This window comes from Vibrio galatheae, from assembly GCF_000967545.1.
Taxonomy (GTDB): Bacteria; Pseudomonadota; Gammaproteobacteria; order Enterobacterales; family Vibrionaceae; genus Vibrio; species Vibrio galatheae.
The window spans coordinates 171884-229554 of record NZ_JXXV01000007.1; the positions used below are offsets into that span (position 1 = coordinate 171884).

Sequence of the window (57671 nt, forward strand, 5' to 3'; positions counted from 1 at the left end):
CAAAAGTGTCAGTAATTCGCACGTTAACAAATGAATCTATTTAGATGTTCTATCACTGGCAGTGATCATTTCTCTTTGAACGATGTGAAAATTTAAATAATGTCTCAGAGTGGTTTTCTTGGACAAACACGCATGATACTATTGTTATGTTATATCATTTCATTTTTTAGAGTGCCGTGACTTTTACACCAATACTCTCCGTTAGTAACCTCAGTCTTATAGACTCAGAATGTCCGCTCTTCAAAGACATTTCTTTTGAACTTTTTCAAGGTGAAGTTATTGCCATTATGGGACCTTCCGGCATTGGTAAATCCATGTTGTCGAAAGCTGTCGCAGGCTTTTTACCGTCTGATATTTGGGTCGATGGGAGTATCCGACTTAACAATAGTGAAGTCGCACAAACTGCTATGTTGCAACGAGTTCAGTCACAGCGCCCAGCGGTTATTTTCCAAGATGCACTTAAAGCGCTGAACCCATTGGCGTCTGTCGAACAGCAACTGTGCTTGGCGTTTACTGGCAACAAAACGCGCTTGCCTTCAACAACCCGAAAAACGGTGATTTCCTTGTTGTCTCAACTCGGATTTTCAGACCCCAAAGCGGTATTGACCCAGCATCCAAGCCAGCTATCTGGTGGGCAGCGTCAGCGTATTTGTATTGCGATTGCTTTACTTGGTAGCGCCAACTTGATCATCGCGGATGAGCCTACCAGTGCGCTCGACCCAATCACTGAAGCGGAGATCCTTGAGTTATTCCGCAGTAGTGTTAAGCAACGCAACATCAGTGGTTTGTTGATAACGCACGATCTGTCTGCGGCTTTGGCGTGTGACAAAGTATTGGTGATTGCGGATAACACCATGGTGGCGTATGGGTCGCCATGGCAAGCTATTCAGCAAAGTTCGCATCCTTTCTGCCAACAACTTGCGCAACTACTGCCTTAACCTCATCTCTGGAGCCAATTTTGACTAAGCACAACTCGAGTGGGCAGACGCAGCCTAAATCGGCAGAAGTTCGCTTTGAGCAAGCCAGTGTTCACTATTACTCCCAACCAAGTTGGTTGGGGGGCAAACCGTTTAAAGCGCTCGAACACTTGGATCTTGCTATCGATACCCAAAACATTGCGATTGTTGGCCCTTCTGGAGCGGGTAAATCGACCTTGATTGAACTTCTGTTCGGTCTTCGCAAACCTACATCTGGTGAAGTATATGTGTGTGGTTATCCGCTATCGCGTAGTTCGGCTAATCAGCGAAAAGAGCTGTGCCAGCACATTCAACTGATCCCGCAAGAGCCGCAGTCGAGCTTAAATCCGTATTACAGCGTTCGCCAGATCTTACTGGAGCCGCTAAGCAATATTGGTTTAAAGCAAGAGCTCAACGAGAAGGTGGAAAAGGTACTAGCAGATGTCGGTTTGGATCTCTCATTGTTAGATCGTAACACGCAGCAGTTGTCGGTCGGGCAAGCTCAACGTGTTGCTATCGCTAGAGCCTTGATTGTCGAACCTTGCGTGTTGGTTGCCGATGAGCCAACCAGCAGCCTAGACCCCGTCAGTCGTAAACAGATTCTCGACTTGTTGGCAGGTATTCAAAAGAGTTGGCAGATGCGCCTGATTTTGGTGACACATGACCTCGATGCTGCACAAACCCTATGCGATGAAATCCTAGTTTTAGACAAAGGGCGCGTTGTCGAACACGGCACAGCACAAAACGTGACAAATAACCCATCGCATTTGATCACAAGAGCCTTGATGAGCGCTCAACACAAAAGTAATGAATTCACAAAAACCATTGGAGAGATTTCTTATGCACCTTAGTACTCCCAAGTTAGCTTTGTCGCTGGCTTTCACCGCACTGTTGACGGGTTGTTTTGATTCTGGCGAAAGCAAGCCAGAAGTGGAAAAAGCAACCGCACCACAAGCGACGGAAATTCGCGTTGCCATGATGCAACCACCACGTACAGGGTTGTCGCCACTTTCAGATGACGCGTTCAAACTGTCACGTTGGAGCACGGCAGAAACTCTGGTGAATCTTAACGATCAGTCAGTAGCTGAGCCTATGCTAGCAACTGAGTGGGAACAAGTTGACTCGATGACGTGGCAATTTACGGTACGGAAGGGCGTGAAATTCCACGATGGTTCTGACCTTGATGCCAACGCGGTTATGAATTCTCTACAAAAAGCATTAGATGCCGCACCTAAGCCACGCATCTTGGACGGTATCGAATGGCACGTTCGCGCATTGGACGACTTCACTGTTGAAATCAAAACGACCTTTAACGATCCATTGTTGCCAAGCCGTCTATCTAGCCCACAGTTAGCGATCCTTTCTGGTGCTGCATACCAAGAAAACGGTCGTGTTGTGCCAATCAATGCGGGTACGGGGCCATTTGTTCTGACAGAAATCAACGGTACAACTAGCGCTAAACTAAAGCGTTTTGATGGTTACTGGGGCGAACAAGCGAAAGTGGACAGTATTTTTGCTGAATACATACCAAACGGTTTTGCTCGTGCTGCAGCACTGCGCACTGGTGAGGCGGATGTAGTTGAAGCTGTTCCTGTATCGCAAATCGCGATGATGGAATCTTCACAGCTGTACGAAGTGGCAATGCCGCGTACCAACACGCTTTACCTAAACAACAAATCAGATGTGTTTAGCCAGTTCGGTTTGCGTAAAGCCGCTGCTCAAGCGGTTAACCGTGAGCAAATCATTAAAACGGTTTACGAGAATCACGCCGATTTAGCGAAAGGGCTGTTGGGGCCAGCATTGGCATGGGCTCAACCAATTCGTGATGCGAACCCTCGTATGGAAACCATGGAAACGCGCCGAGCGAACGGCGAGAAGATCACCATCGGTACGTTTACCGACCGTGCAGAGTTACCAGAGGTAGCGGTGATGCTAAAGCAGCAGCTTGAAGCCGCTGGTTTTGTGGTTGAGCTAGACGTTCGTGAATACGCACAAATCGAAAACGATGCACTAGCAGGTAAGTTTGACGCGTTTTTGTTGTCACGTGCAACGGTACTAGATTCTGGTGACCCAGTGGCGTACATGCAAAGTGACTTTAGCTGTAAGGGGTCTTACAATCTGGGTCAGTTCTGCTCTGAAGACGTGGACGCGGCATTGAAACACGCTGATCGTCAGCCTTTGGGTGAGAAACGCCAACAAGCGATCATCGAAGCAGAAAGCAAAATCCTTGAGCAATACGCTGTTATTCCACTGCTTCACGAGCGCGTAATCCAAGGTGAGAGCGACCGCGTGAAGAATGCACAGCGTGATCCACGTGAGCGTCGCCTGATCGACCAGTTTACTGAGGTGAACTAACTCCATGTCGTCTGTTGCCAACATGCGCTCTCGTTTGAGCGCTTGTATGCCTGAATGGGTTACACGCTTTTTGTCTCGATTCCTGTCACTTGGGGTCGTGGTTGTGTTGGTGGGTTTGATGCCGGATATTGCAGGCATCGATCCAAGTCAATCCATTCTCCGCGCCCGTGCGGGTGCTCAGCAATTACTGACGGCAGAAGCTCTGCAAGCGATTCGAGAAGATCTTCAACTCGACCGCAGCGCCGCTGAGCGATTGTGGGATTGGCTAACGCTTGCCATGCAAGGTGACTTAGGTGTCTCTTGGGTAAGCGGCGCATCCGTGATGGAGAGCGTTCAACAAACTGCAAAAACGTCACTATTACTGATGCTTACAGCACTAGGCATGGCATTTGTAATGTGCATGGCGAGCGTGCTTTACACCGTGCGTCGTTGGCAACAGAATCGTTTAGACAAACATCATGACACGCTCAGTGCGGTGTTGGTCTCACTACCGGAATACGTGATTGCTTCGTTGCTGATCATGGTGTTCTCCATTTGGTTGGGCTGGTTCCCGCCTTATGGTTGGCAAGGTGTACAAAACCTCTGGCTACCAAGTTTGTCAATGGCATTGCCTGCTGCTGGCTTGTTCGGGCGCTTGCTCAATGACAGCCTCAAGCGTGTATTAGATGAGCCTTGGGTGATCACTTGGCTATCGGCGAACGTCAGTAAGTTTCAAATCTTACGCTTTGCCTTGTGGCGTGCCGTTAGTAACTTGATTCCTCAAATCGCAATGACGGTGATTGGTTTAACCGGCGGCGCGGTTGCTGTGGAACAAGTGTTTTCCATTCCGGGTATCGGACGACTAATCTTAGGCGCAGCGAAGTCACAAGATCTGCCGATGCTGCAAGGTGGCTTGTTGGTGTTGCTGGTGTTTTCGATGTTGATCAGCAGTGCAAGCATCTTATTGCAACGCTGGTTACTCGGGCACAGTGTCACAAGTGGCAAGCTGATCAGTAGTCATAGTACGTTCCGTTTTACCCAACGCACCACCAAACGTATCGTCAGTGCGACAATCTTTGCCTTGCTTATTGGTTGTGCGGGGTGGGCGTTAATGCGCGATCCTTACACCATCCAATTTACCCGCCTTGAATCGCCAAGCTTAGCAGCACCGTTTGGTGTCGATGCGATCGGGCGAGATCTGCTTGCTCGTGTTGGCGGCGGTATGATGTCGACGATCAAAATGGGCATCATCGCGACGTTCCTAAGTTTGGGTATTGGTTTGCTGCTCGGCTTCGTGACTCGTTATAGCCAAGGCTTAATTGAGATCACCAAAGGTGTGCCTTACATTGTGGCGGGTCTGCTGATTGCTGGTCTAACGGGGATGAACCCAAACAGTGCCTTGATTGCGATTGTTATGGTGTCGTGGGCACCATTAGCGGCGCACTGCGCGAGCTTATTGATGGAAGCCAAAGCGCAGCCTTATACGCATCTTGCGCCCATTTGGGGAACCAGTCAGTGGCGAGTACTCCGTTGCTACTTGTTGCCTTATGTGTTGCCGCCATTAATTCGTCACGCGTTTCTGCGTTTGCCGTACATTACGCTCAGCCTGACTTCTCTGAGTTTTATCGGTCTTGGCGTTAAGCCGCCAGAACCTGAGTGGGGCTTATTGATTGCAGAGAATCTGCCTTACATAGAGCGCTCGCCATTAGGTGTCTTGCTGCCAATCTCAGGCCTAGTTTTGATGGCAATTGCAATCAACTTGTTGTTCGACGATTAGTCAGAGTTCGGAGAAGTGAACGAGTTTCTAGGTGGAAAATCCTATTAATTTTCAAAGCATTAATTTTTCGGAATAACGATAGACTGAAGCAATAAAAAAGGAGCCTGAGTGCTCCTTTTTAAGTAACAATTATATAAAATTAACTAAGCCCGTTAGTGTCCATTCTGTTTCATCACTTTTGCTTTCAACTTTGACATTGCTTCAGGCTACTTATCATCGCCATTAGTAAAGAGTGGTATTGATTTTTACCTGGAGCGATATTAGCACCAATAGGATCCATTGTTCCGATCGTTTTCACTGTTGAATTTTCAAATACAGTGTTGACCAGTTCAGGATTAAATTGTGGTTCGGTAAACACACATGCAACACCTAAATCTTTCACGGTTTGGCGAATTTCAGAGATGCGTGCTGGACTTGGTTCAGATGCATCAGAAATAGAGATCGCGCCAGTGGCCAACAGTTGGAATCGTTGCTCAAAATATTGGTATGCATCGTGAAATACAATGAACTTAATACCGTTGAGTGATTGAGCTTGTCGTCTAATATCATCGCTTAAAGAATGTAAACGAGAGATAGCCACTTTTGCATTCTGTGTGTAAATAGGCGCATTTTCAGCATCAGCATTTGACAATGCAGCAGCTATGGCGTCTACCCAAACTTCAGCATTTTTAGGATCTAGCCAGACGTGCGGGTCATGGTCACCGTGATGGTGGTCATGATGTGCTTCATGTTCTTCATGTTCTTCATGATCTTCATGTTCATCGTGTCCCTCTTCTCCATGCTCATGTGTCTCGAATGTTGCACCTTCTCGGAAGTCATACAGAGTGGTTCCCTCGACTTCCATCATTTCAACCTTAGTTGCTGAGCTCGCAAGGCTTGAAAGTGGTTTTTCTAGCCAGGGTGTTAGCCCTTCGCCAATCCAAAACACGATGTTCGCTTGAGAGAGAGCTTTCGCTTCCGATGGGCGCAAGTGATATTCATGAGGGGATGCTTCAGGGCGTATGAGTAAGTCTGGTTCTCCGACACCTTCCATAACTTGTGCAACCAATGAATGTAACGGAGCTATGTCCACGGAAACTTTAGGTGCTTGAGCATAAGCTTGCGAAGCTGCGACTAGAGTGATGAAAATGCCAGATACGGCTTGTTTAAGCATGATGTTCTCCTGATCAGTTTGAATAAAATTGGCAAATGTTGGCAACTTTAACTGTTATGTTATAACATAACCATGTGTTTGGGTATCCTATACTTCGCTGTTTAAAAATTTGCCCTAAAATATAGTCATACAGTTGAGAGAAAGCAGATGTTGATATCTTCACAAGCCTTGTCTGTTAGGTTTGGTCGCAACTTAATTTTAGATCGTGTCAGTATTTCAGTGTTTCCGGGTGAAGTCGTAACGATTGTTGGTCCCAATGGTTCTGGTAAGTCAACGTTATTGAAAACCTTAATTGGGTCGGTTTTGCCAACAGGTGGTCAAGTGATTCGAGCTGAAGGATTGAAAATTGGCTACGTGCCGCAACGGCTTTATATCGATGAAACTTTACCAATGACGGTGAATCGGTTTTTAGCACTTCCAACACGCCGATCAAAAGAGGCTGTCGCTCAGGCTTTAAGGCGTGCGGGTGTAGATGGGCTGGAAAAACAGCAAGTGATGTCTTTGTCAGGAGGACAATTGCAACGAGTTCTTTTAGCTCGTGCACTGTTGGAAGAGCCATCGCTACTACTGCTTGATGAAGCGACTCAAGGGCTAGATCAACGCGGAACTGCAGACTTTTATCAACAAATCGACATGATTCGTCAGGAGAGTGGTTGTGCCGTTATTATGGTAAGCCATGATCTGCATGTAGTGATGAAACGAACCGATCGCGTTGTCTGCTTAAACGGTCGTGTTTGTTGTGAAGGCATTCCAGAAACGGTTAGCCAATCTCCAGAATACAAAGCGCTTTTTGGCTTAGATGACGATGATGTATTTGGCGTTTACCGACATCAGAACTCCGCATGTAACTTGAGCGGAGGCTCACTAAATGCTGGATGATTTTCTTTGGCGTGCGGCTTTAGCTGGCGTTGGCGTGACATTGGCTGCAGCTCCCTTAGGGTGCTTTATTGTTTGGCGTCGCATGGCTTATTTCGGAGATGCTACCGCACATGCTTCGATGTTGGGTGTGGCATTGTCGCTCTCTTTCTCGTTACCAATCTTTCCCGGTGTATTGTTCATTGCGCTGCTTATGGCCATCACAGTTTCTTCATTTACTGGTCGCGGTTTCGCGATGGATACGCTACTCGGGGTAATGGCGCATTCTGCGCTGGCATTTGGCCTTGTAGCAGTCTCCTTTCTCTCTGGTATTCGGATGGATCTAATGGCGTACCTGTTTGGCGATATTTTGGCCGTGAGTAAAACAGATTTACTTGTTATCTGGACAGGTACGATATTGGTTATTGGTCTGATTAGCTTTCGTTGGTCTGGGCTTCTTTTGTCGACGCTAAACAAAGATCTTGCTTTGGCCAGTGGTTTTTCACCTAAACGCGAACAACTGATTTTAACTATTGCACTTGCCGTTGTGGTTGCTGTCGCCATTAAAGTCGTAGGGGTCTTACTGATTGTCGCCATGCTTATCATTCCAGCAGCGACGGCTCGAGCGTTTAGTCAAACGCCTGAAATGATGGTGGTCCTCGCGGCGCTGATAGGTAGTAGTGCCAGCTTAATAGGGCTTCGCGCATCGTATTTTCTGGACACTCCGACAGGGCCAACCATTGTCTGTATCGCAACAGGGTTATTTATTGCGTCGGGTATAATTTGGAAAGTCCGGCATAAGTTGCGAGCAGTCGCAGAGTATTAATGAAGTACATAAAACAACAATATAAACACTGGAGTGAGTGAAATGAGTCATAAAAGAATTTCTGTGACTGTGCTTTCGGGTTTTCTAGGTGCGGGGAAAACAACCGTACTTAGCCACATTCTCAATAATCGCGAAGGCAAGCGAGTCGCGGTGATTGTCAACGATATGAGTGAAATCAATATTGATTCCGCGACGGTGAAAAACGAAGTATCGCTCAATCACAGAGAAGAAAAATTGGTGGAAATGAGCAACGGTTGTATTTGCTGCACGTTGCGTGAAGATTTATTGATGGAAGTGACCCAACTGGCCAAGGAAGGTCGTTTCGATAATCTCGTGATTGAATCTACAGGTATTTCTGAGCCACTCCCCGTGGCTGAAACATTTACCTTTGCTGATGAAAGTGGCGTATCACTGTCTGATGTCGCCACTTTAGATACTATGGTGACAGTAGTAGACGCAGTGAATTTTTTACGTGACTACGAAGCCGCGCAATCTCTTCAAGAGACCGCCGAGCATTTAGGTGACGAAGACCATCGTAGTGTTTCTGATTTATTGATAGATCAAGTTGAGTTTGCGGATGTCATTTTGATCAGTAAAACCGATCTCGCTCGTACCGAAGAGGTTGAGCGTTTGAAAGCGATTTTAAGAACATTAAATACAGGTGCTCGCATAATTGCTATACAAAATGGGCAGGTGGATGTCTCGGATGTGCTAGATACAGGCCTATTCAATTTTGAGCGTGCACAACAGGCTCCAGGGTGGCTAAAAGAGCTACGAGGTGAGCATATTCCAGAAACAGAAGAATACGGAATTAGTAGTTTTAGCTATCGTGCTCGTCTACCTTTTCATCCAGAAAAGTTCTATAAGTTGCTGCACAATTTGTCTCATTTTGGAAAGTTAATTCGTTCCAAAGGGTACTTCTGGTTGGCGTCCCGTCCAGAGTTTGTTGGGCAATGGAATCAAGCTGGAGGAATCGCAGACTATGGTTGTGCAGGTATGTTTTGGAAAGCGACCCCAAAAGCGCACTGGCCGACTGAGCCTGAACTCATATTGGCAATAGAGGAGAGTTGGGTTGAACCATTTGGCGATATGCGTCAAGAGTTAGTATTTATCGGCCAAGGGTTAGATGAAGCTGCACTGGTACAAGCGCTTGATGCATGTCTATTGACTGAAGAAGAATTAGATGCTGGCGAAGCCCTTTGGCAAACTTTCCTTGACCCATTCCCTGTATGGGAGGTGGAGGCATGATTATGGACATGGTGGAGAGCCTAGCTCCTACTCACACTAAGGGGACGTCTCCAATCGCGGTAGCACCAAACATACTCACCGACATATATAAACCGGAGCACAATATTGCAATATGGCAACGCACCCTATCAAAGGAAATGATGCTAAGTATTGAACACATGCTTAGAGATATGAGTTCATTGGCGTTGGTTCAAAGCGTTACTCCATATGATGCCGCAGAGTGGGTACGCGGAAAATTAGATGGTTACTCATGCGCCAATGCGTTGAGCGACGACATCGCTTTGATAGTGGATATGTTCTGTTGTTTATTTGATGTAAAAGAAGCAGGTTTGCGACTGACCCGCTTGGATAGTCCTATGTGCCCTAAGTTTCACGTTGACCATGTGCCATGCCGATTGGTCACAACTTATACTGGGCGAGCAACCGAATGGCTTGAGAACGAGGGTATTGACCGCACCAAGCTCGGTGCAGGTAGCTTTGGTCTACCGGATCACCGTTCAGGGTTGTTTAGAAGTGAAACAGCCATACAGCAGATGCGGGCTGGCGATGTTGCCTTACTCAAAGGCAGCGGCTGGGAAGGTAATGAAAATAATGCTTTAGTGCATCGTTCACCTAGTGTTGGGACAAACGAACAGCGGCTATTGCTAACATTGGATTTTATCTAAGTAAATGCGAGATATTAATAGTGTTATGGAGCAAGCAGAGCAAATCTGCTTAGCTCGAGGCAAGCAACTTACGTCCAAACGAAAATTAATACTAAGCGCTTTACTGCATGCTGATCAGCCGCTTTCCGCCTATGAACTGATAGATTATTGTAAACGTTATTTTGCGCAGAACATCCAAGCAATGTCCGTTTATCGAATTTTGGATTTTCTAGAAGCTGAACATTTAGCCCATAAGCTCAATATATCTAATAAGTACGTCATTTGTTCCCAAATTGAGTGCGGTCATGAACATGGAGTTCCCCAATTTTTGATTTGCTTTCAATGTGGAAAGGTCAGTGAAATAGCAGCTGAACCCAAGGTTATTTCTAGCGTATGTGCGAACGCAAGACAAGAAGGCTTCACTGTTCGAAGTCCTCAATTTGAGATTTCCTGTGTGTGCGATGATTGCGCAAAAAACACCCCATGAGACAGTTGCACAATCGCAATTTGATGGAGTGACATTCCGAGTCTTCTTTCATTTTTCAATTCATTTTAGGGGATTTGATACCTTATGCCGACTACATTGATTAAAAATGCCCGAGTGGTAAATGAGGGGATCATTACAGAGGTCGACTTACGTATTGTCGATGAGCGTATCGACCGCATTGGCTGCAACATCACATCACAGTCCGAGGACGCAATCATTGATGCTCAAGGTGGTTATTTGCTGCCAGGCATGATTGACGATCAGGTGCATTTCCGAGAGCCGGGATTAACACATAAAGGCACGATTGCAAGTGAGTCTCGTGCAGCGGTCGCAGGTGGGATCACTAGCTATATGGAAATGCCCAATGTTAGCCCTGCGACTACGACCATAGAGGCATTAGAACGAAAGTTTGACCTTGCAAAAGAGCACTCATTCGCCAATTATTCTTTCTATCTTGGTGCTACTGAAGACAATCTAGATCAGATCAAAAAGCTAGACCCAAGTCGACACTGTGGCGTGAAAGTGTTTATGGGGGCATCAACGGGAAATTTGTTAGTCGAAGATCAGCAAGCGTTGGAGTCCATTTTTCGTGACTCTCCTGTGCTGATTGTTACTCACTGTGAAAGTGGGACTGTCATTAAACAAAATCAGCAAAAGCAACGAATTAACAAGTCAGAGTTTACCATCGAAGACCATCCCATTTTGCGTGACGAAGAGGCGTGCTACGCCTCATCTTCTTATGCGGTAGAACTTGCCAAAAAGTATCACAGCCAACTGCATGTTCTACACATTACAACGGCGAAGGAGTTAACACTGTTTGACTCGGGTGATATTCGAGATAAATCGATCACCGCGGAGGCTTGTGTCCATCACCTCTGGTTCAGTAGCAAAGATTATGCGGAGCTCGGTAACTTGATCAAATGTAATCCTTCAATCAAATCCTCTAATGATCGCGACGCGCTATTGGCTGCGTTAAATGCTGGTCAAATAGATATCATAGCAACAGACCATGCTCCTCACACTTTGCAAGAAAAACAGGTGCCTTACGAGCAGGCACCCGCTGGGCTGCCGTTGGTTCAGCATGCGCTACTTACTCTCTTCGATCATGTCCGTTTAGGTCATATGAGCTTGACTCAGGTGGTCGAAAAAACCGCGCACAACCCGGCGATTCGCTATGGCATTCAAGGCAGAGGTTTTATTCGTGAAGGTTACTACGCCGATTTGGTGTTAGTTGATGCTCATACCCCAACACGAGTTAGCCACGAAAACAGTTTATATCACTGTGGCTGGTCGCCTTTTTCTGGACATGAATTTTCAGCTCAAATTCAAAAGACTTGGGTCAATGGCGCGCTAGTTTATACCAATAACAAAGTCATCGATAAACCAGCCGTAGCGATGCGTTTATCTTTCAATCGTTAAGTGGTTTACCGAAAAGAAGAACCATGAACAAACTGGAAGCATTATGTTAAGAAGAAACCCAACAGGCCATATGCCACAGGTGTCCTCAACGGCCTTTATTGATCCAACCGCTATTATCTGTGGCAAAGTCATTATTGAGGATAACGTTTTTATTGGACCTTATGCAGTTATCCGAGCTGACGAAGTTAATAACCATGGAGACATGGAAGCAATCGTCATTAAACGTGATACCAATATCCAAGATGGCGTCGTGATTCATTCTAAGGCAGGAGCTGCGGTGACCATTGGTGAGCGCTCATCCATCGCACATCGTTCAATTATTCATGGCCCTTGCCAGGTTTGTGATGATGTTTTCATTGGCTTCAACTCCGTCGTGTTTAATAGCGTCATCGGTGAGAGGTGCGTTATTCGTCATAACTGTGTCGTTGATGGCCTCGATTTACCCGCTTGTTTCCATGTACCGCCGATGACCAATATTGGTGTCGGTTTTGATTTAGAGAGTATCTCTAAAGTGCCACCAGAATATTCAGCTTTTTCCGAATCCGTCGTTTCTGCCAACCATGAGCTAGTCCAAGGCTATCGGAGAATTGCCAATGAACTTTAATAAGCCTCTGATTTCGCGCGTGCCGACTAACATCATCACCGGCTTTCTTGGGGTGGGGAAAACATCGGCAATAATGCACTTATTGGCCCATAAACCAAGTCATGAACGTTGGGCTGTATTGGTCAATGAATTTGGCGAAGTTGGTATTGATGGCAGCTTGTTACAAGGCCAAAAAAAACAGCAAGACCAAGTGTTTATTCGTGAGGTCCCCGGGGGATGTATGTGCTGTGCAGCAGGTCTTCCGATGCAAATCGCCTTGAATCAATTATTGTCTGAAGCAAGGCCAGATCGATTGTTGATTGAGCCGACAGGCCTTGGTCATCCTAAAGAAGTACTGCACGTGCTATCGACCGAGTACTATCGTCAAATTCTCGCTTTGCAAAAAAATATTACTTTAGTCGATGCACGTAAACTATCGGATCCTAAGTACACTGACCATGAAACGTTTAACCAGCAAATCGCTATCGCAGATACAGTGGTAGGGAATAAGCGCGATCTCTATCAAGATGGAGATGAACAAAAGCTTACAACTTATATAGCTAAGCGCGGCCTGCGGGAAACAAAAGTGATTTTTGCTGAACATGGTGCTATCCCTTTTCATGAATTTGAGGGAGCGACTCATATTGGCGTGCTAAAAACGCCCTCTGTTCTTTATCGTGAACGAGAGAAAAAGTTGCTTGTTCCTGAGTTGCCTATGCCTGAGAGCGGTATTCTCAAAGCAACCAATCAGGGGGAAGGCTTCTACAGTATCGGTTGGCGTATCTCCGCTGAGAAAGTGTTCGATCATAAAAAGCTGAGATTGTTGCTGCTTGAGCTCAAGGTCGAACGTATGAAAGCGGTTTTTGTCACGGGAAGCGGTATTTTTGGTTACAACCTAACATCAGATGGACTCAAAGAGTTAGAGCTAGACGATTGTTCAGAAAGTCGCCTTGAACTGATCTCTTCTGCTCTAGATGACCAATTTGAAGATAGATTATTTCGATGTTTGGAGAAGACATCATGATCGAGAAGAAAAAACTTTCCCTCTACCCACCATGCCCAACCTCCTAAATATGTTAGTGGGATTTTTTTTAGATCTGCGCTTACGGCACTTATGTCGCCGTATCGGGTTAGGGCTAGTAACCATATTGTTTTCCTGTACGGTTCAAGCTCACCCTCATTCATGGGTTGAGACAAAAACCTACATCCAAGGTAAAGAAGGCATGATTACAGGCTTTAAGATGGAATGGTCTTTTGATCCGATGACGTCGGCTTACATACTTGATGGGGAAGATATGTCACCTGAAAGTGAACAAGAAACTCTACAAAAGTTAGCAGCTTCTACGTTGGAGAATATGCTGTATGAACATTATTTCACTTATTTTTATGATGACTATAAACCGATCAAGTATAGCCAGGCTCATAGTGGGAAGTTTAGTCGTAACCGTTCTCGCTTAGTGCTGAGTTTCGAATTGCCACTTTCTATGCCTAAACCCGTCACAAGGGATTCATTACGTTTACTGATTTTTGACTCAAGTTACTACGTAGATATGGCGTGGACATCTATCAGCGATATTCAACTGTCTGACGAGCTTTCGCGTCAATGTCGATTTACTCTTGCGCAGCCAAATCCAACGCCAGAACAAATGAGTTATGCGATGTCTCTCCCTGCGAATGCGGACCCTGATTATGAGTTGGGTCAACTCTTTACTCAAACAGTGAACCTCCACTGCGCAAGTGTTCCCCAAACACAATGAACAATAAACTTTCAGAGATAGGAATGAAACTGATGAATTTACATTCACAGCACAATGAAAAGAAGCGTTTTACGCGTAACCGACGCCGCTATCTTTGTTCCTTCGTGGCTTGTGCGTTGATTATGACCTGTGTGTATCAATTTTGGCTAGCGTGGCCTTCACTGATAATAGCGAGTTTACAGTGGCAACGGGAAGTGAATAGCGAACTTGCAGATTTATTATACGATGCAAAAACTCACCCGTGGCTGGCCGGAGGTTATTTGGTTGGCGTGAGTTTTTTGTATGGAATGCTTCATTCACTAGGCCCCGGGCATGGTAAAGTGATTGTCACGACTTACTTAGCGACCCACCCCACAAAAGTAAAAACCAGCTTGGTCTTAACCATCATCTCGGCATTCTGTCAGGCACTAGTGGCGATTGTGCTGGTGAGTATTCTGTTATGGGGCTTCAATGCCTCTATGCGAGTCGTTAATCAACAAGCAAATTTTTTTGTTTCACTGAGTTTTGTATTAGTGGTGATGCTTGGGTGTTTAATCTGTTGGAAAGCAGCTAAGCAGCTTTACCGTACAATGAGAACTGAGAAAATTAAATTCGTCCGTATGACACCACTCACGATTAGGACTGCTTCAGAACATTCGCATATCGACAAAAAATTCGTTGTTTGTCCTTTGACTCTGCGAACGCCAGTTGCAATGACCAATCAGCACAAAGCTACTCTGGAGAGCTGTGGGTGTGGGCATCAACATGTTGCCAGTGCACAAGCGATCAACCATGCTGAAAATTGGCGAGAGTATGTTGGCATTGTTGCAAGTATTGGGATGCGTCCTTGCACAGGCGCTATTATGGTGCTGCTGTTTGCTAATATGGTTGGGTTGTACTGGATGGGTGTTGCTAGCGCGATAGCTATGGCAATAGGTACTGCATTTACAACATCCATCATTGCGGTAATGACCTTAACCAGTAAGCAATTGGTCAAACGTTATTTGACTGCTTCGAACAACAAAGCAAATTGGATGAATGTAGGCTATTTTCTACAATTCATCGGTGGCGTATTGCTGATTATGGTGGGGCTCACACTTATTGTCGGACAGAATTACTCTATTTCCCCACTATTATGATTTGACCATGTAAGCAAGGGCGGCTAAAAACTATATCACTTACATGGTTTTACTTAACTAACGTTTTTCAGTGGCATTGCTTACGCTTAGTCCCTCAGTTTCACTAGACTCAAATTATTGGCGCGAATACAGCCAAGAATGGCTCAGCGTGCTTCCTTCTGTTATACAGGAGAAACACGACGTCTTTTAGCGAGAGCCATTGCGATGTTCGCCTTATTGTAGGCACTCTCATTGATAAAGTGCGGGTAAATTTCTCCTTCGCCATTCCAATGAATATCATAGCCAGCGAAAGTCGCTAATAGAGGCCTCCCTGGTTTGACCGCTTCAAAATCTCTGCCACAAATAGTAGGGTGCACTAATGCTTGTCGCATACCCTCTTGATCAAGTGGAACCTCGATTTTTTCGGTGTAAAAAAAAGCGTCATATTCGCTCAGTAAGCCGATTTGGTTGAGGTTGTGCTTTTCGACATAGTCCAATACTACGGTAAGCATCTGTTTCATTAACTCCAAAGTGTCGTGCTTTAGCGCACCATGTGCTTGCGCCCCGACTTCAATCATTAATCCATATTGTCCAGCAGTACAAAGATAAGGTTGCTCTTGCCATTCTTTCCGCTCTTCAAAAAGGATATGTGCTGACGGCATTCGCTGTTTAACGTACGCGCCCAATTTCCGATAAAACACGTCGTTAGAAAGCAAAATTAACGTTGCCCCCATATTGCTGGTTGTATTGTGCAGGTCAACAATCAACTGTTTTGCTTGGTTTGCGTATTGCTCAATGAATTGGTTTGCAATCTTGCTTTCATACAAGTCGGAGCAACCATCGCTATCCGTTGCTGAGAACTCGCGATTTAAGTCGGTATCGATGTATCGGACGTTGTGCTTTACTGCTTCGGAGTTGGCGATGACCGAATCGGCTGAAAAGGTTGATCTCTCGACAGAGTAACGTTTTTCTTTGATTAGTTTATGTAAATAAACACCGGAAAGCTCGTTTCCGTGTGTTCCTGCAACGATAAGTACTGAATTAAGTTTGTTCATTGTTGAGCCTTCTCAAAGAGAATGAGTTGATTGACTGGACTGTGCTTAGCCAGCCAATCGAGTGAATTGAATAAACGCGGACTAAACTGAGTAAAATTAATTTGAGATATGTTATAACATAACATTTGTAATTATTGATACTTAGTTTTTCATGGTTCAATTTAGATTTATTGCTTTAATCGTTGCTGTGCTTTGTTTTTCGGTCGCTTGGCTTCTGCCTACCGCGGATGAGCCAAATCAAGATATTCACAGCGATCAACTTAATCAAATCAGTGATAGGTCACCACCTCCATCATCAGAGATGATAGCTCCCTCAGATATCAGTTTGACACCGTTGCCTAAACCTAAACGGGTGCACTACATAGTAAAAGTGGGAGATACGCTCAGTGGTATCTTTGCTCAATTGGGTGTCCCTTATCGAATTTTGCTGCAAATTCTCTCGGTTGATCTTGACCATCTCCAGCTAGATATGATTCAGCCTGGAAAAGAGCTTGAATTGGTGATGGATGATATGGGTCAATTGAGTCGGCTAATTTATCATGTGAGCCTTGTAGAGAAGGCTATCTACACTAGAGAAAACGACGGTTCCTTCTCTTACGAATTTCAGGAGATTTCAGGAGAATGGCGTGAAAGCTTATTTTCGGGAGAAATCAACGGGAGCTTTTCGATTTCGGCACATCAAGTGGGATTGACATCAGGCCAAGTCGCAAATATTACGCAGGTGATGAAAGACAAGATTGATTTTGTTCGATCCCTAAGAGCCGGTGACCGTTTCGATATATTAGTGAAACAGCAATATTTAGGTGAACACAACACCGGCAACAGTGAAATTAAGGCGATTTCTTTTAAGTTAACGAAGGGCGAAGTCGGCGCATTTTTAGCCGAGGATGGCCGGTTCTATGATAGAGCTGGCAACAGTTTGGAGCGAGCGTTTGACCGCTATCCTGTCGATAAGGCATACCGTAGAATCACCTCTAGGTTTAATCCTAAGCGTAAACACCCAGTAACGGGAAGAATAGCGCCACATAACGGAACGGATTTCGCGACACCAATCGGTGCACCAGTCTATTCTACAGGGGATGGAAAAGTGATTGCGGTTCGTAAACACCCTTATGCAGGCAACTATTTGGTGATTGAACATAACAGCGTGTACAAAACGCGTTATTTACACTTGGATAAAATCTTGGTGAAAAAAGGTCAACTTGTAGTACGTGGGCAAAAAATTGCTCTTGCTGGGGCGACTGGCCGCTTAACCGGACCACATTTACACTTTGAAGTTTTAGTGCGTAATCGTCCTGTCGATGCGATGAAAGCCGATTTACCTATCGCGAAGTCGCTTCCTAGTATCCACAAAAGCGCATTTTTTGGCACGAGTCTCAGAGTTTGATTATTTAGTAGAAGCGAGTCAACGAAACATGAGTCTTAACTAAAATTTGATATGGAAAATTTTCGCTGTACCAGAAATTATCCGACAAGACAGAGTGCGCTATGGATCGTAACTCGGAATTGTCCAAAGGTGTGCTCACTGGGCACCTGTCTGATGAGTTAGACGCATGTTGCGAACTCTGCCCCATTTCCCGAAGGCAACGGTATTGTTTTTGGTTCGATAAGAAGGGCTTTCCGGATGGGGAGTTGGGTGAATTGCTTAAGTTGTGTCTCGCACTGAAAATTGAAGGGTTAGACAGCGTGGTTAAACCTCAAATCATGATGCTTGAAGTTTAACCCTCAGTAAGAGACGAAAAGTCCGACGTCTGTATCAGCCTGTGATGAAAAAGCCAGCAGCATCCCCAGCACTAACCCGAATATTTTTCATATGTTTCCTCGTATCGAAAGCGCGCAAGAATGCACAATATTTCGAGTGAAGTATCAGTGACCTGAGAGGGAGCACCGATATTTCACACTGCTGGCCGAGTTTTGTTCGATGTTTACATCGGGATGACTATATCGAAAGAATCACTTACATTTGTTTTACGCACTGTGTGTCTTTACAGGGTTTCGTTTAGGTGGTTCATCGCGTCGACAACTTTGTCTGAGCCGAGTTGAATTTCCTCCATTACATCTCCCGCTTCTGTCGAAAGGTTTAATGCTTCACTTGCTTCCGTCTGACACTGCGCGATCAACGATACGGCGCCTTCGGTGAGTTTGAGGTTCTCGCTCATGACAGCGACAATTTCGTCAGTTGTCTTGTTGGTTCGAGACGCCAATTGACGTACCTCGTCTGCGACAACTGCAAATCCACGCCCTTGTTCGCCTGCGCGCGCTGCTTCGATCGCAGCGTTGAGTGCCAACAAATTGGTTTGATCGGCAATTCCACTGATGCTGTTGACTAATTCACTGATTTTTTTCGATTGCTCGTTCAAAGCTTCGATACTGGCACTGGCCTGTTTCATCTGTTCAGTCAGTGATTCCATCTTATCGATCGTCGAGCTGATGACTTGCTGGCCTTGGGTGGTTTGTTGTCCGGTAGCGTCAGATACATCAAACGCAATTTTGGCAGCTTCCGTGGCGGCCATTTCACGTGCTACTTGATCGGTGATGACGGTCGCGAACTTCACAACTTTATACAACTCGCCTAAATCGTTGTGTATTGGGTTGTATGATGCTTCCAGCCAAACAATACGACCATAACTATCGACACGCTTAAAGCGTTGCGATACAAACTGGCCGCTTGCCAACTTGCGCCAAAACGCGGTGTAGCTATCCGAGTTTGCCTCTGCAGGCTCACAGAAGATTCGGTGATGTTTGCCGACGATTTGCTCGGCATTGGAATAACCCATAGTGCTCAGGAAAATGTCATTAGCACGAATAATGGTGCCATCAAGCGTAAACTCAATGACAGCAGTCGAGCGGTTTAGTGCTTTGAGCATATCTTCATGCTCGCGTGATGTCTTAATCGTGCGCGTCAACTCTGTCGAAAATACACTAATGTTTAGTATTTCATTCTTACTGTTAATGATTGGCTGAATTATAGTACGTAGCCAGGCTTCGTCATTGGCACCATTTTGCACTTGCATCGCGCCGTTCCAGTGCAAGCCTTTATCTAGCGCGTCTTTCATTCGCTTAAAATGTTCAGTGTTACGAACTTTTTGGGGTACTAAGTCTGTTAGGTGCTTGCCTATCACCGCTGAAGCCTTGAGGTTTAAACTCGATTCAAACAAGCTGTTGACTGCGACGATGAACCCTTTCGGGTCTAATGTGATACCCAACATGTCTTTATCAAAGCTTTCTTTTACCTGTATTAGGGAATAGAACCGCTCTTTAAGCTGTTGGTGTTCCTTACGGAGAGAGTTATTGAAGAACATAAGATTCCCGTGTTATATGCAGTAAGCGTAATATGTACAATGATGTTAACAATTTGTTTTTATATTACTTACTTATAGCATATAAAATGCCGAGGTATAACTTGATTGTTTGTGTGGTTGGGGGTGTGCTTGGAGTATGAAATTAGCGAGCTGACAACCGTAAGCTCATTACTTGTGCTAATCTTGGCTGGCAAAATACGCGGCGATGTCTTTCAAATCTTGGTCATTAAGTCGCGATAGCTGAGCTTGCATCATTTCAGCTAATGGTCCTTGGCGATGACCATCTTGATAGTCTTTCATTGATTGAAATTGATACTGAGCGTTCTGCCCTTTCAAATTTTGGTAAGTAGGATTTGAAGCCGTTCCATCACTACCATGACAAAAGACGCAACTTGGTACTTTTACTTTACCAAGCTGTGGGTTACCGAAATCAGTGTTGGCGAATGCCGCTGAAGGGAGAAGGAGTAGTAAGGTAACAATGCGCTTCATCATGACGTCTCGTTAAATGCAAACTCCTTAAGAATAAAGCTTCCCCTAAGGGGAAGCTCAAGAGTCAATTATTTGAGGTATTGCGCAAGTTTGGTGAGCAACAGATCAATATCGGCGCTGGTTACGTCTTTGTGGGTAACGAAACGAATCGGGTTACCCGGTGAAATCGTGATTCCATCCGTTTTTAATTGCTGGGCAATCTGGCCGATTTGAACCGACTCATCGAGTTTGGCGAAGACAATATTGGTCTCCACGAAATTTGGGTTAACGGAAAAGCCTGCTAATTCACTCAGCCCAATTGCCAGTTTTTTCGCGTTTTGATGATCTGTTTTGAGCTGTGTTACTTGCTCGGTTAACGCGAGCTTGCCCGCTGCGGCGAGAATTCCCGCTTGGCGCATACCACCACCGACCATTTTACGTAATCGACGCGCTTTGGCGATGAACGCTTTATTGCCAAGTAACAACGAGCCAATTGGTGCTGACAAGCCTTTTGACAAACAGATCGTCATTGAATCAAAGTACTGGGCGATCTCTTTGATATCCACATCTAAAGCGACTGCAGCGTTATATACCCGAGCGCCGTCAAGGTGCAGTGACAGGCCGTGTTGATCAACAAACTCACGAGCTTCGGCAAGATAAGCAAGTGGCAGAACCTTACCATTAATTGTGTTCTCTAAACTGAGTAGCTTGGTGCGAGCGAAGTGGCAATCATCAGGTTTGATCGCGGCTTTCAACTTAGCAAAATCGAGTGTGCCGTCCGGATTATTCTCTATGGGTTGAGGTTGAATAGAGCCGAGTACTGCCGCGCCTCCTGCTTCAAATTTGTAGTTGTGCGCTTGTTGACCACAAAGGTATTCGTCACCACGCTCGCAGTGAGCCATTAGCCCCAGCAAATTTGCCTGAGTGCCAGAGGTGGTAAACAGCGCCGCTTCAAAACCGTGTTGCTGCGCTGCCCATTGCTCTAGATCGTTTACAGTTGGGTCGTCGCCGTAAACATCATCACCAACCTCGGCCCTAGCCATTGCAGCGCGCATTGCATCGGTTGGCTTGGTCACCGTATCTGAACGAAAATCCATAAATTAATCCCCTTACTTATATATAACCGCACAGTTTCGCTTTGCTTAAACACGCGATGGTCTTAGCATCGGTGATTTCGCCAGCGATAATTTTTTGTTCGAGCTGGGCAACAGACAAGGCTAACACCTCAATCACTTCATCATCGTCACATTGAAAACGTTGAGTTTGGCTGAGCTGCTTAGCGACGAACAGATACTGTATCTCATCGCAAAACCCAGCTAGGGGAGTCACCTGTCCGAGTGATATCATGCTACTAGCGCTAAACCCTGTTTCTTCCTCTAGCTCGCGATGAGCGCAAGACTCTATGGGTTCCCCTGATTCTAAAGTACCCGCTGGAAGTTCTAATAACCATTTCTTTAATGACGGGCGATACTGGTTGATAACAATGATGTGTCCGTTGCTATCAATCGGCAAGATGACCGCTGCTCCGGGATGTGAAATAGTGGTATGAGTGATATGTTTGCCGTTGGGAAGAGCGATAGTCTCCTCAACTAGAGAGATGCGTTTCCACGAATGAAGCGTCTTAGTACTATTATCCATTAGTTTTATATTTTAGCCCTAGCTTAAGACAGAACTTACCATAACTTCTCGCGCTCGTGATATAAAGCTCAATCTCAAGGCTCAACAGCAAAACCGTTACCTTAAACCCTCAAAAGTGCAAACATAGTTTTCGTTGGGATACGCTCAAAGCGCTTCTGATATAAAGATTTGTTCAATCCGAAAATTGCACTTGTAACAAGATGATAACAAATGTATAAAATTATACATACCATGCGGTTAGCCTTAGGAGAGCGCGAACATGATTAGCTCAAATCGAGTGTCTTACTCACAAAAAGCGTTGCTCTCAGAACGAATTACTAAGTTAGCCCAAGCACTGTCAGATGGTGTTTATGAACGTGAAGACACCATCAAATTATGTTTACTTGCGGCGCTCGCCGGCGAAAGTGTTTTCTTACTTGGCCCGCCGGGTATTGCAAAAAGTCTGATTGCAAAACGTTTGATACAAGCCTTCGATAACTCCTCCTATTTTGAATATCTAATGACGCGATTTTCGACGCCTGAAGAGGTGTTTGGGCCGTTAAGCATTCAAGAACTGAAAGATAATGGCCGTTATCTACGTTTGACTAAGGGCTATTTGCCGACTGCGCAAGTGGTGTTCCTCGATGAGATCTGGAAAGCCGGTCCGGCGATTCTCAATACGCTGCTGACCGTGGTTAACGAGAAGACGTTCAAAAATGGTAGCGATATTGAACGTGTTCCAATGCGACTACTGGTCTCTGCCTCTAACGAATTACCCGATGAAGATAGCGGCTTAGAAGCTTTGTATGACAGGATGCTGGTGCGTGTTTTCGTCAATCGCATTCAAAATAAACAGAACTTCAAGTCAATGCTTACTGTAGGAACTCCCCAAGAGGCGGTGATTCCAGCAGGGCTTGCTATTACTGATGCAGAGTACCACCAGTGGCAGAGTGAACTAGAGCAGCTTGAACTGTCCGATGAAGTGTTTGAAAAGCTGTTTGAACTGAAATCTATGCTTGAGAGCGCAGCAACCGAAGCGAGTGGTATTGATGTCGCAGACACTGATATGTATGTCTCCGACCGACGCTGGAAAAAAGCCGTTAAGCTGCTTAAAGCGAGTGCCTATTTTAATGGTCGTGATTCGATCAATCCCCTCGATTTGCTGTTGCTGCAAGACTGTTTGTGGAACAGCCCAGAGTCGCGTGACGTTGTGCGCAATGTCATCAAACAGTTTGCACTCAACCATGCATTTGATCAGCAAGAAGTAGAACAACAAATTACGATTTGTCGTGAAGAACTCGCTGATATTCAACAAGAGCTTGAAGATCAATTCGGTATTACGCTCGCGACGGAATCAACGACTGGATTACTTAAAAAGCAGGTCAATAGTTACGATATTTCTAACGCCAAAAGCTATAAAGTAGGCAGTGCGTTTGATCTGGTTAAACTTGTTATCCTTCAAAGCAACATGTCAGTTTCTGAGTCCGAAAAAGGCGACAGTCGTTGGGTTTATGTGCCCAAAAACGAACTGGAGCGAGTCATCAAAGACGGACATGGTGATGTTTATGGCTATGTGAATCAAAATACCAATATGTGTCGTTTAAGGTTTGATGTGGATGCTGGCAACAACCTTGTCATCAAGGACATTGCCAATCGAGGTGTGCTGGTGTCAATTGTCACTCGGCAAGGGTTGAATGAGTCGACTTATCAAACATGGGTGGCGAAAGCAGAACAAGCTATGTCACAGCTTGAAGAGGCGGAACATCATTTACGTAAGGTGCGTTCGCATTTTCATGGTGCGCTGCCACATGGATTCATTGATCAAGAATTGCCACGCACGATGGAAGCCAGCCTCCAGAACCTGCAGCAAGTATTGGAGTCGACCAAGACCGACTGCGAACGAACGGTTTTTCGGATCAAAAACCTAAATCAGTTCTTTTCCTAAGGAGCTGATATGTTAGGTGTCGACGGTTTAAACTTAGCACTCGCCATTGCTGACTCAGGCATTATTGATACGGCGGTCAACGATTTGATTGCGCGTTCGCAAGTGATGGCGATGGCCGAGAACAGAGGGGTAAAAAGCTCAGTCAAAAACCACTTGCTGAAGTGGCGTGGTAGCGTAAAAAAACGTATCACTAAGGTGTGTGAAACCGAGCGTTTCCAGCAAGAACTTGCCCTCTACCAAGAAGTCATTCATTGGGATGAAGAGCGGTTCTTTAAAGAAATTCCTGATGTTATTAAAAAGCTAGAGTGGCACTCTGCATTCTATTTACAAGCTCGTCGTCTTATCGAAAAAAACAAAGGATTAAACAATCCGATGTTTCCTCACTACTTCTGTGATCAGTGGTACCAAAGCCTTGCCGATGCGATTCGTCAGGCGCAGGTCACGGAGCTAGAAGCCAACAAAGAAAAGGTGTTGAAAGATCTCTACCAACGCATGGAAACCATGAAGAACATGGATAAAGTGACCGAGGAAGGGGATGAAGGCAGCGTTGGTCGTTTATGGGATATGGCCTCGGCTAAATTGAGTAAATCTGATCTGAATGTGATGAAACGCCATGCCGAGTTTTTAAAGAAAAACAAAGGTCTACAAGAGATCAGCGAAAAGCTTGGTCGAATGGCAAGTCAGGTTAATGACCCAGATTTGAACCGCGCTCCTGCCGAAGAGTTACAGATGGTGGAAGAGAAGTCAGATGAAGCAACCGATGATATTGTCGGCATTCATGAAAGCGACGATCTAAATAAACTTCTTCCTAACGAAACGCTCTTTCTTGCCTACCCAGAACTCGAAGTGGTGTTTTATAAACATCTGGTCGATAAACGGTTGATGAACTATCGCATGCAGGGCAAATCTCGCACCCTGCGCAAAATACGTGCTCAGCAACCTGATAATAAACAAGTCGACGTTGAAAAAGGGCCATTCATTATTTGCGTTGATGCGTCTGGTTCGATGAACGGTTTTCCTGAGCAGTGCGCCAAAGCAATGGCTTATGCTTTGATGCAGATTGCCTTAGCCGAAGACCGCGATTGTTATGTAATGCTGTTTTCCACAGAGCAGATTACTTACGAGCTGACCAAACAAGATGGCTTGCGTGAAGCGAGTGACTTCCTGAGTTATAACTTTCATGGTGGAACGGATATCGAGCCGGTGATCATGAGATCGATTGATTTAATGTGTGGCGATAAGTACAAAAACGCCGATTTGGTGGTGATCTCAGATTTTATTGCACCCAAACAGTCTGATGAGATGATCGCGCGCGTCGAAGAGCTAAAAGCGCGTAAAAACCGCTTTCATGCGATTTGTTTATCGAAATACGGTAACCCTGAGCTGATGGCAATGTTTGACCACACTTGGGCTTATCATCCAAATATTGTCGGGCGTTTGATGAAAAAGTGGTGATGATGACATCATCGATAAACAAGGAGCGCTTGACGCTCCTTTTTTCTTTTGAAGCTATGGGTTAGCGTCATTTAGTAAGCGCAGAGTTAAGCCGTTGGCAGTTTAGATAAACACTTACGACACAAGCATGAGTCATGGGCAGCAAGACTTTCGGTATCGCGTTTTTCCAAGCCAAAACACCAACAACTAGACTTACCTTGGCTGATATCACACTGAGCAGGTTGATTGCAGCTAGGACAAGTGTGTGTCGTAAGTCTGCCACTTAAATTACCGATGATTTCATCCCGCTGTTGATCAGAAAAATGACGCCAGTTAACGATTTCGTCCATAGTACGGTGGCATCCACTACAGATACCTTCGTTGTTTTTACATGCGGCGATACAAGGAGTTTTCAAAACTTATTCTTTCCGTTCAAACTGGCGACAGCGGAACTATACAGACTTCGCGATACAACTTCAAAATCTCGCTTACTTAGATCCTGTTTTAAACGAAGGTGGTTGATACTGAAGAGAAGCATCCTTTTTCATAAAGATATTGCTTGCAATCAGGCTGCCCGCGCAAATAAGGCTGAGCGCTGCCCAACCCAATAACGAAGGTGCTTCGTTAAATATTGGTATCGCCAAAAGGGTGGCAACGGCAGGTGTCGCCGCTCCGAATGCCGCTGTTCGCTCTGCGCCCAATACCGAAATCGCATGCAGATAAGTAAACGCGGCGATAAGACCTGCGCCAATACCTTGCAGCAACAAGTGACCACTTAGCTCTCGCCAAGGCCATTGTTCTACGCCGTGCGCGTATAAATAGCTCTCAAGGTTACCCGTCACGATTAGCACGCTAAGCGCCAGCATTGACATGAGTGAAATCAATCCAGAAGCGGCGAGTGGATTGAGGTTAGAAACGCGAGCGCAAATGGTAAATACCGCCCACATCGCGCTGCCGACCAAAAATAGCATGTGGCCCTGCAACAAGTTTGCGTCTGCATGACTAAAGCTTTGCGTGAGAAATAATCCTATGCCCGTGACGACTAACCCTAAACCAAATAGGCGATGAGCACTCGCAGGCTGTTTAAATAACAACACCGCGATACCCGAAACAAAGAGTGGTAGCGTTCCAGGGATAAGTGCGCTGCCATCGGATACCGGAGCCAGTTTCATTCCTGAACCAGCGACAAATAAATAGGGCAGACCACTGCCTAAAAACATACCGAGCAAATAGCGCTTTGGCACGGCGAGAATGGCTTTTCTTGCCTTATAAACCAGAGGCAACAGCACCAAGCAAGGGATCAGGAACCGAGCGATGGCAATATCTGCGGTCATCAGATCAGAATGTGCTCCGCTGCGCAGAGAAAGGAAAAAACCAGACCAGAGTAACAAGGTGGCAATCATTGCCAAATATCCAGAAAACATATCCATACGTACATCAAGTTAAAGTTATTAACATTATGCGCGGTAAAGAGCGGCGAAATCTGGCAATATTGATTATGATTTACCTCTACATTGATGGATTCCAGCAAATTTATGGAATTTATAGCAGAAAAATAGCGTGAGATAGTATGGACAGAATTGATAAACACATTCTACGGTTGCTGCAACAAGATGCGCGCCAATCAACGGCGGACATTGCAGATAAAGTCGGGTTATCAGCCTCTCCATGTGCCAGACGCATTAAGCGACTGGAAGAGTCGGGTATCATTGCCAACTACCGAGCCAGTCTTAATAAAGGTCGTATCGGAATCGGTATGACGGTGTTTGTTGAGGTCAGCTTGAATAACCACCAAGCATCAAGCATTGATGACTTTGAACAAGCGGTACAGGATATGGATGAGGTCATCAGCTGCCACGTAGTTTCGGGTGCTTATGACTACCTGTTAGAAGTGGTCAGCCATGATTTAGCTGGGTATGAGTCTTTTACGCGCAAACTGCAACGTTTGGAAAATGTCAAAGATATTCATACCCACTTGGCGATTCGTCAGGTAAAAGGCGGAAGCGAGCTGCCAATCTTTAGCCCGTCACATTCTCAGTGAGATTATTCCGGCTTAGTAATACTACCCAATTCAAGCACAGGTGCGACGTCGATATCTTCGGCGTTCATCATGGAAGAGATCCGCTGGACAGACGAAAGCAGTAATGATTGCTCCCACTCTTCTAAATGCTGAAATTTGGTGATAAAGCTTTGCTGTAAAGGGGTCGGTGCTTGCTCTAAAAGTGCTTGCCCTTTCTCTGTGAGATGAGCGTGAACTTTACGTTTGTCTTTGACACTACGAATGCGCTGAACAAGGCCATTACGCTCTAAACGATCCAGAATCGTCGTCGCGGTTGCCTGGCTCATATTGGTGTGATCCGATAGTTGACGAATCGTAACCTCTCCAAGCTCTTTAATCGAACGCATCAGAATAAGTTGAGGGCCGGTGAGACCGGACTCTTTGCTGAGTTTTTTAGAGTGTAGATCGATCGCTCGAATGATTTGGCGGATCGAAACCAATACTTCTTCGTGCTTTTCCAATGCGTTTCCTTGGTTCGTCGAGAATGAATGGAGAAAATTAGCCGAAAAATACATGAAATAATCGATGAAAAAAAGTCCCAATTATCACAAATTTTCACATGCACAATCCCGTCTCTAAATTATCTCCGTGCTTACATATTTAGTGTACGAATATTATCAAACGCTAAGTGTAACTCAATTTGCTCTTTATCCCATCAGTTGAAGCCATATTTCGCTAAAATGTGGCGAAAAAACAGCTTGCTACTGGCACAAAACGATAAGATGCGTACAATAATGATAGCAGGGTCAGATTGTATTATTATTGAAATAAGTTTTAGCTCTAATGATTTGTTTGTAATTTCTGATAAGCACCAAGGATCAAATGCTAGAGAGGAATGATGACTAAAGGCATAGATAAGTACAGTATTGACAGCACCGACTATACGATCGGGCAAGATAATGTGCAGAAATGGGGATTCGATGTGCACAATCCAGTATTTGGCTGGAGTGCAGGTCTGATAGCAGCATTCTTGATTGCTGTTTTGGTGATGGACGCAGAGTCAGCGAAAGCGACCCTTGATGGTATCAAGTGGCAGATTATAGGCAGCTTTGACTGGTTGTTTATTTGGTCGGGCAATATCTTTGTTATTTTTTGCTTAGCATTGATTGTTTCTCCACTGGGTAAAATACGTTTAGGTGGTAGCGAAGCGACCGCTGACTATTCTTATATTTCGTGGTTATCCATGCTGTTTGCTGCTGGTATGGGTATTGGACTGATGTTCTGGAGCGTTGCTGAGCCAGTGGCCTACTTTACCGGTTGGTATGAAACACCACTCGGCGTTGAAGCCAATACACCAGAAGCGGCTAAGCTGGCGCTTGGCGCAACCATGTTCCACTGGGGTCTACACCCGTGGGCGATTTATGGGGTTGTGGCACTGTCACTTGCATTTTTCGCTTACAACAAGGGCTTACCACTTTCAATTCGTTCTATTTTCTATCCTATTCTCGGCGATAGAGCTTGGGGCTGGGCTGGGCACATTGTTGATATTCTAGCGGTACTTGCAACGTTATTTGGTCTTGCGACTTCACTTGGCTTAGGCGCACAGCAAGCAGCAAGTGGTATTCATCACGTATTTGGGTTGGAGTCTGGGCTAGGCCTACAAGTTATTGTCATTACTGTGGTGACGCTATTGGCGGTGGTGTCCGTTGTTCGTGGCATTGATGGTGGTGTAAAAGTCATTAGTAACATCAACATGATTGTTGCGTTTGTATTGCTCATTATGGTCGCTCTGATTGGTTACTCAATCGTGGTGGGTAATGTAGGCACTACGTTAATGGCCTATCTAGAAAACCTCGTGCCACTGAGTAACCCACACGGTCGTGAAGACGTCGCTTGGTTCCAAGGGTGGACAGTGTTCTATTGGGCTTGGTGGATTTCGTGGTCTCCATTTGTAGGTATGTTTATTGCGCGTGTCTCAAAAGGTCGCACCGTACGTGAGTTCATTACTGCGGTTCTACTCGTTCCAACCGCTGTAACTCTATTGTGGATGTCGACATTCGGCGGTATGGCGATTGATCAAGTGATCAATGGTGTTGGCGAATTGGGTTCACATGGACTGACGGATGTTTCACTCGCCATGTTCCAGATGTTCGACGTACTACCTTATGGTTCATTGCTTTCTATCATCGCTGTGGTACTGGTCTTGGTATTCTTTATTACTTCATCGGATTCAGGCTCGTTGGTTATCGACAGTATTACCGCTGGTGGTAAAGTCGATGCTCCTGTTGTTCAGCGTGTATTTTGGGCGTTTATGGAAGGTGCGATTGCAGTCGCTCTACTTTGGATTGGCGGCTCTGAAGCGGTTCAGGCACTTCAGGCTGGCGCAATTTCAACCGCGCTGCCGTTTACCTTCGTACTGCTGCTGATGTGTGTCAGCTTGCTAATGGGTATGCGTACTGAGAAGCGATAATCTCACTTACGGTATTATGAAAAGGGACGAATAACGTCCCTTTTTTTGTGCGTGTAACGCTGCGGTTAAATCCACAGTTGGTTGATTGGTTTATTACGCTCAAAGTGGTGGGCGATTTGTGCTTGAAGCAACTCAGCCGTGGCGACTGCGTCAGTCAACGCATGGTGAGGAGTGTATAGCGGTAACCCGTAACGAGTTCGGCTTGCCCCGAGGCGGACTGACTCTGGCTTGCGGCCACGAATTTTATTGATTAGCCCGCCAGAGGCCTTTTGTTGAAGCTGCGTTTCTAATTGCATGGTATCGACAACTGGAAACTCAATCCCTTCTTTAATCCGGGTCGTCAGAGCTTGGTTAAAGAACTCTCTTTCTATTCTCTGATAATGCACCACCATGACTTTGCCTGCCATTTGCTGCAAAACTTGTTGGTACACACCAATTAAATCTGGGGCATCTAATACGTCTGAGTGAGTAATGCCGTGAATAACCACAGAATCTTCAGCAAGCTGCTTACGCGGCTTGACCGTCCAGTGATGAGCTTGATTGATAAAAATACGGTTGAGCGTAAAGGGGACCGTACCTATAGTAATGATGTCATCTTGCTCTGAGTCCAACCCGGTTGTTTCAAAATCCATCGCCAGAAACACCACTTCCTCGATTGGTGTTGTAGGATTGGGCACACCAGCTTGATAGTAAGCTTTCAAAGCATCATCCTGAGCCACTTCGAGCTTGCGTCTGAACTTACTTTGCCAGTCAATGGAGGGAGGTGACATAATTTTATTGAGCATGTTCACCTCACTTAAAGTTGTTGCTGGCTTGGTAACGGAATTTAAGGAAGTTTTGCGCATTGCTCAGGATCTGGAACGCATCCTTGAGGTTGCGTCGCTCAAAATCCGACAAATTTTCTGGCTCAATGTTGTTGTCTGGTTCAATTTCATTCTCTACGTCGTAAGCTTGGTGGCGAATTCGAACCATAGAGATAAACTCCAGAGCATCACTGAGATCGCGTGCTTTGCCTTTGGGGAGAATGCCAGCCTCGTGAATGTCATCTAAGCGCTCAAAGGAGTTTTTCGAACGAGACCCGACGGCAAGCGCATGAACACGTATTAAATCTGCAAGTGGTGCGGTACCCCGACGCTTAAGGTTTATCGAGTTTTTATGCTGACCATCTTTTTCCATCACAAAGCCCTTAAAGAAGCCAAGCGGTGGTGTACGATTCATCGCATTGCGTGCTAAACAAGCAAGGAAGCGATTATTTTTACGTGCGCGTCGAACAATGAATCCGTTGAGTTGCTCGGCCCATTTGAGACGGCCGTAAACACCATCAAGGTCAAAAAAGATCGATGCGTTCAGGAGTGCTTTAGGGTTAGGGTCATCAATCCAGTCGGCGAAGCATTCTTCCCACTCGGTTCTTGTCATGCGCCAATCCGGATTGGTGGCCATTATGTCTCCAGTGCAATAGCTGTATCCGCACTGATCTAAACCATTACACACCCGCTTAGACAGCTCTGCAAAATAGTCATCGTGTTGCGCTTTAACAAAGCTGTTATCAAGAATAATCGCGTTGTCTTGGTCGGTAACTAAAAGCTGCTCGTCACGGCCCATGGAGCCGAGAGCGACAAAGCAGTATGGGACAGGCGGTTCGCCAAGTTCTTCTTCTGCGAGTTCGATGATGCGCTGCTTAAAGCTTCTGCCAATAACAGACATGGCGCTACCCACCATGTGAGAGTTTGCATCTTCGTTAACCAAACGAACGAAACTGCTTTTCACTTGCTCAGATAGAGCGGCCAGCTCTTCGATAGACTGCTGTTGGAAAATAGTACTGACAAGCAGCAGTGAGTTTTGCGATTCGTAACGAACGATATCGGTCGCTTCAATAATGCCAATTGGTTTTTTATCTTTGAGCACGGGTAGGTGATGAACGTTGTATCGCAGCATGGTCAGCATAGCTTCATAGACGTAAGCATTGTGATCGAGTGAGATAAGTTCTGTGGTCATCACAGTGGCAACTTGGTCACTAGGGTCGAGTCCCTGAGCCAACACGCGAGTACATAAATCGCGATCGGTAATAATCCCAACCAGCGGCGAATGATCATCTTCGTCATCTTCTAAGATATCTGGGTCAATGATGAGCAGTGACGAGACGTTTTCATCCGCCATCTTGATTGCCGCATTTTGAATTGACTCTGTTTTGTCGATAGTTGGAGCCTCTCCTGTGAGAAGAGTCCTTACTTTAGACGTTGTTAAGTCGTTTTGTTCACTGGTGTTTGAGATGGTTTGCCGCAGTCGAGCGGTATCTTCAACTTCAACGAAGTCGGCGAAGGATTCATGATTGTCGTATAACTCTTGGAAAACGTGCTCTGGAATGCAGTACAACAAGGTGTCTTTAATCGCCTTGACCGGGAAGCGCACTTTGTTTTTGGTCAATAACCCCATTTGACCAAACAGCGCACCCTCATCTAACCGATTGTAGAGTTCCCCCTTACGTCGATAAACTTCGACGACACCGCTACGAACCATATACAGATCATGGATTTCGTCACCAAAATGGATAATTGGCGTATCTTCACGATAGTAAGAAATTTCAACGTGTTTGGTGATGTAGTTGAGGACATCGTCTTCGAGTTCATCAAAGGGTGCGTGTTGCGAAAGGAAGTTTTTTATTTCCAGTAGCTCGGCTTCCATGAAAACATCCGGTCTTTGAGAGTGATGTTTCAATGGTACATGATCTTGCCTCTAACTTCATGGTTTGCCTTACCCGCCGCAAACAAAACAGGCCAAGTTTGAACGACTTAGCCTGTGGGTGATTTTACGTGGTAGTGACAAAAAACACTTAGTTAAGTGCGGTTAATGGAATGTGCAGTTATTCGTTTGTATTGAGGGGAGAGCGAAAGAAAGCCCCATGCGAATGCGATGGGGCGTTTTCGTTAGTACCAGTCATCTTCTGGGAAGAGTTTCCCTTCTGGAGCGTATGGATCGTCGTCAAATGGATGTTCAGCCTTGTTCCTTAAGCTATCCAATTGATGCTCAAGCATTTTTACAGTGTCGTAATCACCTTCTGAGCAAGCAACATATATCTGTTGTTCCAAAGCTCTAATGCTGTCATTGATACCCATAGTTACCTCCCTGAGCGTGTCATGCGCAGTTGAACGGTTCTACCTATTCTCAAATCTATTGTAGTCAAGTAAGCCAAATTCGATAGGTTGATCCTGCTGGTACCAAGCATGAACGCGGTCACTGAAGGGCCAGAATTTATCCGAACTACGGCGAATCGCAAAGGTATCCAACAACTTAACGTAATCATCTTCACTCGAAATATTTCTCAACATTTCTACTAGTTTTGGCACTTGAGACTCAGTTAGATTTAAGTACGCAGCAGGATAGCTGCCGATCACTCCACGTACTAAGGTGAGGTCGTCATTGATTGGATCACGGTTGCTCTCTTCGTCGAACAAACTGGAGATGTTGGTGTGAGCATTGTTGTGCAGCAGAGTAAACAACTGCTCCTCGCCCGTTTCAGATTCGATCATCACCATCATAATTTGTGGCAAGTAAATCAGTCCTTCACCTTTTATCTCATCAATAGTTCGCAGCAACACTTCGTTTTCTTGCTTTAGTCCAGTCTGTTCAATCTTAAAGCGATTAGTCAGCACAGGCGCAAGCTGAGTTTGCAAAATATCATAGAGCTCCGCTTTAGGGTTCTCTGTTTGATAAGGTACTTGGCTCGGTTGATCGAACGGCTTAACGTTGCGTTGTAAGAATTCACTGAACTGTGCGCTCTGGTCTTTATACCAACTTGAGTGCTCTTGGTGTCGCATATCTCGAGGTAGAAGAGCAACGAAATTACTTTCCCCTTCTAGACGTAAGAAGTCCATAAACATACGCGTGACAAGCTGGTGACCAAAGTTACCGTATACATCGAAACCCGCAACGAGTAAGTAGTGAATGCGCTCAAGCAAGGCGTAATCAATGACCCACGCGGTTTTAGGCGGCGTGCCAACTAACCCCTGTACCACAGAAGCGCTATCAAAATGTCGGAATACGGTAAGTGCAGCATTGTTATTGGTGCCGTCTCCGGTCCAGATAACATCCGTTGTTAGGTTCTTACCACCTTCAAACCAGCGATTGATAAAATCCGATTTAGCATCTAAATAACGCGCTTGTTGCTTGGAGTAAGCTATCCAGTTATGCAGTGGTAGAGTGTTACTCTCTTTTTCGCCGGGCAGTTTTAGGTTCTCTGCTTGAGAGCGGTAGAACTCATTGATCTCAGGGATGTCAGCTTTATCTGGATCTAGAAAGAATACCCAGAAACGGTCATTAATCACGTTCAGAGCAAGTTGCCCGCGGCACACCGGCCCTTTAATAAAGGCGTTGATCGTATTTTTTGAATTGTCGAGCATAAATTTGAAGCGTGCTTTTACTGGAAGGTCAATAAAGGCTGTCATTGGGTTTGCTGCGACATCAGGGTGGTAGCTTGGCAGTTTCTCTATGTTATAGTCAGCATCAATAAACCATTGTTTCCAATTGGAAATCCGCTCGTGATTGAGAGCAAATGGCATATGAGTTTTATCGACAATGCTGCTTTGCACTGGAATAAGGCGGTAATAAACGCGCTCAACACCCGGGTCATCGTAAGGTCGGCGGGTAGCAATACGTTTCACGGCCTGTCCCGGAGGAGTGCTGGATCTTACAAGGTTAAAGAAGCGTGGTACCTGCTCATTAAGATCAGAAAAATAGAGATGAGATAAGAACAAGTGCTCGTAGATGTAACGCCCTGCTAACTGATTTTTTAATGGGCTGTGATTGAGCAAAGTTTCATACTCAGCAACCAGATCGGCTTGAGCCGAAGTCAGAGGCAGTGGTTGGTTCATCTTGGCCCCGTTTTGCAGCCACTTCATTAGTGTCGTATACTCATTGGCAGCAAGATTTGGCATACCGTAGGGCATACCCCAAGTTGGATTGTCTTCAAGGTATTGGTCGTACTCTTCTATGGTCGGGCAAACCTGAGAACGATCAATCGAAAAATCGAAGCCTTCTAACTGAGTTTGAGCAGGGAGAGGGTGTGCCTCTTTCTGGGTCAGCATACGCGCGATAAGTCCGGCTTCCATGTTGGCGGTCGGGTTTTGTATTCGCTCATTGAGGACTGGCTCGAAGCCAAAAGCGCGCCACTCCTCAGTCGTTTGCGCATCTTCAAACAATCGATGTGGCTCTGAGGCCGTAAGGCGAGCACCTTGATAAATGAGATCTTTACTCGCCCCGCGATCAATCCCTTCCACCGAAGACATTTTTAATTGGCAAGGGGCGTCGTAGCAAGCGTGACAGACAACGCAGCGATTATCTATGATGGGCTTAACACTGGTCAGGAAAAAATCACTTTCCGCGCTGCCGAGTTCAGTGCGGCGCTGCTGAACACTCGCTTCTCCGAACAATTGGTCGTAATTGAGTCCGGCATAGGTGGCACACCCAGCGAAAGTGAGTACCATAGCTACTGTCAAAAATGAGCGTAATTTCATTTGGAAACTTACCTTGGCGTATCAATGGACTAATTGCAGCAGATGCAACCCGTATTGGCAAATAATAGTTTATATAAGATGCTAAATTCACACGCTTTTGTTCTCGACATAAGCAACAGACATAGGTACTTTTAACCGCTCAAACTCTTTTATCCAGCGCCATTGGTTGTCTTGCAGTTTATCCCCCGGGCCTTTCACCTCAATCCACTTAAATTGACCATCTTTAAATGCAATCAAATCGGGCATACCGTTACGATACAGTTTTAAATCGCTTAACTGCACTTTAAACAGCGCCACCAGCGTATGATGCGGAATATTCTGCAGTGCCAGTGTTAGCAGGGTTTCATCTAGGTAAGCCCATTGAACAAACGGGTTACTGATAGAGAACTTGCTTTGGTATACCTCAAGGAGGTGCTCGGTGTGACCTTGCTCAATACGTTCAAGAGCGTGAGTGATGAGTGAATGGCGCTTGTGGGTAAAATCCCCATGGTAGAGATCGAGTGGACGATGCTGATAGGCGTTAATAAATGCGCCTTCAATTGGTGCAAAGATCGCGTCCCACAAGGCTAACCCAAGTAAGCCATTAAGTAGGGCATTTTCGCAGTAAAATACCGTCCATCCTAGACTCTCAAAATGGGCTTTGGTCGCGAGTTCAACGCGCTGCTGCGAAAGGTTAAGCGCTAGGTGATATTGTTTGCACTTGGGTTTGATCGCTCTTGGCACCTTAAGCCCTTGTTTACGCTTGACGCGTTGCATTAGTTTTTGCGCTACTTCGTGTTCAGAAACGTCAACAGGTTGTTCGAGCATTTGCGTGACAATGTCACTCAAGGCATTGTCTTCATTGAGTTTGTCTAAAATACGTGCACGGCGTTCTCGACTTGGTGGCAGTTTGGTCTGTTCGAATAGTGCCAGTGCGCTCTCCAAGTGATTCAGGCGCTCATAATCGCGGGCGATATCATTAAGCATATGTTCACGTTTACGGTCTACGTAATCATGATCAACGGGGTCGGGTATGGCAGCTAACAGAGTATCAAGGTTCGCTTTGTTTTTTCGGTCACTTTGCCAATACAAATTCGCGATCTGGCTTAGCTCAATTAAGCGGTCGATTTGCTCGCGAGTTGCAAAGAAACGTCGCGCTTTACTTAACTGGTAACGTTCAAATTGATGTAAGCCCAAATCATCAAGAACGAACTGACTCAAATCTTGGTGGGTATTGGCGAAGAATAGCGTCAGAAAAAGCTCTATCATATGCGCTGACTCGAGTTGAATCACATCAAAGCCGAGCCTTGTTGTGTCTGTGATGTCTTCGCTGGGTATTGAGGCAATTAACTGCTCTTTTTTAAGCGCTTTTACCAAATTTGGGTAGAGCGACAAAATTTCGGGTTTGGTGAGTAGGTGAGTCGCCAATTGCTGACTGGTTAAGGAAGGATTGAGTGAAATAAAGCCACACTTCGCCAATGTTCTCAGACATTGGTCAATGTTCGGAATCTCGCTATAACTCAGCTTATCGCTACGAAACCACTCACCGCGACGGCTATAAAAACGAACCAGCAAGCATTGGCTTTGTTTATCTAGCTGAGCAAACTCAACCAGCCATTGATGTTCTGAGGGGGTGAGTAAATCGGCATACCAGGTTTGAGCATGTTCAGTCAACTTAAAGAAGTTGTCGAGATAATAGCCTGAGGCGAGTTCGATGGTGTTAGACATGGCAACAAGATACAAAAAAGGCTAACCATAAGGTTAAGCCTTTTTACTAGTAATTCAATCTATTACGCTGCTTTTAGCTGAGCGACTTTCGCTTCAGAAAGAGGCTTAGTGATAATAGCCAGTGTGACGCACACTGCCATCATGACTGCAGAAATAGTGTATGCAAGGTTATAGCCTTCGCCGTGAGTCATAGAGAAACCGACCACTGCTGCACCGATTGCGCCGCCGATACCCCATGCGGTGTAGAGTACGCCGTAGTTTGTACCGTAGTTCTTAAGGCCATAGAATTCAGCAGTCAGTGTTGGGAATACAGCGAGAAGAGTGCCGTAACCTACTGCGGCAATAGCAGTACCAATGATTAAAGTGAATTCAGATTTGAAGGTTGCAAACAGCACCATGTTGATGCCTTGTAGTACGAACGCAAGTAGCAGAGTGCGTACACCACCGATTCGGTCAGCAAGCATACCCGCCGCAACACGGCCGCTTGAGTTAAATACCGCTAAGATAGACGCTAGGTATACCGCGTTTGGCAAGTTTGCCTGAACGCTTGCAATCGTCGTGATGTTGCCGATGATCATAAGACCAACAGAAGCGGCAAACGCGTACATGATCCACAAAGAGTAGAACTGCGGCGTTTTAAGCATTGCTTTCCAAGTGAGGTCGTCAGACTTTTTAACAACCTTAGGCGCTTGACCTGCTTTCACTTTTGGTTCTGCTGGCGTGTAACCCGCTGGTGGGTTACTGATTGTCGCTGCAAGAGGAACGGCAATCGCAAGGATACCAACACCTAGCACTAGGAAACTGGTTTGGATACCCATGCTGTCGATTAGCGCCGCAGTCACAGGAGCGAGGTAAATTGCCGCCAGACCAAAGCCTGCTGCGATGATGCCATTAACCATCCCTTTCTTAGAAGCGTGGAACCACTTCATTGCTGAAGGAGAAAGACATGCATAACCAAAACCAATACCAGCACCTGTGACCACACCGAAAGTGATGTTTAGCATCAGCGGTGAATCCACAAAACCCGATGCGATCATGCCAAGGCCAGTTAGAACTGTACCTAAGATAAGAATCAGACGTGGGCCCATGCGATCTTGCAAGATACCAGCGACAAGAAGACAGATAGAGAAAGTGATAGTTGCTGTCGCGTAAGGTGCAGATGCTTCTGCTGCGCTCCAACCTGACTCCGTCACTAGTGCTTTGTTAAATACACTCCAAGCATACAAGATGCCAAGACAGAGGTTGATACAGAATCCCGCTAGCAGGATGCGCATAGCTTTATCAATCTTGCTCATTTTTCTTCTCGTTTGTCCCCAAAAATGAGGATCGGTTAACAGTTCAATTACTCAAATTAAGTTTGCGTTTATCAACATATGGCGCAAAGGCGCGAATTATAACCAAATAAAATGTGATTGGAATCTCTTTTTCAACTTAATCTAATAATTTTCTAAAATTGTTGAATTTATGTTTCTGCTGGTTTTCAACATGTTAAATGTAACGGGGCGAGAAAAATGTAACTGGGTTAGGTAACCAGCCCTCCAGCGATGAAGGGCTAGTGAGTTGCGATAAACTCGCAAGGCGTGGCAGTGCTACATGACCGAATAATTTGGCCCACCACCTTCAGGTGGAACCCAGTTGATGTTTTGGGAAGGGTCTTTGATGTCACACGCCTTGCAATGTAAACAGTTCGTTGCGTTGATTTGTAGTTTACGTAGGCCGTCAACTTCGATCACTTCATAAACGCCAGCAGGGCAGTAACGCTGGCTCGGCTCATCGTACAAAGGGATGTGTTCATTAATGGGAAGCTCTGGGTCTGTTAATAACAGGTGACAAGGCTGGTTCTCTTCATGAAATGTGGCAGAAAGGTAGACTGAAGAAGGTTTGTCGAAACTGAGTACACCATCTGCTTTCGGATAGATGAGCGGCGTTGAGCGCGACAAGTCATGCAATTCCGTTGCATCTGAGTGGTGATCTTCTATGTCTAAGCTGAGAGCGCCGCCCGATATCCTATGCCAGACATTCTGTTCAAACAGTGACAAAGCGCCACCTGCGAGCGCTCCATATTTGTGAATCGCGCCGGGAAAGTTGCGATTTAGGTCGAGCTCTTTATACAGCCAAGAATCGACAAACAGAGCATGATAGTCTGCCTCTGAGTTGCCGCTTTTGATCGCTGTAAAAGCCGCTTGTGCCGCCAACATCCCAGACTTCATCGCCGTATGACAGCCTTTGATTTTCGCTGCGTTAAGCGTTCCAGCATCACAGCCGATTAATAATCCACCAGCAAATTGCTGCTTAGGCAATGAAAGCAGCCCACCTTTAGCCAGCGCACGCGCGCCGTAACAAATACGCTCTGCACCGCGCAGAAATTTGGCAAAGCAAGGATGGTGTTTTAAACGTTGAAATTCTTCAAAAGGGCTAAGGTAAGGGTTGCGGTAATTAAGATCGGTGATCAAGCCGACTGCAATTAAGTTGTCGTCTTGATGATAAAGAAATCCACCACCTGAGGTATAGGAATCATTCAGTGGCCAGCCTGTTGAGTGCAACACTAAACCCGGCTGATATCTTTCGTCGTTGTCAGGCAGTTTCCACACTTCTTTAATACCCAGAGCATAGTGTTGAGGTTGGCTCTCTTTATCGAGCGTAAAGTGACTAATCAGACGTTTGCCTAGATGGCCTCGCGCGCCCTCGGCAAAAATAGTCTGTTTGGCATTGAGTTGAATCCCTGCTTGAAAGGTTTCCTTTGCTTCGCCGTTTTTATCCAATCCCATATCAACGGTGATGATTCCTGTCACCGCGCCGTTATCATCAAAGCAGACCTCTTTTGCCGGAAATCCGGGGAAGATGGAAACCCCGAGTGTTTCTGCTTGCTGAGCTAACCAGCGGCACAATTTACCCAAGCTGATGACATAATTTTGGTCGCTATTTCGCATGGCCAATGGCGTCAAGAGTGGGGGGATTCGGATGTGGTTGTGGTCAGTGGTGAGATAGACCAATTCGTCATGTGTGACAGGCGTCGTTACTGGTGCATCCAGTTCTCGCCAGTTGGGGAAGAGTTCATCCAGCGCAGTAGTTTCAAAGACCGCACCTGAGAGTATATGCGCACCCACCTCCGGCCCTTTTTCGACCACACAAATCGACAGAGGTGTTTGCTGCTGCCTAGAGAGCAGAGCAAGTTGGCATGCGGCCGACAATCCAGCGGGCCCAGCTCCGACAATGACGACATCAAAATCCATGCTTTCTCTTTCCATCTTCACCAACCTCCACACTGTGTTGTGTATTAAATGTAGCTGCAGTTGACGTAAACGTAAACTTTACTAAGCTCAAACTACATACATTGTTCTTGGAGCCAGTTATGAAAGTTTTGGTTGCCATCAAGCGTGTTATTGACCCTTACGCCAAAGTTAGAATTAATTCGGATGGTTCGGGCGTAGAGACTAACAACGTCAAAATGACGATGAATCCGTTTTGCGAAATTGCCGTCGAGGAGGCGATACGCCTTAAAGAGAGCGGCAACGCAAGTGAAGTCGTTGTAGTATCCATTGGGTCACCCCCATGTCAGGAGCAGCTTAGGAGCGCGTTAGCCCTGGGCGCAGATCGCGCGATTCACCTTGAAACCGATCAAACTTGTCAGCCATTGGTGGTGGCGAAATTACTCAAAGTCATCGCTGAACAAGAGCAAGCTCAACTGGTGTTGTTGGGTAAACAGTCGATAGACAGCGACAACAATCAAGTGGCTCAAATGTTAGCGGGTTTGATGAAATGTCCGCAAGCCACCTTCGCCTCCAAGCTAGAGATTAACGGTGAGCAGGCTTTGGTTACACGAGAAATTGATGGTGGTTTAGAAACCTTGCAAATCGCGTTACCTGCTGTGGTCAGTACGGATTTGAGATTGAACGAGCCAAGGTACGCGTCACTGCCCAATATTATGAAGGCCAAGCAAAAGCCGTTAGACATCATTGATGCTGCTTCTTTGGGCGTCGCACTCAAACCGTCTCAGCAGGTTTTGCAAGTATTGGCACCTTCACTGCGACAAGCGGGTGTGATGGTCGACAGTGTTGAGCAACTGATTGACAAACTGCGCAACGAAGCCAAAGTCATCCAGTAGGGAGGTTGTGATGAGTGATAGCAAGGTTCTGGTGCTGATACAGCAGGACAATCAAACGGTGGCGGCAGATACGCTTGCTACGTTATCTGCGGCAAAGCAATTGATCGAGAAGACAGTCAGTGGCGAAGTTGACGCTTTAGTCATGGGCTTTGAGTGCAGCGCGGTGGTTGAGTCACTGAAAAGATGCGATTTGCTAACGCGACTGCTGGTTGCCGATGATGCCAATCTTCAAGATGGCTTAAGCGCAAACCTTGCCGAAGTGGTTAACAAGGTCGCGAGTGATTACAGCCATATTCTTGCGCCGGCTAACACCTTTGGCAAAGACTTGCTACCTAGGGTTGCCGCTTTACTTGATGTTGAGATGTTGTCGGATGTGATAGCGATTGAAAGTGCTGATACGGTGCTTCGTCCGATTTATGCTGGCAACGCCTTGGCGAGAGTGCGTTCCGATGATGCGCTAAAAATCATCACAGTGCGTTCAACGGCTTTTGACAAAATGAGCCTAGATGGCAGCAGTCCTGTCAATATTGTTACCCTAGATTGCCCGATTGATGCGCAAGGGACGCGTTTGGTCAGTCGAGAAAACCAAGTCTGTGGTCGCCCCGATTTGATCAGCGCCGATGTGGTGATCGCTGGCGGGCGAGGCCTTGGTAGCAAAGAAAATTTTACCCTAATTGAAACGTTAGCAGATAAGCTCGGCGGTGCTATTGGTGCCTCCAGAGCAGCAGTTGACGCTGGTTTTGTCACCAATGACCTCCAAGTCGGTCAGACGGGCAAAATTGTCGCGCCGAGTCTCTATATCGCGGTGGGGATTTCTGGCGCAATACAGCATTTAGCCGGAATGAAAGACTCCAAGGTGATAGTTGCGATCAACAGCGATCCGGACGCGGCGATATTTGAAGTCGCCGATTACGGCTTAGTTGGTGACCTGTTCGAAATTCTACCTAAATTGATTGAGGCAGTGTAGCGGTAGAATATCGAAAGGAGTGACAACGCAGAAAAGGGAGCACACAGCGTGCTCCCTTTGTTATTGATTAAGCCTAAGCGCTTGGCTTTTGTAGATGTTCGACCAATTTTTTACTAAAGCGCGCAGCTTCGCCACCCGTACATGCTCGGTGGTCAAAAGTAATCGAGAGTGGCATGACTTTGACTGCGGCGGGAATATCGTTGCGCATCACCATCCGCTCAATTATTCGTCCAGCACCGACGATGGCCACTTGCGGAGGAGAGACAACCGGAGTGGCAAAAATGCCCGCGATGGCACCAAAGTTAGACACGGTAATGGTGGCATTCTGCAGGCTTTCTCGACCAATTTTTCTTGCTCTGATGCCATCCACAGTTTGGTTGAGCCATTGACGGATTTGGTCGCCTTGGTGTTGATCCGCATTTTTTAACACAGGGACATACAAGCCATGACTGCTGTCGACAGCAATCCCAATATTGACGCGACTGTGTACGCAGCGAGTCATGGTTTCGGCATCAAACCAAGCGTTCATCGCGGGCTCTTGTTGACAGGCGTAAACGACGGCTTTAATTAAACGGCCAGAGATATCTTCGTTCGGTTGCCAATCGGCTAAACTTGCTTCCTCTGTAATGGTCACAGCGGCAACTTGGTGATGCGATTCAGACATGGTCGAAACCATGGTCCTGCGCGCCCCTTTTAGCACTTCAGTGCCAGGGCTCTGTTTACTGGCTTCGCTATAGATATCGCTGTCGGTAATCATGCCATTTGGACCGCTACCTTCAATCGTCTTTAACTCGACCCCGAGTTTTTTTGCTAGGAGTCGCGCTGATGGTAGTGCGGTAATTAAAGCATCGGACGAGGGATTGTGGGTACTGCCAACCCAAAAATCATCGACATTCACCTGATGGGTGGTTTGCGGTACGTTGCCGACTACAGTCGCGGCATCTTTCTGTTTGGCTTGGCTCGTCTGAGAGCCAACCAGTTCAGGCTGTTCTTCAATCTCAAGCAGTAGCGAACCAATATTAATCACATCGCCAGCCTCACCGTGTCGGCTCATAACCACGCCAGAATAGGGCGCTGGAACTTCAACTACGGCTTTGGCCGTTTCGACGGTTAACACCACTTGATCAAGCTCGACAGTATCACCAACATTCACGTGCCATTCGACAATTTCAGACTCAGCGAGGCCCTCACCAAGGTCAGGTAATAAGAAGCTTTTCATTTCCAACCCTCCACCAGTTCGCGTGCCGCCAGCACGATATCTTGCTCTTGAATCATGAAGTAATCTTCATTGCGGTAATAAGGCATGATGGTATCCATTCCTGTGACTCGGCGCGGTGGCGCTTTGAGCAAACACATCGCCTGTTCAGCGGTGCGAGCAAGGATTTCCGCGCCAACACCGCAAGTCCGACTCGCTTCGTGGACAACCAATAAGCGGCCAGTTCTTTCTAGCGAACGGATGATGGTGTCCATATCAATGGGTTTAATTGACGCTAAATCAATTACTTCGGTTTCAATACCTTGCGTTGAAAGTGTCTGAGCGGCTTGAAGTGCCTCAACCACACACGCTCCCCAAGTCACCAGCGTTATGTCACGCCCTTTACGGAGCGTAAAACAGCTATCGAGTGGTAAGGCTTCACCACTATCGACCACTTGCGATTTAACGGTGCGATAAATTCGTTTTGGCTCAAAGAACATCACTGGATCGTTGCTGCGAATGGCCGCAAGTAGTAATCCATAAGCGCGTTGCGGCGAAGACGGAATCACCACCTTGAAACCCGCTGTGTGGGCAAACAGCGCTTCTACGCTTTCAGAATGGTGCTCTGGTGCATGAATACCGCCACCAAATGGAGCGCGAAATACCGCTGGGCAAGTTAAACGGCCGCGAGTCCGGTTACGCATTCGCGCGGCATGGCACATTAGGTGTTCCATGGCGGGAAAAACAAAACCTTGGAACTGGAACTCAGCGACGGGTCTTAGACCTTGGCTTGCCATACCGACTGCAACACCTCCGATCAAGGCTTCTGCGAGCGGTGAGTCAATCACGCGTCTAAGACCAAACTTCTCTTTCAACCCAACTGTTGCACGGAATACACCGCCGTTATCACCCACATCTTCGCCTAAAACCACCACGCTTGGGTCTGTGCTCATTTCATGATGCAGAGCGAGGTTTACTGCCTCGACAAGAGTCAACTCAGCCATGTTTGCCTCCTTGCATGCGCATTGCTTTGTTGATGAGCGCGTCTCGCTGTTGATTTAACTCGGCTGGCGCATGCTCATACAGATAATCGAATGCCGTTTCTGGGGCTTGAGGAGGCAGGTTAACGTAGTGCTCAACGGCGAGTTCGACCTGTTTTTTACAATCGAGTAGCCAAGCTTCTTCCTCGGCGTCACTCCAAGCCCCTTGGTTGATCAAATAGGTTTTGAGGCGTTTAACAGGTTCAAATTGCCATGCTTGCTGCAGTTCGTCGTCACTACGATAGCGGCTGGCATCATCGGCGGTAGTATGGTCGCTGAGGCGGTAACTAACTGCTTCTATCAGTGTTGGCCCTTTGCCTTTTCTTGCTCGGTCGAGCGCGGCAAGGACAGTGTCGTGGACAGCAACCACGTCATTTCCATCGACAGTGATGCCATGAATACCTGCGCCTTTCGCTTTGTCTGATAAGAACTCTGCCGACGATTGCAGAGCGCGCGGCACCGATATCGCCCACTGGTTATTGTTGATGACAAACACCAGTGGTAAGTTCCAAGCGCCAGCACAATTGATGCTTTCGAGAAAGTCACCTTTAGAGGTTGCGCCATCACCACAGGTGACTAAAGCGGCGTGGTGATGGTTTTCTATTTTAAGTGCAGCAGCGACACCGACTGCGTGGGTACACTGAGTTGCGATGGGTACACAAAACGGTAGGTCGCGACAATGTTCAGGCTCTGTGCCATCATTTAGCATGACATGAAAATCGCTGCCTCGCTCATCACCGCCCCAATATTGAAGGTTCTTTTCCATCGGGATCCCGCGCACCCACATTGCTGGCATGTCACGGTAATAGGGGACAAACACATCGCGCGGATGCATCGCATGGCCGATAGCTATACCAAAGGCTTCAGCACCGAGATGAGAAGGATAGGTGCCCAGTTTGCCTGTCCGTTGCAAGGCGACCGCTTTATTGTCGTAAGTGCGGGTAAGCAGCATGTCTTTATAAAAGTGGGTCAAAGTGGGTAAGTCTGCCCACGCCGGAAGTTGATTGACCGGCTCACCGCTATGGTCAATAAAGCGCAGCATGGGGAGTGTCTGAACATTCATTACTATCTCCTTCTTGTTGGCCTGCGGTGGATCGCACCTTAGATCAACCTCTTATGACTCAATGACCATGTTTCGATCTTTATAAGCCAAGATAGATATTTAAATTTCATACATCTTGTTATTGAAAGCTAAAACAACCTACTGTGGTTTACTTCGGTGTTGCAGTTTTTCACTACAAATTCACCTTTAATCAGAGCACCATTTCAACTTTCATCCTTAAAGGTAAGTGTAACCAAAATGTTAAAATTCGCTCAGCTAATCGCATCTAGCCAAGTAAAGCAAACCTTACACTTGGTGAAGTGGTGGAGAAAAGCACCAGATTTTAGCGTTCAACTTGTTAAGGATTAGTGATTCATACTTTTGGTGTAATTGTTACCAGAATATTGGTTTGAGAGAAAAAAGCCTGCGATTGCCGCATTTTTTGCCTTATAAACAGGAAAACGAGCAGAGTTTTTTGACAGAACTGTTTTGTAAAATTCACATTGTTAAATTTCTTTTGTGAAATTGTTGTTAAAAATTGATTAATCTAACTGTCATACAAAGCACAACTCGCCAACAAATTTAAACAAGCGTTTAGGAAATAGACTCTAACAAGACGCCAATGCCTCAGAGGGAAAGACTATGAACATGCTGACAATCGATAAAACTGAAATACATAAAAACCACTCTACCTTTATCGCTGAAGCTGTCTTTGCTGTGGAAATGGTAAAAGTGGATGAACAGTTAGAGAAACAGAAGATGGCAAAACAACTGCTTGATACGCTATTCCCCCTCGAGCGTGGCTCGCATGAAGATGTGGTTAGTTATGAAATTGACTACCGCCACGTGCAAGCTTACTTTAAAAACGGCGAGCATGTTGGGCTAAAAAGAGCCAAGCATTTTGTCGCTTACGCAGGTGAAAAATGTGCGCCACAAGCGATTCTATTTCGCGATGAGAGCGGCACCCATGTAGAAGTAACCATAGGCAAACGCAAAGGCACCGGAAACCTAGAACTGGTTGAGATTGAAGATATTCAATTAGAAACCTGCACCACATTCAGCCAAACAGAGAAATGCCATGCATCAGGCGTTCGCCACTGGTTGAGCCTAATTCGCAGCGATGCACAAGGCCATTCTATCGCCTGTAGTGAAGATAAAGAGTTCACCGCTAAAAATGACGATGACTACAACTTGGGTTTTAGCTTCGCGTTGTAATCACAAAAATACGAATTGCCAAATATTCTGAGCCCCGCTAGTTAGCGGGGTTTTAGTGTGTTGGAAACGGATGCCCTGTAGCTCACTTTTGGACAAAAATGGCTTAGAGTTGGAACTCTAGGTCATACAGTTCAGATAAACTGAGGTAGGGGAAAATCTAGGTTACTACAGTCTACGAGTTCGGTGGCCATTCACCTATAGAATCAACTACGTTCAATTTGCATCTTCTCAACAAATTGTATGAAATTATCTTTTGCAAAGCTCTCTAACTGCTCATTCCAAATTAGGCCAACATCCCATGAGCTATTTACCCCTGACAGTTCCCAAAAAGCGACATGCTCATTCGCAATATGCTTTACACTTGCAGGAACAATAGTGAAGCCCAAATTTGCTGATACGAGTGCCAACAATGTTTGAATATCATCGGCCTCCTGAACTACATTCAGTTTTTTCTCATGCTCCTCCAATAGCATTTTTATTTGTTGGCTTAGCCCCTTACCTCGCTCAGGGTTAAGCTGTAAATAATCGATTGAATCTAACGAAGACCATAATTTGTTTTTGTCTATGATTTGGCTTCTATGTATCGCAAGCACTAATTGATCTGTACAGAGCTTCATGCCCTTCAGCGGAGCTACAGTTGGTAGTCGACTAAAACTGAGATGAAGATCTCCCTGAAGTAAGAATTCTGACTGCTTTTGAGATGGTATATCGTTAAGTGTAATGTGGATCTCTGGGTAGTGTTTTTTAAACTTAGCTATGTAATCTGGTGCAAGATGGTAGGAAGATATACCAAAGCCTATATTGAGAGTTCCTGCCATTCCCTTGGCGACTCGTTGAGTTAGAGATTTATAAGATTCAAAACTCGATACAATTCGTTGCGCTTCAGGTAAAAGAGCTACGCCTGCCGCAGTTAGACTGGCCCCTTGTCTTCCTCTCTCAAATAAAACCACTCCACAAAAAGCTTCAAGGCGCTGAATCTTCTTAGTTAAAGCTGACTGAGTGATGTGTAAGTGCTCTGAAGCTACTCGATAGTTACCATCCACCGCTAACTGGCAGAATGTGCGTAAATCAACAATATCCATTCCATGCACTCATTAATTATAGGAATTTTATTCATTATACGGAATCAAAGGAGCTTTTTAAAATAGTTGATATTCACCAAGTAAAAGGAACAATTATGAAAGATATCCGTGTTGCTACTGTCCAATTTAACCACCATGCGAACGACAAAAACTACAACTTATCGGTCATTCAAAGTTACGTAGAAAAGGCAGCTAAACAAGGGGTAAAAATTATCGCCTTCCCTGAAATGTGTGTGACTGGTTATTGGCATGTTTCGAAACTCAAGAAATCTGAGATCAATGATTTGTCCGAGTTCATTCCACAAGGGGAAACGTCTCAACGCTTGCTAAAAATGTCTGAACAATACCAAATCAGCATCGGCGCAGGTTTAATTGAAAAGGACAAGCACGGAAATCTCTACAATTCTTACATAATGGCAATGCCTGATGGCCAGATATCCAAACACAGAAAGCTGCATACGTTTGTCAGCGAACACATGAAAAGTGGCAATGAATACACTGTGTTTGATACACCACATGGATGCCGTGTAGGAATCCTGATTTGCTGGGATAATAATTTAGTCGAGAATGTTCGAATCACAGCATTAAAAGGGGCTGATATACTAGTCGCGCCTCATCAAACAGGCGGAACAAACTCTCGCAGCCCAAATGCGATGGGGTTGATTGATCCCCAGCTTTGGCATAATCGTCACCAAGATCCAGATTCGATTCGTTCTGAAATGCAAGGTTCTAAAGGAAGAAAGTGGTTAATGCGTTGGCTACCCGCGCGTGCCCATGACAATGGTATGTTCCTGATATTTAGTAACGGTGTTGGGGTTGATATGGATGAAGTTAGAACGGGGAATGCAATGGTGCTCAATCCCTATGGTGAAATTATCGCTGAAACTGACTGCATCGATAATGATATGGTTATTGCCGATCTCAATGCGAAAGATCTAAATATGTGTACAGGCAGACGCTGGATCAGAGGTCGTAGACCTAATCTATACGCTCCCTTAACGATGGAAGGGAATGAATTAACGCCTTATCAGGCAAGATTCTCGACACAAAAATAGATGGCGTAACTTATTGAGTGGTCGCCAACGAATAATACGTTGGCGCTTATGAAAATATTGTTTCATAAAGAGCCCCTAACAAACTTTGGGGCAAAAGTCGTTTTGCAGAGATTGGCTCTGAATTAATTTAGAACATGAATGAGCACCAACACTCTCTGTTTCCACGAAACGCGTATGATTGACACTATCACGTTTACAGAAGCAGCTTCCAAAGATTCGGCTAATGAAACTCCAGAAGCTGGCTGTTGCAAACAAGATATTCAGAAAATATTTAGCCCAAAAATGTCTTTCACGTCAAAAAGTACTTGTGATGTTTTTTCTCTAGATACTTGGCTTCCCTTAGCTAAAATTTCGACTAGCTGAGCTTTATCATTTAAAAATTCTATTCTTTTCTCTCTTATTGGTCGAAGCATATCCTGTAAACATTCTTCTAGTATTTTTTTCGTCGTGCCGTCACCAAGACCTCCACGTTGATAGTGGGCTTTGAGTTGCTTAATGTAGTCTTTATCAGGATGAAAAGCATCGAGATAAGTGAACACAACATTTCCTTTTACATTACCAGGATCTTCAACCTTGAGGTGGTTAGGGTCGGTATACATCGATTTTACGGCAGCGGAGATTTCTTTTTCAGTTGCCCCAAGGTTAATAGCGTTGCCCATCGATTTAGACATCTTACTTTTTCCATCTGTACTCGGAAGTCGCGGTGCGTTACTTAGCAAAGGGCTACACTCCTTTAAAACAGTGCGCCCTGCTAGTGAGTTAATCTTCCTCACTATCTCATTAGTTTGTTCAAGCATTGGTAACTGGTCATCTCCAACTGGAACTAGAGATGCATTAAATCCTGTTATATCAGCAGCTTGTGAAATGGGATAGGTTAGAAAGCCTGCTGGGATAGAACGCTCAAATCCTTTATTTTGTATTTCACTTTTGACTGTTGGATTTCGCTCTAGCCGACTGATGGTTACAAGGTTGCTGTAATACATTGTCAACTCGGCAAGGGCGGGGAGTTGTGATTGAAGGCAAATCGTTGTTTTAGAGGGATCAATCCCAACAGCTAGATAGTCAGCAACGACATTTAGAATGTTAGCTGATACTTTTTTGGGGTTGTGAGCATTATCCGTAAGACCTTGCATATCAGCAACAAGGATCGTTTGCTCGTGAATTGTTTGTAATGCTACGCGCTGCTTTAAAGAACCGACATAGTGACCAAGATGCAACGGACCTGTGGCTCTATCACCAGTTAAAATAATTTCCGGCTTATCGGCATTTTGTTTTGTATTCATGGGGAATCTCCTAGTTAAAATAGATCGCTACTGGAGATACAAAAGAAATTACAGTCTGAGCTACCTTCCAGCAGCTAAAGAATGTAAGAATTCCGTGCCGCTCTAAATTGAGCGCCACCAGAAGAAGGATGATGTAGATGTTGAAGCAAATTTCATTCAGACAATCTAACAACAAATATTTTTAAACTCAACTTTCAATAGTGGTTTACTAATACAAACATCTATGTAAAAACACTGTTTTTAAACAGACAAATAGCACGGGCTATATCCAGTGGGTGCGTATTCGGAAATCGCCACTGTTAAGCCGTGACAACATCCACACAGGCGCGGTTAATGTCTTGGTCGATATATGCCATGCCTAATTTGTTGAGATAGTCCATTCGATCGGCGCTGCGAAGGTCAATATCGGGGCCATCAAGGTTGCAATCTTGATAAATCTTAGTCAAATGTGCCATAAATTGTTCACCGATACTCATCATCAATAAGCTCATAGCACCGACATCGGGTTTTATCTTTTCACGCTGCTGATCTGATAGACTAACAGCCAAAACAATCGGCTCTTCATTACCGTCAAAACGAACACTGCGCTCACGAACGGTCTGCTGTGCCCAGTAGTACGCGAGTTGTTTACTTTGGGTTAAAAATACTGGCTCTTCAGACTCGCTGTAGTGGTTGCCTATGGTCGCCATGGTGCTTTGTGCTACTTGGTTGAGGGCTTTGTCGCCAGAGCGTTTGAGTCCTTGGCCTTGAATAGAAGAGAGCAGGGCAGATGACGTGCCGTGATACCAAACATCACCGATTGCAAAGCCATCTGTTGAAAGTAATTCGGTCGCGTCTTGTAGATAGGTAGGAACAGTAGTCATAAGCATCCTCACAAATATTGCAGTGGTCAGTCTAAAAGAAGTAGAGAGCGAGATTGCGTCTTGGGTCGTAATCTCACTCTCTAAAAGGCTAGGTCACTTAATCGAACTGATGAGAAGTGTTTAGCTCGCCAGCTGCTTTCAGTGCGTTTTCACCTGCGAAGTACTCTTTGTGGTCATCGCCGATGTCTGAACCCGACATGTTCTGGTGTTTAACACACGCGATACCTTGGCGGATCTCTTGGCGTTGAACGTTTTTAACGTAGCCCAGCATGCCTTGTTCACCGAAGTACTCTTTGGCTAAGTTGTCGGTAGACAGTGCAGCGGTATGGTACGTTGGCAATGTGATTAGGTGATGGAAGATACCCGCTTCACGTGCTGCATCAGCTTGGAAGGTGCGGATCTTGTCATCAGCGCGTTTGGCTAGTTCCGTCTCGTCATACTCTGCACTCATTAGATTTGCGCGCTCGTATGTTGATACATCTTCACCTTCTTCAACCATTGCATCATAAGCTTGCTGACGGAAGTTCAGTGTCCAGTTGAAAGATGGTGAGTTGTTGTAAACCAATTTAGCGCTCGGGTGAACTTCGCGTACGCCATCCATCATCTCTTTAATTTGACCAATGTGTGGTTTTTCAGTCTCAATCCACAGTAGGTCAGCGCCTGCGTTAATGGCTTCGATACAGTCAAACACGCAGCGATCTTCACCTGTACCTGAGCGGAATTGATACAAACCAGAAGGTAAACGTTTAGGACGTACCAGTTTACCGTCGCGGTTGAAACATACGTCGCCTTGCTTCATATCCGCTACATCGATCTCTTCAACGTCTAAGTAAGAGTTGTAGATATCACCTTGGTCACCAGGCTCTTTTACTACGGCGATTTCTTTGGTCAGACCCGCGCCTTGTGAGTCAGTACGTGCCACGATGATGCCGTTGTCGATGCCTAGCTCTAGGAAGGCATAACGCAGTGCACGTAGCTTGGCGTGGAAATCTGCGTGCGGTACGGTTACTTTGCCGTCTTGGTGGCCACATTGTTTTTCATCGGCTACTTGGTTTTCTATCTGCAAACAACAAGCGCCCGCTTCAATCATTTTCTTCGCCAGCAGGTAAGTGGCTTCTGCGTTACCAAAACCTGCGTCGATATCGGCGATAATTGGCACGACGTGTGTTTGATGGTTATCGATTTGGTCTTGAATTTGGTCTTGAAGTGCAACGTCACCTGCTTCGCGTGCTGCATCGAGTTGGCGGAACAAGCCACCGAGTTCACGTGCATCCGCTTGGCGAAGGAAAGTGTAAAGTTCTTCAATAAGCGCAGGAACTGAGGTTTTTTCATGCATTGATTGATCCGGCAGAGGGCCAAAATCAGAGCGAAGCGCAGCAACCATCCAACCTGAAAGGTAAAGGTAACGACGATCTGTGTTGCCACCAAAATGCTTTTTAATCGAAATCATTTTTTGTTGGCCGATGAAACCATGCCAGCAACCTAAAGATTGCGTGTAGTTAGCGCTGTCTTCGTCATAGGCCGCCATATCAGCACGCATGATATCTGCCGTGTATTGCGCAATATCTAGACCTGTTTTGAATTTGTTTTGAGCACGCATGCGAGCCGCAGATTCAGCATCAATGGCATCCCATGGAGCACCAGCAGCGCGTTTTGCAATTTCGATCTTCTCGATATCTTGAGTAATTTGCGACATAACTGTTCCTTAGTTTCACGTTGGATAGGTTTGGATAAATTGTTGGTCATCTATCAGGGACTTCATGCTCCAAATTGGATGACCTGTTTTCTTTTTGTTGTGGACAAATAGTAGTCACATGTGTGATGATTTTGTTAATTTATAGTTATTATATTCGGTATTTTTTTTATGAATATTGCTCGAATAGACCTTAATTTACTTGTGTATTTAGATATGTTGTTGCGCGAGCGAAACGTTACCAAAGCGGCTAACCAACTGGGTATTACTCAACCTGCGATGAGTAACGGACTACGTCGATTACGCGATCTATTCGAAGACCCGTTACTGGTCAGAACGAGTGAAGGAATGGTTCCGACTGAGCGCGCGTTAAAACTTCAGCCGACGATTCGAAATATCTTAGCCAACGTAGAAAAAACGCTTCAACCGAGCACTGAGTTCAACGCAGAAGACAGTGAGAGATTGTTCCGAATTATGGCCAGTGACTACGCTGAATCGACCTTGATTCAGCCACTGCTAAAACGCTTAAGTGAGATAGCACCCAAAATTCGCTTGGACATCATGACACCCAGTGATGTTAGCTATCAAGATGTAGAACAAGGCAACGTCGATATCATCATCAACCGATTCGACGATATTCCGCAGTCATTTCACCAGATGAGCCTTTGGCACGACGGGTTCTCGTGCCTGTTCCGCTGTGATAATCCAATTGCAGATAAGTTTGACCTGTTTTCCTATCTTCAAGCGCAACATATTTGGGTGAGCAAAACCGGAATGGGGACGGGAGTGGGGATCAATCCGAATCAGGCACAAAAACTCGGTTGGATCGATGATGCATTGATGAAGATTGGCAAAACCCGCAACATCACCGTGTTCACCCGTCACTATTTATCCGCCATTTTATTTGCCCAGCAGAAGAATTTGATTTTGACCATACCGACCAAAGCGGCTCAGTTGCAACGCAATAATCCCAAGTTGCTCATTAAGCCTGCGCCATTTGCGATTGAACCTTTTGAAGTGAAGATGGCATGGAGTCCACTGGTGCAAAGCAACCCAGATCATCAATGGATGCGGCGCTTGATTAAGAGCGTTGCCAACGAGATTGAAAGTGGTGTAACAGAGTAAAATAGAGGTATTTATTTTATTTATGTCGACTATAAGTGGCATAAATTAGCTAAATTTTTATCTGTTACGTAAGTTTATTTAGTAATCATTGGTTAATTTTAGAGAGAGTTTATGAGCGATCGTATTCAACAGGGAAGCTTGAACATTGATAGCACCCTCTACCAATTTGTTAATGAGCAGGCGATTCCGGGAACAGGCATTAGTGCTGAAGACTTTTGGCGCGCTTTTGAATCTATCCTCACGGATCTCGCGCCTAAAAATCGCGCGCTATTAACCAAGCGTGATGATCTACAACATCAAATCGACGTTTGGCACCAAGAAAGAGCAGGTCAGACGTTTGATGCGGCAGAATATAAGCAGTTTTTGCAAGATATCGGCTACCTAGTACCTGAAGGTGACGACTTTGAAGTGACTACGGCTAACGTTGAGCCCGAAATAGCGACGCAAGCAGGGCCGCAACTGGTTGTGCCTATCATGAATGCTCGTTTTGCACTCAATGCAGCGAATGCGCGCTGGGGAAGCCTCTACGATGCGCTGTACGGAACTGATGTGATTAGCGAAAGCGAAGGCGCAGAGAAAGGGGGAAGTTTTAACCCAGTACGTGGCGAAAAAGTCGTAGCCTATGCGCGTGCATTTCTTGATGAAGCCGCTCCGTTGCATGGCGCCTCTCACAAAGAGGTGACGCAATACAGCATCAGCAATGTCAGCATTGGCAATACCCTAATTGCGACCCTTGCCAATGGGGAAGAAGTGACGCTTGTCTCCAGTGATCAGTTCATTGGCTTTCAGGGCGATGCTAATGCTCCATCTTGCATTCTATTAAAGAACAACAACTTACATATAGAGATTCAAATTGACCCGACCGCGCCTATTGGCAAAGTAGATAGCGCAGGTATCAAAGATGTGCTGGTGGAAGCCGCATTAACCACCATCATGGACTGCGAAGACTCTGTCGCTGCGGTGGATGGTGAAGACAAAACCCTGGCTTATCGAAACTGGCTTGGTTTAATGCAAGGCGATCTGCAAGAGTCTCTCGAAAAGAATGGTAAAACTCTAGTACGCCGTCTCAATCCAGATCGCCACTACACCAGCGTTTCGGGTGGAGAAATTACGTTAAAAGGCCGCAGCATGCTGTTTATCCGTAATGTCGGCCACTTAATGACTAACCCGGCGATTATTGACGCGGAAGGTAATGAAGTGCCAGAAGGTATTATGGATGGCATGATCACTTCGTTGATCGCTCTGCATGATTTAAAAGGCAATAGTCCGTTCCAAAACTCGACGGCGAAAAGCATCAATATTGTAAAACCTAAGATGCATGGTCCTGAGGAAGTGGCGTTTACCAACGAGCTGTTCACACGTATTGAAGATGCGTTAGGTTTAGAGAGATACACGATAAAAGTTGGCATTATGGATGAGGAACGTCGTACCTCAGTTAACTTGAAAGAGTGTATTCGTGCAGTAAAAGACCGAGTTGTGTTTATCAATACTGGATTCTTAGACAGAACGGGAGATGAAATTCACACCAGTATGGAAGCGGGCCCTTTTGCCCCTAAAGCACAGCTTAAAACCATGACGTGGATTGGTGCATACGAAGACCAAAACGTCGATCTTGGTTTGGCTTGTGGCCTACAAGGTAAGGCGCAAATTGGTAAAGGTATGTGGCCAGAGCCCGATAATATGGCAAAGATGATGGCCGCGAAAATTGGTCATCCTCAGGCAGGCGCAAACACGGCATGGGTGCCGTCACCCACAGCGGCAACATTGCATGCACTGCATTACCATCAAGTGAATGTTCAAAGTCGTCAAAAAGAGCTTCGTCAACGCATGCGCGCCAACGTCGATGACATCTTGACGATTCCGCTGTTAGGTAAGCAAAAGCTATCACCCGAACAGATTCAAAGTGAACTTGATAACAACACTCAAGGCATTCTTGGCTATGTAGTGCGTTGGATTGATCAAGGCGTAGGGTGTTCTAAAGTGCCTGACATCAACGATGTTGGCTTGATGGAAGACCGAGCAACATTGCGTATTTCTAGCCAGCACATTGCCAACTGGATTCGCCATGGTGTGTGTGATGAGCGTCAGGTGATGAACACCATGCAACGTATGGCGGCCGTTGTTGATCAGCAAAACTCGGGCGATCCAAATTACACCAACATGGCACCTAACTTTGAGCAGAGTATAGCTTTTTCAGCGGCTTGTCAGTTGGTGTTTGAAGGCTGCGCTCAACCCAATGGTTACACCGAGCCAGTGCTTCACGCTATGCGCTTGAAGCTAAAAGCATAACTAAACGATCAATTATAAAAGAAGTACCCCTGTTATTACCGAGCCCAAGGTACCGCGCTGTAACAGCGCGGTTTTTTTTGCTTGGTATCAGACACATTGTCCGCGCAATATGGGGAATTTAGGACATAAAAAAACAGCAGACCTGAGTCTGCTGTTTTTAATCAATGTTAGCTTGAGCGACTTGATTACTCTGGTTGCTCAGCTAATTTTTTCTCTTGTTGTACTTTGTACACTTTACCTGCGTTGAAGCGCTCTAGGTAATCCGCTAGGTCACGTTTCACTTCAGGAACAAGGATGTAAAGACCAACAATGTTCACTAGCGCCATTGCGAAGATCATCGCATCTGAGAAGTCGATAACTGGGCCTAGGTTCATCGCCGCACCGATAACAACAAAGACACAGAATTTCACTTTGAAGATCAGCTCTGCTGTTTTGCTTTCACCGAATAGGTAAGTCCAAGCCTTCAGACCGTAGTAAGACCAAGAGATCATAGTTGAGAATGCGAACAGAACAACAGCAATCGCAAGGATGTATGGGAACCAGCTGATTGCGCTACCAAATGCCGCTGAAGTCAGTTCAACACCGGCTAGGCCAGTATCCGTGTCTAGGTAACCGGTAATGATGATAACAAGAGCGGTCATCGTACAGATAACAACAGTATCGATAAACGGTTCTAGTAGAGACACAAAACCTTCAGACATTGGCTCTTTAGTTTTAACCGCTGAGTGCGCAATTGCCGCAGAACCAACACCGGCTTCGTTCGAGAACGCAGCACGTTTAAAGCCTTGGATAAGAACACCAATCACACCACCAGCAATACCTTCGCCAGTAAATGCGCCGTTGAAGATTGCGTAGAACGCATCGTCAATACGGTCAAAGTTCATTAGGATAATGATAAGCGCTGCACCAACATAGATTGTTGCCATGAATGGAACAACTTTCTCAGTTACTTTAGCGATTGATTTGATACCACCGATGATGACGATACCAACGATCACAGCGAGGATTAGGCCAAATAGCCAACCTTTGTCTGCGAAGAAAGAAGCATCACCGCCTGTTACGCCTACTACCTGTTTGAACGCTTGGTTAGCTTGGAACATGTTACCGCCACCAAGAGAACCACCAATCGCAAACACAGAGAAGAGTACCGCGAGTGTACGACCAAACGCTGCGTTACCGCGATTCGCCAGACCTTTGCTTAGGTAGTACATTGGACCACCAGACACCGAACCATCTGGGTTAGTGTTACGGTATTTAACACCAAGCGCACACTCTACGAACTTGCTCGACATACCAAGTAAGCCTGCAAGAATCATCCAGAACGTTGCACCTGCACCACCGATAGAAACGGCGACAGCCACACCAGCGATGTTACCCAGACCAACCGTACCTGAAAGTGCTGTGGTCAGAGCTTGGAAGTGAGAAACCTCACCCTCTTCTTTTGCTTTAGGATCAGAGAACTTACCTGAAACTAGTTCTACCGCATGCTTGAAGCCACGGAAGTTAATGAAGCCCAAGTAGAAAGTAAAGAAGCTAGCGGCAACCACTAACCAAAGAACAATCCACGGTACCTGTACGTCTGTAAAAGGGAAAGGAATAGTCGAGAAGATCATTCCTACAAAAGGGTTGACGATAGGTGCAACGACTTCGTTGATTTTGTCATCCAAACTGGATGCTGCAGCGCTACCTGCAAATAGACTCGCCAAAACGGCTAGCGAAATACGCTTTGTCATGCTTTTCCTGCCTGTGAATAGGTGTTTATATGAATAATATTTATATGATGTTGTGTTTTGTTACATTTGTGTAACCTTGTTTATTATTCATTTTATAAATACCTAAGCAACATCTTTGACGGAAAATTTGATCTAGCAAACAATTCTGATTTTCGCTGACTTTAAAGTGTTATTTTGAACTTATTAACTAGTTTTGGTGTGATGGTTGGTTTTAATGCGATGTTTTAATTGATGAAGATGGTCATATGTCTGGCAATTTTTCCTGATATATAAAACTGTGCGATTACGAAATGACCAGTAAAACATGACGAAGAATTGAATTTTTGTAGACTAAACGGTGG

The 57671-nt window shown here is 45.7% G+C and carries 50 protein-coding genes and 1 pseudogene (1 of these 51 cut by a window edge); 27 read left to right on the forward strand and 24 right to left on the reverse strand.

The genetic code is table 11. The features are described from left to right. From TW81_RS03525 to TW81_RS03545, 5 genes are all read left to right on the forward strand, one after another. Positions 1-15 carry the 3' portion of an MATE family efflux transporter gene (locus tag TW81_RS03525; protein WP_045954351.1) on the forward strand. It extends 1293 nt beyond the left edge of the window, so only the last 15 of its 1308 coding nucleotides appear in the window; its start codon lies off the left edge, out of view; the stop codon is at positions 13-15. 161 nt (positions 16-176) lie between these two features. Next, positions 177-938 carry an ABC transporter ATP-binding protein gene (locus tag TW81_RS03530; RefSeq protein ID WP_045954352.1) on the forward strand — a complete coding sequence of 254 codons (762 nt, stop codon included), beginning with the start codon at positions 177-179 and terminating at the stop codon, positions 936-938. A 20-nt stretch (positions 939-958) separates the two neighbouring features. Further along, a complete protein-coding gene (locus TW81_RS03535) occupies positions 959-1807 on the forward strand; it encodes an ABC transporter ATP-binding protein (RefSeq protein ID WP_045954353.1) in 849 nt (282 codons plus the stop codon). Then, on the forward strand, positions 1797-3311 hold the full coding sequence (locus TW81_RS03540) for an ABC transporter substrate-binding protein (protein ID WP_045954354.1): 1515 nt from the start codon (positions 1797-1799) through the stop codon (positions 3309-3311). Before TW81_RS03535 ends, TW81_RS03540 begins: the two co-directional genes overlap by 11 nt. A 4-nt stretch (positions 3312-3315) precedes the next feature. Further along, a complete protein-coding gene (locus TW81_RS03545; protein WP_084715791.1) occupies positions 3316-5067 on the forward strand; it encodes an ABC transporter permease subunit in 1752 nt (583 codons plus the stop codon). A 184-nt stretch (positions 5068-5251) separates the two neighbouring features. On the opposite strand, the gene TW81_RS03550 is transcribed toward TW81_RS03545, so the two are convergent. Next, positions 5252-6220 carry a zinc ABC transporter substrate-binding protein gene (locus TW81_RS03550; protein ID WP_045954355.1) on the reverse strand — a complete coding sequence of 323 codons (969 nt, stop codon included), beginning with the start codon at positions 6218-6220 and terminating at the stop codon, positions 5252-5254. Between the two features lie 147 nt (positions 6221-6367). Between TW81_RS03550 and TW81_RS03555 the strand changes: the two genes are divergently transcribed. The 10 genes from TW81_RS03555 (at position 6368) to TW81_RS03600 (ending at position 15157) form a co-directional block, all read left to right on the forward strand. Beyond that, positions 6368-7099 (forward strand): ATP-binding cassette domain-containing protein, encoded by a 732-nt coding sequence (locus TW81_RS03555; RefSeq protein WP_045954356.1) that lies wholly within the window; start codon positions 6368-6370, stop codon positions 7097-7099. After that, the gene (locus TW81_RS03560; RefSeq protein WP_045954357.1) at positions 7089-7901 is read left to right on the forward strand and encodes a metal ABC transporter permease; all 813 of its coding nucleotides are present in this window, start codon (positions 7089-7091) and stop codon (positions 7899-7901) included. The genes TW81_RS03555 and TW81_RS03560 overlap by 11 nt, the downstream gene beginning before the upstream one ends. A 42-nt stretch (positions 7902-7943) precedes the next feature. Beyond that, on the forward strand, positions 7944-9149 hold the full coding sequence (gene zigA / locus TW81_RS03565; protein WP_045954358.1) for a zinc metallochaperone GTPase ZigA: 1206 nt from the start codon (positions 7944-7946) through the stop codon (positions 9147-9149). After that, positions 9146-9814: a DUF1826 domain-containing protein gene (locus tag TW81_RS03570; RefSeq protein ID WP_052706136.1), complete on the forward strand. Its 669-nt coding sequence runs from the start codon at positions 9146-9148 to the stop codon at positions 9812-9814. The genes zigA and TW81_RS03570 overlap by 4 nt, the downstream gene beginning before the upstream one ends. A 4-nt stretch (positions 9815-9818) precedes the next feature. Further along, positions 9819-10280 carry a Fur family transcriptional regulator gene (locus TW81_RS03575; protein ID WP_045954359.1) on the forward strand — a complete coding sequence of 154 codons (462 nt, stop codon included), beginning with the start codon at positions 9819-9821 and terminating at the stop codon, positions 10278-10280. 84 nt (positions 10281-10364) lie between these two features. Beyond that, positions 10365-11699, forward strand: a complete 1335-nt coding sequence (locus tag TW81_RS03580) for a dihydroorotase (RefSeq protein WP_045954360.1) — start codon at positions 10365-10367, stop codon at positions 11697-11699. A 43-nt stretch (positions 11700-11742) separates the two neighbouring features. After that, the gene (locus TW81_RS03585; protein ID WP_045954361.1) at positions 11743-12303 is read left to right on the forward strand and encodes an LbetaH domain-containing protein; all 561 of its coding nucleotides are present in this window, start codon (positions 11743-11745) and stop codon (positions 12301-12303) included. After that, on the forward strand, positions 12293-13306 hold the full coding sequence (locus TW81_RS03590; protein ID WP_045954362.1) for a CobW family GTP-binding protein: 1014 nt from the start codon (positions 12293-12295) through the stop codon (positions 13304-13306). The genes TW81_RS03585 and TW81_RS03590 overlap by 11 nt, the downstream gene beginning before the upstream one ends. Positions 13307-13361: 55 nt before the next feature. Then, positions 13362-14039 carry a DUF1007 family protein gene (locus TW81_RS03595; RefSeq protein ID WP_239424273.1) on the forward strand — a complete coding sequence of 226 codons (678 nt, stop codon included), beginning with the start codon at positions 13362-13364 and terminating at the stop codon, positions 14037-14039. Between the two features lie 32 nt (positions 14040-14071). After that, positions 14072-15157: a nickel/cobalt transporter gene (locus TW81_RS03600; RefSeq protein WP_052706139.1), complete on the forward strand. Its 1086-nt coding sequence runs from the start codon at positions 14072-14074 to the stop codon at positions 15155-15157. A gap of 161 nt (positions 15158-15318) precedes the next feature. Here TW81_RS03600 and TW81_RS03605 read toward each other — a convergent pair whose 3' ends face one another. Continuing rightward, on the reverse strand, positions 15319-16191 hold the full coding sequence (locus TW81_RS03605) for an aspartoacylase (protein WP_045954364.1): 873 nt from the start codon (positions 16189-16191) through the stop codon (positions 15319-15321). Between the two features lie 151 nt (positions 16192-16342). Here TW81_RS03605 and TW81_RS03610 point away from each other — a divergent pair, with 151 nt between their 5' ends. Then, positions 16343-17578 (forward strand): peptidoglycan DD-metalloendopeptidase family protein, encoded by a 1236-nt coding sequence (locus TW81_RS03610; RefSeq protein ID WP_239424275.1) that lies wholly within the window; start codon positions 16343-16345, stop codon positions 17576-17578. 197 nt (positions 17579-17775) lie between these two features. Then, a pseudogene (locus tag TW81_RS19640) lies at positions 17776-17913 on the forward strand (putative quorum-sensing-regulated virulence factor); the annotation flags it as partial. Positions 17914-18176: 263 nt separating this feature from the next. Here the strand turns inward: TW81_RS19640 and TW81_RS19705 are convergent. From TW81_RS19705 to TW81_RS03635, 4 genes are all read right to left on the reverse strand, one after another. Beyond that, positions 18177-19493 carry a methyl-accepting chemotaxis protein gene (locus tag TW81_RS19705; protein WP_045954365.1) on the reverse strand — a complete coding sequence of 439 codons (1317 nt, stop codon included), beginning with the start codon at positions 19491-19493 and terminating at the stop codon, positions 18177-18179. Between the two features lie 177 nt (positions 19494-19670). Further along, on the reverse strand, positions 19671-19982 hold the full coding sequence (locus TW81_RS03625; RefSeq protein WP_084715800.1) for a c-type cytochrome: 312 nt from the start codon (positions 19980-19982) through the stop codon (positions 19671-19673). 68 nt (positions 19983-20050) lie between these two features. Continuing rightward, positions 20051-21058, reverse strand: a complete 1008-nt coding sequence (gene ltaE, locus TW81_RS03630; RefSeq protein ID WP_045954367.1) for a low-specificity L-threonine aldolase — start codon at positions 21056-21058, stop codon at positions 20051-20053. Between the two features lie 16 nt (positions 21059-21074). After that, positions 21075-21599: an NUDIX hydrolase gene (locus TW81_RS03635; RefSeq protein WP_045954368.1), complete on the reverse strand. Its 525-nt coding sequence runs from the start codon at positions 21597-21599 to the stop codon at positions 21075-21077. Between the two features lie 259 nt (positions 21600-21858). Here TW81_RS03635 and TW81_RS03640 point away from each other — a divergent pair, with 259 nt between their 5' ends. Both TW81_RS03640 and viaA read left to right on the forward strand, forming a co-directional pair. After that, positions 21859-23523 carry an ATPase RavA domain-containing protein gene (locus TW81_RS03640; RefSeq protein ID WP_045954369.1) on the forward strand — a complete coding sequence of 555 codons (1665 nt, stop codon included), beginning with the start codon at positions 21859-21861 and terminating at the stop codon, positions 23521-23523. A gap of 9 nt (positions 23524-23532) precedes the next feature. Continuing rightward, positions 23533-24978, forward strand: coding sequence for an ATPase RavA stimulator ViaA (gene viaA, locus TW81_RS03645; RefSeq protein ID WP_045954370.1), 1446 nt, complete (start codon positions 23533-23535; stop codon positions 24976-24978). An 86-nt stretch (positions 24979-25064) separates the two neighbouring features. Here the strand turns inward: viaA and TW81_RS18970 are convergent, their stop codons facing one another. Beyond that, a complete protein-coding gene (locus TW81_RS18970; protein ID WP_084715795.1) occupies positions 25065-25373 on the reverse strand; it encodes a cysteine-rich CWC family protein in 309 nt (102 codons plus the stop codon). Positions 25374-25445: 72 nt separating this feature from the next. Beyond that, positions 25446-26381: a DMT family transporter gene (locus TW81_RS03650; RefSeq protein WP_204243981.1), complete on the reverse strand. Its 936-nt coding sequence runs from the start codon at positions 26379-26381 to the stop codon at positions 25446-25448. Between the two features lie 146 nt (positions 26382-26527). Between TW81_RS03650 and TW81_RS03655 the strand changes: the two genes are divergently transcribed. Beyond that, positions 26528-26998 (forward strand): Lrp/AsnC family transcriptional regulator, encoded by a 471-nt coding sequence (locus TW81_RS03655; RefSeq protein WP_045954372.1) that lies wholly within the window; start codon positions 26528-26530, stop codon positions 26996-26998. A gap of 2 nt (positions 26999-27000) precedes the next feature. Here TW81_RS03655 and TW81_RS03660 read toward each other — a convergent pair whose 3' ends face one another. Beyond that, positions 27001-27477, reverse strand: a complete 477-nt coding sequence (locus tag TW81_RS03660) for a MarR family winged helix-turn-helix transcriptional regulator (protein WP_045954373.1) — start codon at positions 27475-27477, stop codon at positions 27001-27003. A 377-nt stretch (positions 27478-27854) separates the two neighbouring features. On the opposite strand from TW81_RS03660, the gene TW81_RS03670 reads away from it, so the two are divergent. After that, positions 27855-29426, forward strand: a complete 1572-nt coding sequence (locus tag TW81_RS03670; RefSeq protein ID WP_045954375.1) for a BCCT family transporter — start codon at positions 27855-27857, stop codon at positions 29424-29426. 65 nt (positions 29427-29491) lie between these two features. Here TW81_RS03670 and TW81_RS03675 read toward each other — a convergent pair whose 3' ends face one another. The 7 genes from TW81_RS03675 to TW81_RS03705 all read right to left on the reverse strand — a co-directional run bounded on the left by TW81_RS03675 (position 29492) and on the right by TW81_RS03705 (position 39891). Then, on the reverse strand, positions 29492-30211 hold the full coding sequence (locus tag TW81_RS03675; RefSeq protein ID WP_045954376.1) for a 3'-5' exonuclease: 720 nt from the start codon (positions 30209-30211) through the stop codon (positions 29492-29494). A 7-nt stretch (positions 30212-30218) separates the two neighbouring features. Beyond that, the gene (locus tag TW81_RS03680) at positions 30219-32108 is read right to left on the reverse strand and encodes a DUF294 nucleotidyltransferase-like domain-containing protein (protein ID WP_045954377.1); all 1890 of its coding nucleotides are present in this window, start codon (positions 32106-32108) and stop codon (positions 30219-30221) included. A gap of 242 nt (positions 32109-32350) precedes the next feature. Next, positions 32351-32539, reverse strand: a complete 189-nt coding sequence (locus TW81_RS03685) for a hypothetical protein (RefSeq protein WP_006879632.1) — start codon at positions 32537-32539, stop codon at positions 32351-32353. A gap of 39 nt (positions 32540-32578) precedes the next feature. Further along, positions 32579-34936, reverse strand: a complete 2358-nt coding sequence (locus tag TW81_RS03690; protein ID WP_045954378.1) for a fatty acid cis/trans isomerase — start codon at positions 34934-34936, stop codon at positions 32579-32581. Positions 34937-35023: 87 nt separating this feature from the next. Beyond that, positions 35024-36643 (reverse strand): VRR-NUC domain-containing protein, encoded by a 1620-nt coding sequence (locus tag TW81_RS03695; RefSeq protein ID WP_045954379.1) that lies wholly within the window; start codon positions 36641-36643, stop codon positions 35024-35026. 62 nt (positions 36644-36705) lie between these two features. After that, a complete protein-coding gene (locus TW81_RS03700; protein ID WP_045954380.1) occupies positions 36706-37938 on the reverse strand; it encodes an L-lactate MFS transporter in 1233 nt (410 codons plus the stop codon). 294 nt (positions 37939-38232) lie between these two features. Further along, on the reverse strand, positions 38233-39891 hold the full coding sequence (locus TW81_RS03705) for an electron transfer flavoprotein-ubiquinone oxidoreductase (protein ID WP_045954381.1): 1659 nt from the start codon (positions 39889-39891) through the stop codon (positions 38233-38235). 104 nt (positions 39892-39995) lie between these two features. Here TW81_RS03705 and TW81_RS03710 point away from each other — a divergent pair, with 104 nt between their 5' ends. Continuing rightward, positions 39996-40748, forward strand: coding sequence for an electron transfer flavoprotein subunit beta/FixA family protein (locus tag TW81_RS03710; protein WP_045954382.1), 753 nt, complete (start codon positions 39996-39998; stop codon positions 40746-40748). Positions 40749-40758: 10 nt separating this feature from the next. Next, positions 40759-41715, forward strand: a complete 957-nt coding sequence (locus tag TW81_RS03715; protein WP_045954383.1) for an electron transfer flavoprotein subunit alpha/FixB family protein — start codon at positions 40759-40761, stop codon at positions 41713-41715. 73 nt (positions 41716-41788) lie between these two features. Here TW81_RS03715 and TW81_RS03720 read toward each other — a convergent pair whose 3' ends face one another. The 3 genes from TW81_RS03720 to pdhA are packed head-to-tail and all read right to left on the reverse strand — an operon-like array spanning position 41789 to position 45013. Beyond that, positions 41789-42934 carry a dihydrolipoamide acetyltransferase family protein gene (locus TW81_RS03720; RefSeq protein WP_045954384.1) on the reverse strand — a complete coding sequence of 382 codons (1146 nt, stop codon included), beginning with the start codon at positions 42932-42934 and terminating at the stop codon, positions 41789-41791. Then, complete coding sequence (locus TW81_RS03725; protein ID WP_045954385.1) at positions 42931-43914, reverse strand: alpha-ketoacid dehydrogenase subunit beta; 984 nt, start codon at positions 43912-43914, stop codon at positions 42931-42933. Before TW81_RS03725 ends, TW81_RS03720 begins: the two co-directional genes overlap by 4 nt. Continuing rightward, positions 43907-45013: a pyruvate dehydrogenase (acetyl-transferring) E1 component subunit alpha gene (pdhA, locus tag TW81_RS03730; RefSeq protein WP_045954386.1), complete on the reverse strand. Its 1107-nt coding sequence runs from the start codon at positions 45011-45013 to the stop codon at positions 43907-43909. The genes TW81_RS03725 and pdhA overlap by 8 nt, the downstream gene beginning before the upstream one ends. Positions 45014-45634: 621 nt before the next feature. Here pdhA and TW81_RS03735 point away from each other — a divergent pair. Then, complete coding sequence (locus tag TW81_RS03735; RefSeq protein WP_045954387.1) at positions 45635-46207, forward strand: aldolase/citrate lyase/malate synthase family protein; 573 nt, start codon at positions 45635-45637, stop codon at positions 46205-46207. A 203-nt stretch (positions 46208-46410) separates the two neighbouring features. On the opposite strand, the gene TW81_RS03740 is transcribed toward TW81_RS03735, so the two are convergent. Further along, entirely contained in the window at positions 46411-47289 is an 879-nt protein-coding gene (locus TW81_RS03740; RefSeq protein ID WP_045954388.1) for a LysR family transcriptional regulator, read from the reverse strand. A 92-nt stretch (positions 47290-47381) separates the two neighbouring features. Between TW81_RS03740 and TW81_RS03745 the strand changes: the two genes are divergently transcribed. Continuing rightward, positions 47382-48344 carry a nitrilase family protein gene (locus tag TW81_RS03745; protein ID WP_204243982.1) on the forward strand — a complete coding sequence of 321 codons (963 nt, stop codon included), beginning with the start codon at positions 47382-47384 and terminating at the stop codon, positions 48342-48344. A 260-nt stretch (positions 48345-48604) separates the two neighbouring features. Here the strand turns inward: TW81_RS03745 and trpS are convergent, their stop codons facing one another. The 3 genes from trpS to TW81_RS03760 all read right to left on the reverse strand — a co-directional run bounded on the left by trpS (position 48605) and on the right by TW81_RS03760 (position 52186). Then, a complete protein-coding gene (gene trpS / locus TW81_RS03750) occupies positions 48605-49627 on the reverse strand; it encodes a tryptophan--tRNA ligase (protein WP_045954389.1) in 1023 nt (340 codons plus the stop codon). Between the two features lie 299 nt (positions 49628-49926). Then, complete coding sequence (locus TW81_RS03755) at positions 49927-50490, reverse strand: hypothetical protein (protein ID WP_084715796.1); 564 nt, start codon at positions 50488-50490, stop codon at positions 49927-49929. 97 nt (positions 50491-50587) lie between these two features. Beyond that, a complete protein-coding gene (locus TW81_RS03760; RefSeq protein WP_045954391.1) occupies positions 50588-52186 on the reverse strand; it encodes an isocitrate lyase in 1599 nt (532 codons plus the stop codon). Positions 52187-52354: 168 nt separating this feature from the next. On the opposite strand from TW81_RS03760, the gene TW81_RS03765 reads away from it, so the two are divergent. Then, the gene (locus TW81_RS03765; protein WP_045954392.1) at positions 52355-53308 is read left to right on the forward strand and encodes a LysR family transcriptional regulator; all 954 of its coding nucleotides are present in this window, start codon (positions 52355-52357) and stop codon (positions 53306-53308) included. Between the two features lie 111 nt (positions 53309-53419). Beyond that, positions 53420-55597 (forward strand): malate synthase G, encoded by a 2178-nt coding sequence (locus TW81_RS03770; RefSeq protein WP_045954393.1) that lies wholly within the window; start codon positions 53420-53422, stop codon positions 55595-55597. Positions 55598-55782: 185 nt separating this feature from the next. Here the strand turns inward: TW81_RS03770 and TW81_RS03775 are convergent, their stop codons facing one another. After that, positions 55783-57330, reverse strand: coding sequence for an alanine/glycine:cation symporter family protein (locus TW81_RS03775; RefSeq protein WP_045954394.1), 1548 nt, complete (start codon positions 57328-57330; stop codon positions 55783-55785). Between the last annotated feature and the right edge of the window lie 341 nt (positions 57331-57671).

Excerpts from the sequence above, each read along its gene's own strand:
- TW81_RS03540 (WP_045954354.1), top strand. The coding sequence starts at position 1,797 with ATGCACCTTAGTACTCCCAAGTTAGCTTTGTCGCTGGCTTTCACCGCA.
- TW81_RS03545 (WP_084715791.1), top strand. The coding sequence starts at position 3,316 with ATGTCGTCTGTTGCCAACATGCGCTCTCGTTTGAGCGCTTGTATGCCT.
- TW81_RS03550 (WP_045954355.1), bottom strand. The coding sequence starts at position 6,220 with ATGCTTAAACAAGCCGTATCTGGCATTTTCATCACTCTAGTCGCAGCT.
- TW81_RS03555 (WP_045954356.1), top strand. The coding sequence starts at position 6,368 with ATGTTGATATCTTCACAAGCCTTGTCTGTTAGGTTTGGTCGCAACTTA.
- TW81_RS03560 (WP_045954357.1), top strand. The coding sequence starts at position 7,089 with ATGCTGGATGATTTTCTTTGGCGTGCGGCTTTAGCTGGCGTTGGCGTG.
- zigA (WP_045954358.1), top strand. The coding sequence starts at position 7,944 with ATGAGTCATAAAAGAATTTCTGTGACTGTGCTTTCGGGTTTTCTAGGT.
- TW81_RS03570 (WP_052706136.1), top strand. The coding sequence starts at position 9,146 with ATGATTATGGACATGGTGGAGAGCCTAGCTCCTACTCACACTAAGGGG.
- TW81_RS03575 (WP_045954359.1), top strand. The coding sequence starts at position 9,819 with ATGCGAGATATTAATAGTGTTATGGAGCAAGCAGAGCAAATCTGCTTA.
- TW81_RS03580 (WP_045954360.1), top strand. The coding sequence starts at position 10,365 with ATGCCGACTACATTGATTAAAAATGCCCGAGTGGTAAATGAGGGGATC.
- TW81_RS03585 (WP_045954361.1), top strand. The coding sequence starts at position 11,743 with ATGTTAAGAAGAAACCCAACAGGCCATATGCCACAGGTGTCCTCAACG.
- TW81_RS03590 (WP_045954362.1), top strand. The coding sequence starts at position 12,293 with ATGAACTTTAATAAGCCTCTGATTTCGCGCGTGCCGACTAACATCATC.
- TW81_RS03600 (WP_052706139.1), top strand. The coding sequence starts at position 14,072 with ATGAATTTACATTCACAGCACAATGAAAAGAAGCGTTTTACGCGTAAC.
- TW81_RS03605 (WP_045954364.1), bottom strand. The coding sequence starts at position 16,191 with ATGAACAAACTTAATTCAGTACTTATCGTTGCAGGAACACACGGAAAC.
- TW81_RS03610 (WP_239424275.1), top strand. The coding sequence starts at position 16,343 with ATGGTTCAATTTAGATTTATTGCTTTAATCGTTGCTGTGCTTTGTTTT.
- TW81_RS19705 (WP_045954365.1), bottom strand. The coding sequence starts at position 19,493 with ATGTTCTTCAATAACTCTCTCCGTAAGGAACACCAACAGCTTAAAGAG.
- TW81_RS03625 (WP_084715800.1), bottom strand. The coding sequence starts at position 19,982 with ATGAAGCGCATTGTTACCTTACTACTCCTTCTCCCTTCAGCGGCATTC.
- ltaE (WP_045954367.1), bottom strand. The coding sequence starts at position 21,058 with ATGGATTTTCGTTCAGATACGGTGACCAAGCCAACCGATGCAATGCGC.
- TW81_RS03635 (WP_045954368.1), bottom strand. The coding sequence starts at position 21,599 with ATGGATAATAGTACTAAGACGCTTCATTCGTGGAAACGCATCTCTCTA.
- TW81_RS03640 (WP_045954369.1), top strand. The coding sequence starts at position 21,859 with ATGATTAGCTCAAATCGAGTGTCTTACTCACAAAAAGCGTTGCTCTCA.
- viaA (WP_045954370.1), top strand. The coding sequence starts at position 23,533 with ATGTTAGGTGTCGACGGTTTAAACTTAGCACTCGCCATTGCTGACTCA.
- TW81_RS03650 (WP_204243981.1), bottom strand. The coding sequence starts at position 26,381 with ATGTTTTCTGGATATTTGGCAATGATTGCCACCTTGTTACTCTGGTCT.
- TW81_RS03655 (WP_045954372.1), top strand. The coding sequence starts at position 26,528 with ATGGACAGAATTGATAAACACATTCTACGGTTGCTGCAACAAGATGCG.
- TW81_RS03670 (WP_045954375.1), top strand. The coding sequence starts at position 27,855 with ATGACTAAAGGCATAGATAAGTACAGTATTGACAGCACCGACTATACG.
- TW81_RS03675 (WP_045954376.1), bottom strand. The coding sequence starts at position 30,211 with ATGCTCAATAAAATTATGTCACCTCCCTCCATTGACTGGCAAAGTAAG.
- TW81_RS03680 (WP_045954377.1), bottom strand. The coding sequence starts at position 32,108 with ATGGAAGCCGAGCTACTGGAAATAAAAAACTTCCTTTCGCAACACGCA.
- TW81_RS03685 (WP_006879632.1), bottom strand. The coding sequence starts at position 32,539 with ATGGGTATCAATGACAGCATTAGAGCTTTGGAACAACAGATATATGTT.
- TW81_RS03690 (WP_045954378.1), bottom strand. The coding sequence starts at position 34,936 with ATGAAATTACGCTCATTTTTGACAGTAGCTATGGTACTCACTTTCGCT.
- TW81_RS03695 (WP_045954379.1), bottom strand. The coding sequence starts at position 36,643 with ATGTCTAACACCATCGAACTCGCCTCAGGCTATTATCTCGACAACTTC.
- TW81_RS03700 (WP_045954380.1), bottom strand. The coding sequence starts at position 37,938 with ATGAGCAAGATTGATAAAGCTATGCGCATCCTGCTAGCGGGATTCTGT.
- TW81_RS03705 (WP_045954381.1), bottom strand. The coding sequence starts at position 39,891 with ATGGAAAGAGAAAGCATGGATTTTGATGTCGTCATTGTCGGAGCTGGG.
- TW81_RS03710 (WP_045954382.1), top strand. The coding sequence starts at position 39,996 with ATGAAAGTTTTGGTTGCCATCAAGCGTGTTATTGACCCTTACGCCAAA.
- TW81_RS03715 (WP_045954383.1), top strand. The coding sequence starts at position 40,759 with ATGAGTGATAGCAAGGTTCTGGTGCTGATACAGCAGGACAATCAAACG.
- TW81_RS03720 (WP_045954384.1), bottom strand. The coding sequence starts at position 42,934 with ATGAAAAGCTTCTTATTACCTGACCTTGGTGAGGGCCTCGCTGAGTCT.
- TW81_RS03725 (WP_045954385.1), bottom strand. The coding sequence starts at position 43,914 with ATGGCTGAGTTGACTCTTGTCGAGGCAGTAAACCTCGCTCTGCATCAT.
- pdhA (WP_045954386.1), bottom strand. The coding sequence starts at position 45,013 with ATGAATGTTCAGACACTCCCCATGCTGCGCTTTATTGACCATAGCGGT.
- TW81_RS03735 (WP_045954387.1), top strand. The coding sequence starts at position 45,635 with ATGAACATGCTGACAATCGATAAAACTGAAATACATAAAAACCACTCT.
- TW81_RS03740 (WP_045954388.1), bottom strand. The coding sequence starts at position 47,289 with ATGGATATTGTTGATTTACGCACATTCTGCCAGTTAGCGGTGGATGGT.
- trpS (WP_045954389.1), bottom strand. The coding sequence starts at position 49,627 with ATGAATACAAAACAAAATGCCGATAAGCCGGAAATTATTTTAACTGGT.
- TW81_RS03755 (WP_084715796.1), bottom strand. The coding sequence starts at position 50,490 with ATGACTACTGTTCCTACCTATCTACAAGACGCGACCGAATTACTTTCA.
- TW81_RS03760 (WP_045954391.1), bottom strand. The coding sequence starts at position 52,186 with ATGTCGCAAATTACTCAAGATATCGAGAAGATCGAAATTGCAAAACGC.
- TW81_RS03765 (WP_045954392.1), top strand. The coding sequence starts at position 52,355 with ATGAATATTGCTCGAATAGACCTTAATTTACTTGTGTATTTAGATATG.
- TW81_RS03770 (WP_045954393.1), top strand. The coding sequence starts at position 53,420 with ATGAGCGATCGTATTCAACAGGGAAGCTTGAACATTGATAGCACCCTC.
- TW81_RS03775 (WP_045954394.1), bottom strand. The coding sequence starts at position 57,330 with ATGACAAAGCGTATTTCGCTAGCCGTTTTGGCGAGTCTATTTGCAGGT.